The sequence below is a fragment of the Cupriavidus sp. D384 genome, from assembly GCF_001652915.1.
In the GTDB taxonomy this organism is placed as follows: domain Bacteria; phylum Pseudomonadota; class Gammaproteobacteria; order Burkholderiales; family Burkholderiaceae; genus Cupriavidus.
In genome coordinates this window covers 1-57,671 of record NZ_BBQI01000073.1, presented here as the reverse complement: position 1 = coordinate 57,671, position 57,671 = coordinate 1, and the positions used below count along the sequence as shown (strand labels likewise).

The 57,671-nt window shown below is 66.5% G+C and carries 47 protein-coding genes (1 of these 47 running past the window's edge); 23 read left to right on the top strand and 24 right to left on the bottom strand.

Features of this window, described 5'->3' with window-relative positions:
* On the top strand, positions 1-388 hold the 3' portion of the coding sequence (locus tag A9J21_RS16065) for a beta-ketoacyl-ACP synthase (RefSeq protein ID WP_066737321.1). It extends 854 nt beyond the left edge of the window; 388 of the gene's 1,242 nt are visible here — the last part of the coding sequence; its start codon lies beyond the left edge, outside the window; its stop codon occupies positions 386-388.
* Between the two features lie 3 nt (positions 389-391).
* Positions 392-1,090, top strand: coding sequence for a 4'-phosphopantetheinyl transferase superfamily protein (locus A9J21_RS16060; protein WP_082926456.1), 699 nt, complete (start codon positions 392-394; stop codon positions 1,088-1,090).
* A gap of 22 nt (positions 1,091-1,112) precedes the next feature.
* Here the strand turns inward: A9J21_RS16060 and A9J21_RS16055 are convergent, their stop codons facing one another.
* On the bottom strand, positions 1,113-1,847 hold the full coding sequence (locus A9J21_RS16055; RefSeq protein ID WP_066737318.1) for an IclR family transcriptional regulator: 735 nt from the start codon (positions 1,845-1,847) through the stop codon (positions 1,113-1,115).
* Positions 1,848-2,152: 305 nt separating this feature from the next.
* Between A9J21_RS16055 and A9J21_RS16050 the strand changes: the two genes are divergently transcribed.
* The 4 genes from A9J21_RS16050 (at position 2,153) to A9J21_RS16040 (ending at position 5,052) form a co-directional block, all read left to right on the top strand.
* The gene (locus A9J21_RS16050; RefSeq protein ID WP_066737317.1) at positions 2,153-2,554 is read left to right on the top strand and encodes a helix-turn-helix domain-containing protein; all 402 of its coding nucleotides are present in this window, start codon (positions 2,153-2,155) and stop codon (positions 2,552-2,554) included.
* Positions 2,554-3,876: a type II toxin-antitoxin system HipA family toxin gene (locus tag A9J21_RS16045; RefSeq protein ID WP_066737315.1), complete on the top strand. Its 1,323-nt coding sequence runs from the start codon at positions 2,554-2,556 to the stop codon at positions 3,874-3,876. Before A9J21_RS16050 ends, A9J21_RS16045 begins: the two co-directional genes overlap by 1 nt.
* Positions 3,877-4,050: 174 nt before the next feature.
* Positions 4,051-4,221 (top strand): hypothetical protein, encoded by a 171-nt coding sequence (locus A9J21_RS31585; RefSeq protein ID WP_156545942.1) that lies wholly within the window; start codon positions 4,051-4,053, stop codon positions 4,219-4,221.
* 18 nt (positions 4,222-4,239) lie between these two features.
* A complete protein-coding gene (locus tag A9J21_RS16040) occupies positions 4,240-5,052 on the top strand; it encodes an alpha/beta fold hydrolase (RefSeq protein WP_066737314.1) in 813 nt (270 codons plus the stop codon).
* A gap of 60 nt (positions 5,053-5,112) precedes the next feature.
* On the opposite strand, the gene A9J21_RS16035 is transcribed toward A9J21_RS16040, so the two are convergent.
* Both A9J21_RS16035 and A9J21_RS16030 read right to left on the bottom strand, forming a co-directional pair.
* Positions 5,113-5,841, bottom strand: a complete 729-nt coding sequence (locus A9J21_RS16035) for a DUF4198 domain-containing protein (RefSeq protein ID WP_066737313.1) — start codon at positions 5,839-5,841, stop codon at positions 5,113-5,115.
* A gap of 79 nt (positions 5,842-5,920) precedes the next feature.
* The gene (locus tag A9J21_RS16030; RefSeq protein WP_066737312.1) at positions 5,921-6,121 is read right to left on the bottom strand and encodes a sigma factor; all 201 of its coding nucleotides are present in this window, start codon (positions 6,119-6,121) and stop codon (positions 5,921-5,923) included.
* A gap of 955 nt (positions 6,122-7,076) precedes the next feature.
* Between A9J21_RS16030 and oxlT the strand changes: the two genes are divergently transcribed.
* Positions 7,077-8,393, top strand: coding sequence for an oxalate/formate MFS antiporter (oxlT, locus tag A9J21_RS16025; protein ID WP_066737310.1), 1,317 nt, complete (start codon positions 7,077-7,079; stop codon positions 8,391-8,393).
* A gap of 79 nt (positions 8,394-8,472) precedes the next feature.
* Here the strand turns inward: oxlT and A9J21_RS16020 are convergent, their stop codons facing one another.
* Complete coding sequence (locus tag A9J21_RS16020) at positions 8,473-11,520, bottom strand: autotransporter outer membrane beta-barrel domain-containing protein (protein ID WP_197497516.1); 3,048 nt, start codon at positions 11,518-11,520, stop codon at positions 8,473-8,475.
* Positions 11,521-11,829: 309 nt separating this feature from the next.
* Between A9J21_RS16020 and dbpA the strand changes: the two genes are divergently transcribed.
* Complete coding sequence (dbpA, locus tag A9J21_RS16015; RefSeq protein ID WP_066737309.1) at positions 11,830-13,233, top strand: ATP-dependent RNA helicase DbpA; 1,404 nt, start codon at positions 11,830-11,832, stop codon at positions 13,231-13,233.
* Positions 13,234-13,583: 350 nt separating this feature from the next.
* Entirely contained in the window at positions 13,584-14,150 is a 567-nt protein-coding gene (locus tag A9J21_RS16010) for a hemerythrin domain-containing protein (protein WP_066737307.1), read from the top strand.
* 64 nt (positions 14,151-14,214) lie between these two features.
* Here the strand turns inward: A9J21_RS16010 and shc are convergent, their stop codons facing one another.
* Both shc and A9J21_RS16000 read right to left on the bottom strand, forming a co-directional pair.
* Complete coding sequence (gene shc, locus A9J21_RS16005; protein ID WP_066737305.1) at positions 14,215-16,194, bottom strand: squalene--hopene cyclase; 1,980 nt, start codon at positions 16,192-16,194, stop codon at positions 14,215-14,217.
* Positions 16,191-16,778 (bottom strand): TetR/AcrR family transcriptional regulator, encoded by a 588-nt coding sequence (locus A9J21_RS16000; RefSeq protein ID WP_082926454.1) that lies wholly within the window; start codon positions 16,776-16,778, stop codon positions 16,191-16,193. Before A9J21_RS16000 ends, shc begins: the two co-directional genes overlap by 4 nt.
* Positions 16,779-16,947: 169 nt before the next feature.
* Here A9J21_RS16000 and A9J21_RS15995 point away from each other — a divergent pair, with 169 nt between their 5' ends.
* The gene (locus A9J21_RS15995) at positions 16,948-18,501 is read left to right on the top strand and encodes a methyl-accepting chemotaxis protein (protein ID WP_066737302.1); all 1,554 of its coding nucleotides are present in this window, start codon (positions 16,948-16,950) and stop codon (positions 18,499-18,501) included.
* A 102-nt stretch (positions 18,502-18,603) separates the two neighbouring features.
* On the opposite strand, the gene A9J21_RS15990 is transcribed toward A9J21_RS15995, so the two are convergent.
* The 6 genes from A9J21_RS15990 to A9J21_RS15965 all read right to left on the bottom strand — a co-directional run bounded on the left by A9J21_RS15990 (position 18,604) and on the right by A9J21_RS15965 (position 25,518).
* On the bottom strand, positions 18,604-19,365 hold the full coding sequence (locus A9J21_RS15990) for a 3-oxoacyl-ACP reductase (RefSeq protein WP_066737301.1): 762 nt from the start codon (positions 19,363-19,365) through the stop codon (positions 18,604-18,606).
* 11 nt (positions 19,366-19,376) lie between these two features.
* On the bottom strand, positions 19,377-19,685 hold the full coding sequence (locus A9J21_RS15985; RefSeq protein WP_082926453.1) for a DUF1653 domain-containing protein: 309 nt from the start codon (positions 19,683-19,685) through the stop codon (positions 19,377-19,379).
* 109 nt (positions 19,686-19,794) lie between these two features.
* Positions 19,795-20,709, bottom strand: coding sequence for an AEC family transporter (locus tag A9J21_RS15980; protein WP_197497515.1), 915 nt, complete (start codon positions 20,707-20,709; stop codon positions 19,795-19,797).
* A gap of 177 nt (positions 20,710-20,886) precedes the next feature.
* Complete coding sequence (locus A9J21_RS15975) at positions 20,887-22,233, bottom strand: MFS transporter (protein ID WP_082926452.1); 1,347 nt, start codon at positions 22,231-22,233, stop codon at positions 20,887-20,889.
* 221 nt (positions 22,234-22,454) lie between these two features.
* On the bottom strand, positions 22,455-23,528 hold the full coding sequence (locus A9J21_RS15970; RefSeq protein ID WP_066737296.1) for an NAD(P)-dependent alcohol dehydrogenase: 1,074 nt from the start codon (positions 23,526-23,528) through the stop codon (positions 22,455-22,457).
* Between the two features lie 229 nt (positions 23,529-23,757).
* Positions 23,758-25,518: a sigma-54-dependent Fis family transcriptional regulator gene (locus tag A9J21_RS15965; protein ID WP_231906943.1), complete on the bottom strand. Its 1,761-nt coding sequence runs from the start codon at positions 25,516-25,518 to the stop codon at positions 23,758-23,760.
* 175 nt (positions 25,519-25,693) lie between these two features.
* Here A9J21_RS15965 and A9J21_RS15960 point away from each other — a divergent pair, with 175 nt between their 5' ends.
* The 7 genes from A9J21_RS15960 (at position 25,694) to A9J21_RS15930 (ending at position 37,094) form a co-directional block, all read left to right on the top strand.
* Positions 25,694-27,241, top strand: coding sequence for an acyl-CoA carboxylase subunit beta (locus A9J21_RS15960; RefSeq protein ID WP_066737291.1), 1,548 nt, complete (start codon positions 25,694-25,696; stop codon positions 27,239-27,241).
* A gap of 60 nt (positions 27,242-27,301) precedes the next feature.
* Positions 27,302-30,619, top strand: a complete 3,318-nt coding sequence (locus A9J21_RS15955) for a carboxyl transferase domain-containing protein (protein ID WP_066737289.1) — start codon at positions 27,302-27,304, stop codon at positions 30,617-30,619.
* Between the two features lie 77 nt (positions 30,620-30,696).
* Positions 30,697-33,162, top strand: a complete 2,466-nt coding sequence (locus A9J21_RS15950) for a CoA transferase (protein WP_066737283.1) — start codon at positions 30,697-30,699, stop codon at positions 33,160-33,162.
* Between the two features lie 88 nt (positions 33,163-33,250).
* Positions 33,251-34,216 carry a Bug family tripartite tricarboxylate transporter substrate binding protein gene (locus A9J21_RS15945; protein WP_404851386.1) on the top strand — a complete coding sequence of 322 codons (966 nt, stop codon included), beginning with the start codon at positions 33,251-33,253 and terminating at the stop codon, positions 34,214-34,216.
* A 232-nt stretch (positions 34,217-34,448) separates the two neighbouring features.
* Positions 34,449-34,859, top strand: coding sequence for a cupin domain-containing protein (locus A9J21_RS15940; RefSeq protein WP_066737279.1), 411 nt, complete (start codon positions 34,449-34,451; stop codon positions 34,857-34,859).
* A 68-nt stretch (positions 34,860-34,927) separates the two neighbouring features.
* Positions 34,928-35,911, top strand: a complete 984-nt coding sequence (locus A9J21_RS15935) for a tripartite tricarboxylate transporter substrate binding protein (RefSeq protein ID WP_066737274.1) — start codon at positions 34,928-34,930, stop codon at positions 35,909-35,911.
* Between the two features lie 10 nt (positions 35,912-35,921).
* Positions 35,922-37,094: an acyl-CoA dehydrogenase family protein gene (locus tag A9J21_RS15930; protein WP_066737272.1), complete on the top strand. Its 1,173-nt coding sequence runs from the start codon at positions 35,922-35,924 to the stop codon at positions 37,092-37,094.
* A gap of 333 nt (positions 37,095-37,427) precedes the next feature.
* On the opposite strand, the gene A9J21_RS15925 is transcribed toward A9J21_RS15930, so the two are convergent.
* A complete protein-coding gene (locus A9J21_RS15925) occupies positions 37,428-37,610 on the bottom strand; it encodes a glycine zipper 2TM domain-containing protein (RefSeq protein WP_066737457.1) in 183 nt (60 codons plus the stop codon).
* Positions 37,611-37,956: 346 nt separating this feature from the next.
* Between A9J21_RS15925 and A9J21_RS15920 the strand changes: the two genes are divergently transcribed.
* Positions 37,957-40,023 carry a bifunctional diguanylate cyclase/phosphodiesterase gene (locus A9J21_RS15920; RefSeq protein WP_066737270.1) on the top strand — a complete coding sequence of 689 codons (2,067 nt, stop codon included), beginning with the start codon at positions 37,957-37,959 and terminating at the stop codon, positions 40,021-40,023.
* Between the two features lie 65 nt (positions 40,024-40,088).
* On the opposite strand, the gene A9J21_RS15915 is transcribed toward A9J21_RS15920, so the two are convergent.
* On the bottom strand, positions 40,089-40,349 hold the full coding sequence (locus tag A9J21_RS15915) for a copper resistance protein CopQ (RefSeq protein WP_066737267.1): 261 nt from the start codon (positions 40,347-40,349) through the stop codon (positions 40,089-40,091).
* Positions 40,350-40,689: 340 nt separating this feature from the next.
* On the opposite strand from A9J21_RS15915, the gene A9J21_RS15910 reads away from it, so the two are divergent.
* Positions 40,690-40,995, top strand: coding sequence for an H-NS family nucleoid-associated regulatory protein (locus A9J21_RS15910; protein ID WP_066737266.1), 306 nt, complete (start codon positions 40,690-40,692; stop codon positions 40,993-40,995).
* A gap of 34 nt (positions 40,996-41,029) precedes the next feature.
* Here the strand turns inward: A9J21_RS15910 and A9J21_RS15905 are convergent, their stop codons facing one another.
* The 5 genes from A9J21_RS15905 to A9J21_RS15885 form a co-directional block, all read right to left on the bottom strand.
* Positions 41,030-41,389 (bottom strand): copper-binding protein, encoded by a 360-nt coding sequence (locus A9J21_RS15905; RefSeq protein ID WP_231906942.1) that lies wholly within the window; start codon positions 41,387-41,389, stop codon positions 41,030-41,032.
* 30 nt (positions 41,390-41,419) lie between these two features.
* Positions 41,420-42,733: a multicopper oxidase family protein gene (locus A9J21_RS15900; RefSeq protein ID WP_066737264.1), complete on the bottom strand. Its 1,314-nt coding sequence runs from the start codon at positions 42,731-42,733 to the stop codon at positions 41,420-41,422.
* A gap of 2 nt (positions 42,734-42,735) precedes the next feature.
* Positions 42,736-44,145 (bottom strand): TolC family protein, encoded by a 1,410-nt coding sequence (locus tag A9J21_RS15895; RefSeq protein WP_066737262.1) that lies wholly within the window; start codon positions 44,143-44,145, stop codon positions 42,736-42,738.
* 15 nt (positions 44,146-44,160) lie between these two features.
* Positions 44,161-44,508: a hypothetical protein gene (locus A9J21_RS15890; RefSeq protein WP_066737256.1), complete on the bottom strand. Its 348-nt coding sequence runs from the start codon at positions 44,506-44,508 to the stop codon at positions 44,161-44,163.
* Positions 44,509-44,658: 150 nt separating this feature from the next.
* Positions 44,659-45,150, bottom strand: a complete 492-nt coding sequence (locus tag A9J21_RS15885; protein WP_066737254.1) for a hypothetical protein — start codon at positions 45,148-45,150, stop codon at positions 44,659-44,661.
* Positions 45,151-45,365: 215 nt separating this feature from the next.
* Here A9J21_RS15885 and A9J21_RS15880 point away from each other — a divergent pair, with 215 nt between their 5' ends.
* From A9J21_RS15880 to A9J21_RS15870, 3 genes are read left to right on the top strand one after another with little or no spacing between them, the layout of a single operon-like run.
* Positions 45,366-46,043: a heavy metal response regulator transcription factor gene (locus A9J21_RS15880; RefSeq protein WP_066737252.1), complete on the top strand. Its 678-nt coding sequence runs from the start codon at positions 45,366-45,368 to the stop codon at positions 46,041-46,043.
* 28 nt (positions 46,044-46,071) lie between these two features.
* Positions 46,072-47,508, top strand: coding sequence for a heavy metal sensor histidine kinase (locus A9J21_RS15875; RefSeq protein WP_404851385.1), 1,437 nt, complete (start codon positions 46,072-46,074; stop codon positions 47,506-47,508).
* Between the two features lie 46 nt (positions 47,509-47,554).
* Positions 47,555-47,965 (top strand): VOC family protein, encoded by a 411-nt coding sequence (locus A9J21_RS15870; protein WP_066737246.1) that lies wholly within the window; start codon positions 47,555-47,557, stop codon positions 47,963-47,965.
* Between the two features lie 51 nt (positions 47,966-48,016).
* Here the strand turns inward: A9J21_RS15870 and A9J21_RS15865 are convergent, their stop codons facing one another.
* From A9J21_RS15865 to czcI, 4 genes are all read right to left on the bottom strand, one after another.
* Entirely contained in the window at positions 48,017-51,178 is a 3,162-nt protein-coding gene (locus A9J21_RS15865; protein WP_066737244.1) for a CusA/CzcA family heavy metal efflux RND transporter, read from the bottom strand.
* A 12-nt stretch (positions 51,179-51,190) separates the two neighbouring features.
* Positions 51,191-52,432: an efflux RND transporter periplasmic adaptor subunit gene (locus A9J21_RS15860; RefSeq protein ID WP_066737242.1), complete on the bottom strand. Its 1,242-nt coding sequence runs from the start codon at positions 52,430-52,432 to the stop codon at positions 51,191-51,193.
* A gap of 24 nt (positions 52,433-52,456) precedes the next feature.
* A complete protein-coding gene (locus A9J21_RS15855) occupies positions 52,457-53,710 on the bottom strand; it encodes a TolC family protein (RefSeq protein ID WP_156545937.1) in 1,254 nt (417 codons plus the stop codon).
* A 96-nt stretch (positions 53,711-53,806) separates the two neighbouring features.
* The gene (gene czcI, locus A9J21_RS15850; RefSeq protein ID WP_066737240.1) at positions 53,807-54,187 is read right to left on the bottom strand and encodes a cation efflux protein, CzcI family; all 381 of its coding nucleotides are present in this window, start codon (positions 54,185-54,187) and stop codon (positions 53,807-53,809) included.
* Positions 54,188-54,326: 139 nt separating this feature from the next.
* Between czcI and A9J21_RS15845 the strand changes: the two genes are divergently transcribed.
* A complete protein-coding gene (locus A9J21_RS15845) occupies positions 54,327-56,720 on the top strand; it encodes a heavy metal translocating P-type ATPase (RefSeq protein ID WP_066737238.1) in 2,394 nt (797 codons plus the stop codon).
* Positions 56,721-56,762: 42 nt separating this feature from the next.
* On the opposite strand, the gene A9J21_RS15840 is transcribed toward A9J21_RS15845, so the two are convergent.
* Positions 56,763-57,653 (bottom strand): polysaccharide deacetylase family protein, encoded by an 891-nt coding sequence (locus A9J21_RS15840; protein WP_066737236.1) that lies wholly within the window; start codon positions 57,651-57,653, stop codon positions 56,763-56,765.
* Between the last annotated feature and the right edge of the window lie 18 nt (positions 57,654-57,671).

Genomic DNA, 57,671 nt, shown 5'->3' with positions numbered 1-57,671 from the left:
GCACGACGCGGGGCTGCAGCCATCGCAGATTGGCTACCTGAATGCGCATGGCACGGCCACGGAGCAGGGCGATCTGGCCGAGGCCCAGGCCACCCATGCCGTATTTGGCGCGCAGGTGCCGATCAGTTCGCTGAAAAGCTACCTGGGACACACGCTGGGCGCCTGCGGGGCGCTGGAGGCATGGATGAGCATCGAGATGATGCGCGACGGCTGGTTTGCGCCTACGCTTAATCTGGATCAGCCTGATCCGCGCTGCGCGCCGCTGGACCACATCGCCGGGGACGGGCGCCGGATCGATACCGATCATGTGATGAGCAACAATTTCGCGTTCGGCGGCATCAACACGTCGCTGATCTTTCGCCGCTGGCCCGAACCGGGTCTCCACTGAACCATGCCGATTGCCCTGCGTACCGGATCGGTCATGGCCTTTGCCGCCATGGCGCCACCTGTCAGCCGCTGGATGTCGGCCGAGGAACTGGCGCGGCTGGCCGCCATGCGGGCCCAGCAGCGGGCCGAGCAGTTCGCGGCGGGCCGCTGGCTGGCGCGGCGGCTGCTGGCCGTGACGTTCGGCGGCGATGCGTCGGAATGGGCGCTGTCCGCCGCCGAGGACGCGCCGCCGCTGGCTACCCATACGGCCGGCGCGGTGGGTACGCCGGTTTTCGTCTCGATTGCCCATTCGGGCGATCACCTTGCCTGCGCGGTCTCGGATCTGCCGGTCGGGGTCGATATCGAGGAACTGCAGCCGCGCCAGCACCTGGCTACGCTGATCGAGGCCACCACCACCGAGGCCGAGCGCGCTGCGCTGCCCGAACTGCTGGTCGATGGCGACGAGGAAGCCCGCATGCTGGCGTTCTTCCAGCTGTGGACGCTCAAGGAAGCGTGGATCAAGTGCCACGGCGGCAACCTGTTCCAGACCATGATGGGAAATGTGGTGGAGGCCGTGCCCTCACCGCTGGAGCAGGCCAACGGGCTGACCTGGCGACGCAAGAACGCCGTCCTGGCGCTCGCCGCCGCTTCGGGCCTGGAGGACGACCTTGGCCTGCCGAACGTCACAGGGTGGCGGCTGCACGCCCAGGCCACCGTCGACTGACCCGCCTGGGCGACCCTGACGCTCAGGTCTTTTCCAGCGAGGCGCAGGCGGCGCGCAGGATGGCGGCGTAGCGCTCCAGATGCGGTTCGATCCGGTAGACGGGCCCCGCAATCGAAATCGCATAGCACTCGCCTGAAAGCCGCACCGGCCACGCCAGCGCGCCCACATCGGGCATCGATTCGCTGAGATTGACGTAGGCGCCGCGCTCGCGCGACTGGCGCAGGTCGGCTTCGAGCGTCTCGGGCGTGGTCAGCGTGCGGGGCGTGAAGCCCTGGAACGCCAGCCGGGGCAGCAGCGCAGCCCGTTCGCCATCGTCCATCGCCGCCAGCAAGGCCTTGCCGATGGAGTTGGCGTGCAGTTCGCGCCGTTCGCCGGCCGTGGCGATATAGCGAATGGCGTGCGGGGATTCGAGCACATCCAGGTAGACCACGGCCGTTCCCTCGTGCAGCTTGCCGATGACGATGGTTTCGCCAGTGGCGTCGCGCAGTTCGCTCATGGTGCCGTGCACACGGTCCAGCACGGGATCGTGCCGGGCAATCTGCTGGGCCATTGCCAGCAGCCGCCCGGTGGGGTAGTAGCCCTGGCGCCGTGCTGTCTCATACAGATAGCCCAGCGAAGTCAGCGTGCGGATCAGGGCCAGGCAGCTCGATGCCGGCACGGCCAGCAGGCGCGCCAGTTCCGACAGCGACAACGCCCGCCGCTCGCGCGCAAAGGTCTCGATGATCTCGATGACCCGCAGGGCGGTCTTGACGTTCATCGCCGGGGATTTGGTGGGCTCGGGGCGCTCTGGCATGGGCGGCGGGGCAGGGTCGGGTCGGGTCGGGTGCGAATCGTGGCGGCCCGGGGTTGGGGCCGCCGGGGCGGACTGTAGCACGGCACCACGCGCGAGGCGACCGCGGATGCACCCGGAGCTAGTCCCGCAGTCGTGCGATACAACCAATATGTTGTAAATCGGTTTTACAACCTATACGTTGTAACTTGAAAATACAACCTTTACGTAGTAAAACGGATTTACAACCCATGTGTTGTGAACCTGAACCCCGAGTTGCGCGTGCAGCCCCCATGACCACCCAATATCCCATTCGTATCCCGACCCAGCTGAATCCGGTATTGCAGGGATTTCGCAGGTCGCGCGGTCTGACGCAGGCCGATGTGGCCGCCCGCCTTGGTGTCAGCCAGCAAAGCTACGCCCGCCTGGAGGCCAATCCGGGCCGCGCCAGCATGGCGCGCGTACTGGCCGTGCTGCAGGCGCTGGAGGTGGATCTGGTATTGGCGCCGCGTGGCGCGGCGGCTCTCGCAGATACCACGGCGTCCCCCGCAGATGCTGCCGGGGACGCAAATGGCCGGCGCGCCAAACCTGGCAAGGCCGGCAAGCCAGGCACTGCCAAGGCAATTGCCAGGCCGGCCGGCACGGCAGCCCGCCGCAAGCCAAAGCCTGACCCGGGCTCGGGAGAAGACTGGTAATGGGTCGGCGTCCGCTCCGGCGCCGGCTTGGCGTCTGGATGAACGGCTGGCTGACGGGTACCTGGGAACGGGGCACCGACGGCGAGTCGTTCGCCTACGATGCCGGCTGGATGGACAGCGCCCAGGGCCGCCCGCTGTCGCTGTCGCTGCCGTTCCGGTCCGATGCGGCACCGTATCGCGGCGGCGTGGTCACCGACTACTTCGACAATCTGCTGCCCGACAGCGATGCCATCCGCCGCCGCCTGGCGCAGCGCCATCGCACCCAGGGCACGGGCCCGTTCGATCTGCTGGCTGCACTGGGGCGCGACTGCGTTGGCGCGCTGCAACTGCTGCCGGAAGGCGCCGAGCCCGAAGCGTTGCGGACCATCGCGGGCACGCCAATGGATGAGGCGGCCATCGCGCGGTTGCTGCGCGATGCCACGCGCAGCGCGCCGCTGGGTCAGCACGACGACGAGGGCGACCTGCGGCTGTCGATTGCCGGCGCGCAGGAAAAGACCGCATTGCTGCATCACGGCGGCCAATGGTTGTTGCCGCACGGCAGCACGCCTACCACGCATATCCTCAAGCTGCCGCTGGGCCTGGTCGGCAACATGCGGGCGGACATGCGCACGTCGGTGGAAAACGAATGGCTGTGCGCACGGATGGTGGGGCATTTCGGCCTGCCGATTGCCGATTGCACCATCGAGACGTTCGAGGACCAGAAGGTGCTGGTGGTGGAGCGGTTCGACCGGCGGCTGGCGCCCGATGGCAGCTGGATCATCCGCCTGCCGCAGGAGGACTTCTGCCAGGCGCTGGGGCTGTCGCCGCTATCGAAGTACCAGGCCGACGGCGGGCCGGGCATCGCCGAGATCATGGGGGTGCTGGCGGCTTCGGAAACCCCGGCGCATGATCGTCGTAATTTCTTCAAGACGCAGATTCTGTTCTGGCTGCTGGCCGCCACCGACGGGCACGCCAAGAACTTCAGCCTGTCGATCGGGCCGGGCGGCCGCTATTGGTCGACACCGCTGTACGACGTGCTGTCGGCATTCCCGATCATGGGCGGCGGCGCCAACCAGCTGGCGCCGCAGAAGGCGCGCATGGCGATGGCCGTGCGCGGCACCCAGAACCACTACCGCATCGCGCAGATCATGCGCCGGCACTGGCTGGAGCAGGGGCGCCGCGTGGGCCTGCCTGCCGATGACGTCGAGGCGATCCTGGCCGAACTGAAAGATGCCGTCGAACCAGCCATCGGCGCCACGGCAGCCGAACTGCCGGCAACGTTTCCGCAGGACGTGGCCGGGCGCGTGTTCGACGGGCTGCGTGCGCAGGCGCGCAGGCTCTGAGCGCTTTCCCGCCCCGGGGATTTGTACCGCTCTGTATCACGACGGACGATCGATACGTCGACACACGGAACGGCCGCTTGCGCCACACGGACGCGATACGTCCAACCCTTCCAATAGGCTCCATGGCGAACGCGCACGGTGCGCCGCCAATCACCGGTCTGGGTGGAGCCCCACATGTCAAGAATCAACATCGCGTTGCAGCTGACGAGGACAGTGTTCTCGTCGTTGCCGCCTGGTGCGCTCCAGGGACTGACGCTCGCGGCGGCCATCGTCGCCACGGCCACCGCCTGTGTGGCGCTGGCGATTGCGCGCCCCGCGCAGCCCGGACCGGCTTTCCAAAACTAGTCTTGCTGGAGAAATCGCATGTGGAATCGCAAACAGGATCGCAAACTTACGAGCGTAACGCTGGCCCTGGCCGCCGTGGGGCTGGCCACCAGCGTGGCCGCCCAGGCTGCCCCCGCCACTGCTGGTACGGCTGACACGCAGCAGCCGACCGTGGTGATCGTGCATGGCGCCTTTGCCGACGGCTCGGACTGGGCCCGCGTCATTCCGCTGCTGCAGGCAAAGGGCGTGAAGGTGCAGGCCGTGCAAAACGGGCTGGAATCGCTGGCCGGCGATGTGGCGGCCACACGCCGCGCCATCGACAACCAGCCGGGCAAGGTGGTGCTGGTGGGACATTCGTGGGGCGGCACGGTGATCACCGAGGCGGGCGCCAGCGACAAGGTGTCGGCGCTGGTCTACGTGGCGGCCTTTGCGCCGGAAGCGGGACAGTCGACCGAGGAAGCCGGCAAGGCGTTTCCGCCAGCACCGGGCATCGGCAAGCTGGTGGCGGACAAGGATGGCTACCTGTCGCTGCCGCCGCAAGCCGTGGCAAGCGATTTCGCGCAGGACGTGCCCGCCGCGCGGGCGCGCGTGATGGCCGCGACCCAGGGCCCGATCCAGGCCAAGGCTTTTGGCGAGAAAACGAGTGTCGCGGCGTGGTCCAGCCGACCGTCGTGGTACATCGTCAGCGCCAATGACCGCATGATTCCGCCCGACCTGGAGCGCGCGATGGCAAAGCGGATCGGCGCCAGGGTGACCACGCTGCCGACCAGCCACGTGCCGCAGCAATCGCGCCCCGCCGATGTGGCGAAGGTGATCCTGGACGCGGTGCAGACGGTGAAGGCGCAGAACTAAAGAAAATGCGATGACTTCGCGAGCCCTCTCCCGCATGGGCGAGAGAGGGCTGTACCACGCTTACTGGTTCGGCGTCGCTGCCGGGCCAGCCGGCAGCGGTTCGATGCCGTCGCGCTTGACGTACGTGACCGACGTCACATGGCTGGTGGTGGTGTACTTCTCCACGCCGCTTGCGCCCTGGCGCTCGCCCGGCTGTGCGTCGGTGTGCGTGATTTCCGCGACGTACATGCCTTTCCACGGCATGTCGAACGTCACCAGCCCCTGATCGTCGGTGCGGCCTTCCCTGGCCCAGCCCGATTGCGTCACCAGCGCCACCTTTGCCTTGGGCAGTGGCTTGCCGTGGTAGTACGCCTTGAAGGCACCGGGCTGACCGGCCGGTACCAGGTCGAGCGTCAGCCTGGGCTGCTGGGCGGTGAAATCCGATACCCAGCGCGCGGCCGGGTAATAGCGGCTGGTGACCTCGGCATCGCCGCGCTTGAACGTGCGCAGCGGGTAGCGGGCGTCTTCGGCCACCAGCGCATCGCGTTCGCCCAGCGTGAACGGCAGCTGGAAGCCGTTGGCGGTCTTCACGCCGTTCGCGGTCTTGTCGCCACCGGCCGCCAGCAGCGTGGCGGTGGGCGCGCCGAACTTGTCGAGCAGGCCTGGCGACACCTCGCGCAGGTTGTCACCAAATTCGCCGAAACGGATCGACGCCGGCTGGCCGGCCGGTTGTTCGATCCAGATCTGGTGTGCCTGCACGGCGCCGGACAGCGCAAGCAGGGCGGCGGCAAGGGAGATGGTCTTGTGCATAGGGAGAAGGCCTCGTCGGTTGGCGTCAGAAATCGAACTGTGCGGAAAGGAATTCGTTGCGGGGTCTGCAGCGCCTTGTTCAGGTCGTCGAGCGGGAACGATCCGGAGCGTGGCGGGCCCAGCATTCGCTGTTGAGCAGGCGCACGAAGGTGTCTTGTGCAAGGTCGGCGGCCTGTTCGGCACTGCCCAGCCGCCGGTGCAGCCAGCCCTTGAGCCATGAATGGTGGTCGCAGTAAAGCGATTCGATGGTCGAAGGGAAAAGGGAGCCTCGCGTACGCATGATCTAGCCCGTCATCGGTCGACTACGTAGCCCCGTGCGCGGTACCCGGCCAGCCATGCAGTTGTATCAAGGCATTTAAATGATAATCATTATTAGTAACAGAAAGCCCGGGTGACTGTCAAACAACTGCGCCGGTGCGCCGTGTCCGACACGTTGTGTCCACCACACAGACATTGGCGACATGAAGTCGGGTGACGATGAAATTACGTCGCAATATGCCAGGCGGAATAGGGTGGATTTACGGGGTTTTCCGGATGCGCCGATTATTCTGACAAAATTGTAATGTTTTTCGATTAAGAGAAAACCCTTGGATTGCGAATAGACGTTAAAAGATCACCTATAACTAGAGCCTACGTGTTGCGAACTGGTGTCACGCATCACGCCTCCGCCCGCCTGTGCTAGCCTGCGGGCTTTTTTTTGCCCATTTTTCGACCCATGAATGCACGGGCATGATTAATAAGGGATTTTTCATTGGTGTCTGTAATGAATGAGATTTTCGAGGTGGTGAAAACCCTCTCCCTGCTTTCGCTTGACTATGTTGGTATATCACATACCTTGTAACCATCGCGTTCCGGATTACGCGAACATTACGCTGAACATTACAGGTTTGTAATCCAACATCGCATCGAACATTACAAACGTGTAATTCATTCGGTGATTTTTAATATCGAGGAGATTTCAGATGCAAAACGAATAGCCGGTCGGTGAACTGCCTGGAAACCAAGGCTGCACAAGGGTTTCGGCGCGCATTCGGTACCAACTCGTGGTTTGAGCAATGGCGGTCCTGCGCAAATGGGTTTCACACGCGAAACCGGAAGACCAAAAACAACAAGAACGAAGACACAGGAGACACGCAAATGCAGGCGACGACATTACGATTCGAGCGCACGGTGCCCGTGTATCGAATCGCATCCCCACGAATTGCACACCAAACCACGACATCAGGGAGCGCGCAATGACTCACGCACCGACCGGGGCATTGCGCCCCAATCCACAGGTTTCCGACAAAAAACGCTGGTTACAGTTGCTGGTTGGCGTAGTCTGCATGATCGCTACCGCGAATATCCAGTACGCCTGGACGCTGTTTGTGCCGGAAATCCAGGACACCTTTGGCTGGTCACGCGCCAATATCCAGATTGCCTTTACGATCTTTGTGCTGGTGCAGACTTGGCTGGCCCCGATCGAGGGTTATTTCATCGATAAATTCGGGCCACGGTTGATGGTGGCGTTCGGCGCACTTTTCATTGGCTTCGCCTGGGTGATCAATTCGCAGGCCACCACGCTGATGGGGTTCTACGTGGGCGCGGCGGTAGGCGGGCTGGGCGTGGGGTCGATCTATGCCACCTGTATCAACAACGCGATCAAGTGGTTCCCGGATCGCCGCGGGCTGGCCGTGGGTCTGACGGCGGGCGGCTACGGTGCCGGCTCGGCAGCCACCATCCTGCCGATCGCCGCGATGATCGAGTCGCAGGGCTTCCAGCACACGTTCATGTTCTTCGGCATCCTGCAGGGCGCGCTGGCGTTCATGGCTGCATGGTTCCTGCGCGCACCGCAGGCCAACGAAGTGAAGGCGTCGAGCAAGATCTACCAGTCCACGCGCGACTACACCCTGCGCGAGGCGCTGGCTACCAAGCTGTTCTGGCTGATGCTGGTGATGTTCGTGCTGGTGGTTACCGGCGGCATGATGGCCGTGGCGCAGCTTGGCGTGATCGCCAAGGACCTGGGCGTCAAGGAGTTCAAGGTCGACCTGTACTTCTTCACGATGGCCGCGCTGCCGCTTGCGCTGATGCTCGACCGCGTGATGAACGGTATCTCGCGGCCACTGTTCGGCTGGATCTCGGACAACATCGGGCGAGAGAAGACGATGGTGATCGCGTTCTCGCTGGAAGGCATCGGGATCATCGCGCTGGGCTACTTCGGCAGCAATCCGTACGCGTTCCTGATCCTGTCGGGCGTGGTGTTCCTGGCGTGGGGCGAGGTCTACTCGCTGTTCTCGGCGCTGGCCGGCGACGCGTTCGGCACCAAGCATATCGGCAAGATCTACGGGGTGCTCTACACGGCCAAGGGTATCGGCGCGCTGTTCGTGCCCATCGGCAACCTGATGATGGAAGCCACCGGTACGTGGTCGACGGTGCTCTATACCGTGGCGACAATGGACCTGCTGGCCGCGTTCCTGGCCTTTACGGTGCTGAGGCCGGTGTTTGCGAACCATGTGGCGGCGTCGAAACGCGCCTTTGCAGAGGAGAGGGGCGGGACGCAGGTGCCAGCCTGATGTCCTGATCAAACGTCCCGATCAGGCCGGGAAGACGCAGCGGCTGGCGTCTTCCCGGTACTTCACACGCAGCCGCGCTTCACCAGCGGTAGCGCACGCCCAGCTTGGCGCCAATCGCATTGCTGTCGCCGAAGTTCTGCACGCTGGTGCGCGCCAGCAGTTCGCCATAGACCGTGTAGCGGTCGTCATTCCAGTTCATCGATGCACCGATGCCCAGGCCAGCCCACAGCGCCTGTTCCTTGCTGACCACGCTGAGGTCGGCCACGCGAGCCGACGTGCCGTGCAGGAAGTCGTAGTACAGGTTGGTGATGCCATAGATGTGCGAGCGCTGCGTCTTGCCGTTGGCGGCGGTCCACTTGGTCTCGTGATCCAGTGACACGCCCAGGCGCGAGACCAGGCTGTTGCCGTTGTCACGCGACACATTGGCGCCGTACTGGTCGGTGAACGCATCAAAGCGGACTTGCGACCAGGCCAGTTGTGCCTGCGGCGTGATCGACCAGTTGCCGCCTAGCGCGAGCTGGTGGCCGGCTTCCACGCTGGTCGCCACGCCGCTGCCGCGATTGCCGTTGGCGAGCTTGGTGCCGAGCGTCGACGAACGGATATCGGTGTCGTACCACGTCACGGTAGCCCGGGCATCGACATACGCGCCATTGTTGCCGTACCACGTGGCCGTTCCGCCAAAACCGTAGCCGGTGGTATCCACGGCACCATTGCCGAACATCGACGAGATGCTGGAGTTGGCAATGCCGTAATGGAAGGTCGGGCCCACGACCAGCGTGCCGGACTGGTTCTGGACGACCGGTGCATCCACGCCGCCTTCGAACTTCCACATGCGGACGTTGTAGCTGGCGCTGGTGGTGCTGGTGATCGGATCGACATGGGTGTTCGACCCCTCCACGCGCGCCCAGGCGCCACGGCCGATGATCGGCTTGCCGGCTTCCTGCTCGGCCTGCACCGAGGCGTTCGGCGACCACGAGCGGTTGCCCACGCGCTGCTGCATCGTGCCCAGTTCGTTGAAGCGCTGCAGCACGCTGGAGTAGGCTTCGTACAGCGGGACGGTAGGCGCCAGCAGCGGGCCAGCGGCTGCCGCGGCCGGTGCGCCGACGACTGCCGGGTCCAGCAGCGACGAGCGCAGGTACCAGCCGCCATCGTTCGGCGTCGCTACGCCGTTCTTGAACAGGCGATACCCGTACGCACCAGCCACCACGGCTTGCTGGCCCTGGAACGTATAGTCGCCGGCCAGCGTGAAGGTGCCGTTCGACGCGCCCTGCACGTCGATGACCTTGATACCCTCCGAGGTCAGCGCGCCGGCGCCGCCGGCGTTGACCACCCGGACCTGGCTGGTGCCCGACGTGTCGCCGGTCACCACCAGGCGCCCCGTGGCCGACGTATCGCCGCCAAGCGCCGTGTTCACGCGCACCGTACCGCCATTGCCGATGTAGTTGCCGGCGACGGTCAACACGCCCGAGCCGCCGCCCGGCGTCACGGTGCCGGTGTTGGTGACATTGCCAAAGATCGTGCCGGTGCCCGACAGCGTACCGGCGGCGTTCACCGTTACCGGGCTGGTGATCGAGCCGTCGATGGCGAGCGTGCCGAGGTTGACGGTGGTCGGGCCGGTGTAGGTCTGGGCGGTATTCAGCACCGTGGTGCCTGTGCCGTTCTGCGCCACACCACCGGTGCCCGAGATGAGATTGCCAAAGGTGTAGGTGTCCGAACGGTTGAACGCCAGCGTGGCGCCGCTGTTGACCACGACGTTGCTGGCAAGACTGCCGCTGGTGCCGCCGTTGCCGATCTGCAGCGTGCCCTGATCCACCGTCCACGGCGTGGTGACCGTGCCGGCGCCGATCAGTGCCCAGGTGCTGGCGCCGGTCTTGGTAAAGGTGTCGAAGAAGCGGTACTGGGCGGTGTCGCCGATGGCTGAGACATCGAACACGGCGTTGGTGTCGCCGCCCAGGCGGAAGGCGTCGTTGACGCCCCCGCTGGCCACGACATTGCCGATGATGTTCGAGCCAGCCTGCAGTTCGAGCGTGGCGGAGTTGGCGGGGACGTTGGCCGTACCGAATTCGATGGCGTTTGCGTAGCCGCTACCGGCGCGGATGGTGCCGGAATTGACAATCGTCAGAATGGAATTCTGCTGCACGTAAATGGCCGAATTACCGGCGCCGGCCTCCATCAGCCCCGAGTTGGTGATGGAAACGGTACCGTTCGCAACGCGTATCGCTCGGCCACCGCCCGAGCCGCCGCTCACGTCCGCGCCGCCGCGAATCGTGCCCGCATTGACCACGGTGTTGCCACCAGTGGCGCCAAGCGTCACACCAGCCCCGGCCATGCCGCCAGACCCGTTGCCGCCAGTAATGACCCCGGTGGCCGAGTTCGTAAGAGACGTGCCAGCGTTAAGCAATACGCCGGTGCTCAGACTGCTGCTATTGGCGTTGTAACCGGACCCGTCCCCCCCCTTGATGGAGCCGCTGTTGATGACGCTCGTGCCGGCACCGGCGACGGCAACACCCGTACCACCGCCCGAGGCGGCCGCAGTTGCGGCGCCCCCCGTGATGGAGCCGTTGTTGATGACGGTCGAGCCCGCACCGGCAACGGTAACGGAAACACCCGCACCGCCGCTCGCGCCGGCCGTCGTTGAGGCGCCCCCAGTGATCGAGCCGTTGTTGAGGAGCGTCAGCGCGGCACCGTTGGCGGAAACACCCACGCCGCCGCTGTTAAGAGCCCCTGTCGAGTCCCCCCCTGTGACTGTGCCGTTGATGGTGGCCTGCGCGCCAGGGCCGAGCAGTGTCAGACCAATGCCACCCTGGGCAGCTGTCCCACCGATATACGTCCCATTGAATGTCCGGGGCGACGCCGCGGTGAATGTAAACCCGGCAGCGCCCGTATTTCGGATCAGGGCAAAACCCTGCGTATCGAAGGTGACCGGCTTGACGGGCGAATTAAACGTGGAGGTGCCGGGCGTCGTGATCGTGATGTCGGCGGTGAAGCGGATTGTCGCCGTCGGATCGCCGTCGGTCATGGCGGCCCCCAGTGCCGCACGCAGTTCGGCCTCGTTGCTGACCAGGTATTCAGCCGCCGATGCGCCTACCGGAAACAACAGCGCAACAGCGAGAGTGATAGACGACACTTGCGGCGCGCGCACGCCGCCCTGCCGCATTCCACGACAAAAATGGGTTTTCATTGAACTGCCCCGTTCGGAGTAAATGTATTGTTATGGGTACAAAGTACAGCGGGGCAGATGTTAGATCACACAAAATGTTATGTAAGCGATACAGATAATGTCTGTGGCGAGCGGGCGACGTCCTCAAATCCCCCCTTGCAAGCAGGGGCAGGAACGTATTAGAGCGTACGCTCTAACGGTGACAGGGACCGCCGGTGGGGCCGTAACGCAGCAGCGGGGCAGGGGCAAGACGCCGCCGCGCATCTATAATCCGGAATGACTTCTTCCGCCCCTACCTCATTCGCCACGCTGCCGCTGTCCGCGGCCATGCAGGCCACCCTCGCTCAACTTGGCTACGACGCCATGACGCCGATCCAGGCGGCCAGCCTTCCGCTGGCGCTGGCAGGGCAGGATTTGATCGCCCAGGCCCGCACCGGCAGCGGCAAGACCGCGGCGTTTGCGCTTGCGCTGCTGCACCGGCTGGACCCGCGTCCGTTCGATGTCCAGGCGCTGGTGCTTTGCCCCACGCGCGAGCTGGCCGACCAGGTCACACAGGAAATCCGCCGCCTTGCCCGCGCCGAGGACAACGTCAAGGTGCTGACACTCTGCGGCGGATCGCCGATTCGGCCCCAGGTGGAAAGCCTGGTGCATGGCGCCCACGTGGTGGTTGGCACGCCGGGCCGGATCATCGACCACCTGGATCGCGGCAGCCTGAATCTCGACACGATCAATACGCTGGTGCTCGATGAAGCCGACCGCATGCTCGACATGGGCTTTCATGACGACATCGCGTTCATTGCCAGCCACGCGCCCAAGGACCGGCAGACGCTGCTGTTCTCCGCCACCTATCCGGATGCCATCGACAAGCTCGCCCATCGCTTCCTGCGCCAGCCCAGGACGGTGAAGGTGGAAGAGGCGCACGACGCCGCCACCATCACGCAGCGTTTCTACGAGGTGGAGAACGGCGAGCGGCTCAAAGCCGTCGGCCTGCTGCTGGATCACTTCCGCCCGGCCACCACGCTCGCGTTCTGCAATACCAAGGCGCGTTGCCGCGATCTGGCCGATCTACTGCATGCGCAGGGTTACGCCGCGCTTGAACTGCATGGCGACCTGGACCAGCGCGAGCGCGACCAGGTGCTGGTGCAGTTTGCCAACAGGAGCTGCTCGGTGCTGGTGGCTACCGACGTGGCTGCGCGCGGTCTCGACATCTCCCAGCTGGAAGCCGTGATCAACGTGGACGTCACGCCCGATCCGGAGGTCCATGTCCATCGCGTCGGCCGCACCGGGCGCGCCGGCGAGGCGGGCTGGGCTTTCAGCCTGGTCAGCCTCGACGAAATGGGCCGCGTAGGCAATATCGAGCAGCATCAGGGTGGCGAATTCGAGTGGCACGCGCTGACCGAACTGACACCCGCAGGCGGCACGCGCCTGCTGCCGCCGATGGTGACGCTGCAGATGCTGGGCGGCCGCAAGGAGAAGATCCGGGCCGGCGACATCCTTGGCGCGCTGACCGGTGACGCTGGCTTCACGAAGGAGCAGGTTGGCAAGATCAGCGTGATGGAGATGTCGACCTATATCGCCGTCGACCGCGCCATTGGCCGCGAAGCCGTGAAGCGGCTGAACGAAGGCAAGGTGAAGGGGCGCAAGGTGAAGGTGCGGCTGCTGACGACTGGTCAGCGGTAACAGCCATGCCATGCCGGCCTCCCTACGGGGCCGGCGAAAAAAAACCACGTCGCCAGGGACGTGGTTTGCAGTTCTGCCGTCGCTGTCGATCGCTGGTGCAAGCCAGCCGTTCGCCGCGTTGGTTCCGACAGGCGGAATTTTCATCGCTGCGGTCGTCCGTACCACCTCCGCGCATCGATGCGAACAACCGGTCACCCCGGCGCAGGCCACTCGCAAAATCTCCAAATCCTTTCTCATTGACTTGAGCCAGATCAGAGAAAGCCGTGGGCCGAAGGATAGTGTTTCAGGCACGGGGCCTTGATTCCGACGAGGCTTCGAAGGAGACACCATTCAATCGATGGAGCACCCCCATGCCCAGCCCACTTGCCACATGGCACGAAGACCATATCCATTTCGCCCGACTGCTTGATCTGCTCGAAGGGCAGATCGTCCGGTTCAACCGGGGAGAGCGCCCGGACTACCACCTGATGGAGACCATTCTTTATTACCTGCGCAACTTCGGTGACAGCGTTCACCATCCTCGCGAGGATGTGGCCTACGCCAGGCTGGTCGAGCGCGATCCGGACATGCAGATCGTGGTCAGCCGCCTGCAGCAGGAACATCGCGTAATTGCCACGGTCGGCCAGGCCTTGCTGGAGCGTCTGAACGAAGCGGAGCGGGACGTGATCAGCTCCCGCGCGGCGCTGGAGGCGGCCGGGGCCATGTATCTGGTCTACTACCGCAATCATCTTTCGACCGAGGAGCGCTACGTCATGCCGCGGGCAGCGCAGTTGCTGACCCGGGGGGACTGGGAGGCCGTCGAGGCGGCCGTGCCGGAATTGGCGGATCCGCTATTCGGCGACGCGACCCCGCGGCGGTTTGCCATGTTGCGAGACCTGATCGACAGCGAGGCACAGGTTGCCGCCTGTACGCCGTGACAGTCCGTTGACAATCGACACCCAGGAAAAAGGGGCGCCGAGAGCGCCCCTTTTCTCATGAACCTCAGGCCAGTTCCTGTTCCGGAAGGGCCACGGCCGGTTTCTCCGCCTGCTTGCGCGTGGCGGTCAGCCGTCGATATCGACCCAGCGCCCACAGCGGGAAGTACGCCGTATAGCCGTGGTACTTCAGGTGGAAGATGCGCGGAAAACCGGGGGCATTGTGATAAGGATGGGTCCAGAAGCCGTCGTCGCCCTGGGCGTCCAGCAGCCAGGCCACGCCGCGCTTTACCGACGCCGACTCGTGCTCGCCCAGCGCCAGCTGGCCCAGCAGCGCCCACGCCGTATGCTCGGCGGTGCTGCCTGCGTCATGGGTGCCGGCCAGTTCGGGATGCAGATAGCTGTCGTTGGTCTCGCCCCAGCCACCGTCGGCGTTCTGCTTGCCGCGCAGCCAGTCCACTGCACGGCGGACCATCGGCAGCTTGCGGTCGACGCCGGCCAGCGCCAGGCCGGCCAGCACGCTCCACGTGCCATAGATATAGTTGGTGCCCCAGCGGCCCCACCAGCTGCCATCGGCCTGCTGCGTCTGGCGCAGGTAGCCGATGCAGCGTTCGCGCGAGCTGGCGTCCTGCGGACGGTTGGTCACGCCCATGGCAAGCAGCATGCGGCCCGATACGTCTTCGGTGGGCGGGTCGAGCAGGGCGCCGTGATCGGCAAACGGGATCGCGTTCAAGTGGTCACGGTCGCAGTTGGCGTCGAACGCGCCAAAGCCGCCGTTCTTCGACTGCAGCCCGATCGACCAGTCCAGCGCACGGTCCACGTGCGGGCGGAAGCGTTCGGACTGGCCGGTGCGCTTGCCGTGGGCGTGCAGCATGGCAAGCACCACCGCCGTGTCGTCGACGTCCGGGTAATACGGGTTTTCGTACTGGAACGCCCAGCCGCCCGCTGGCGTTGCGGGCGCGGCGTTGTGCTTCCAGTCGCCGATCAGATCCAGCACCTGGCGTTCGGTGAGCCAGTCGTAGGCGCGCGCGATGGCGGTCTTCGACTGCTCGGTGGCCGGTGCCTGCTCCAGCGCCATCACGGCCCAGGCGGTATCCCACACCGGCGACAGGCAGGGCTGGCAATATGAGATGCCGTCGTCGCGATGGACAATCAGCTTCTTCAGCGCGTCCATGCAGTCACGGCGCATCGGATGGTCCTTGGCATAGCCCATCAGCACCATCATTTCGTAGGCGTAGACCATCGGCGGGAAGATGCCGCCGAAGCCGTCCTCGCCGTTCATCCGTTCCTCGCTCCACTGCACGGCGCGCTGAATGGCCTTGCGGCGCAGGGCACGCGGGATCAGCGGCTCCGCGTGGCGCACCACGCGGTCGAGTTTCAGGAACAGGCCTTGGAGGCCAGGCTTGCGCGGGAAGTACGCGGTTTCCAGCTCGGGCGGCGTCACGAACAGTTCCTGCACGTGGATGCCGAGCGGATTCCTGGCCTGCGCGCGCATCGAGCACAGCACCAGCAGCGGCACCATGGTCGTGCGGGCCCAGTAGGCCACCTTGTCCATATGGATCGGCGCCCAGCGCGGGAACAGCACGAACTCCACCGGCATGAACGGCGTGGCGCGCCACGGCACCTCGCCAAACGTTGCCAGCAGAATCCGGGTGAATACGTTCGATTTGGCGGCACCGCCACGCGCCAGGATGGCGTCGCGGGCGCGCACCATATGCGGGGCATCGGGCGAATCGCCAGCGGCCTTCAGCGCAAAGTAAGCCTTGACGCTGCAGGACACGTCGAGGTCGCCGCCGTAGTACAGGTCCCACGCGCCGTGCCGGTCCAGCCGCTGCAGCGCGCGCAGGTATTTCGCCATGCGGGCCTGCAGCGCCGTGTCGATCTCGTCGACGAAATGCATCATCAGGATGTATTCGGCCGTGATCGTGGCGTCGGATTCGAGTTCGAAACACCAGTGGCCGTCGGCGTGCTGCTTGTCCAGCAGGGCATCGCGTGCACGTGCCAGGGCGGCATCGATATCGGATGCCGGAATGTCTTGTGGAGTCATGCTTGTTCTTGTTCCGTGCAGGGCTGGGTCAGCTGTTCAAGATGGCGGACCAGCGCCGCGCGTTGTACGGGATCGATCGTGCGGTGGCCGAGCAGGTCGGCCAGCCAGAGCCCGTCAGCGGCCAGGCGGCACATCAGCAGGCGCGTGGCGTCTTCGCACTGGGCCGCGTCGCGCTGCAGCGTGGCGGCTTCCCATTCCTGATAGGGCATGCGGAATTCGGGGCGGGCCATGACCAGCATCATGGCGGCCTTCCAGAGTTCGCGTTCGCCCGCTTCGACAAAGCCGTCGGCCGATGCGCGCAGGTAGGCGCGCGTGTTGCGGCCATGCGGTTCGGTATCGGATTCGGCCACCGTGGTCACCTGGCGCTTGAAATGGTCCAGCACCTCGCTGGACAGCGCCTCAAGCAGCTCCTGCTTGCTCGAGAAGTGGTGCTGCAGCCCGCCCTTGGACACGCCAGCGCGGGCCGCCACGGCATTGAGCGTCACCGCGCCGATGCCTTCCTCGACCAGCAGGTCGATGGTGGCGGCGATCAGGCGATCGCGAATCAGCTGGGGTTGCTTCGGACGGCGGTGGGCTTCACTCATGGCGCCGGAAGATACCATCCGGACGGATTGTTTGCAAACCGAAGCCACGTGTACGCCGCTTTATCGGTGCCTCCATGTCTACATTTGTCTACATGACCCGGTTTGCCTTCAGCCGCGGCATTCGACGCCGTTAGTGCGCTGCAGCATCGACTTCCGGTTCTGACCATCCATGCCAAGCAAATTTTCGATTCGATTCCGCCTGAACGCGGCCCTGGCCGTGCTGGCTGCCCTGCTGACCCTGATCGGCATCATCGGCGTCTTCGGGATGCGCGCGTCCATCGCCGATATCCAGGAGATCTACACCAACCAGCTGGCGTCCACGCGCTTTGTGGCGGCATCGCAGCTCAACGCGGCCGTGGTGCGGACCACGCTGGATCGTGCGGTATTCCATCCCGACTCCGCCGACGTGCCGACCACCATCGACAAGGCAGTGGGCTATCGCGAGAAGTCAGAGAAAGCCTGGAACGCCTACCAGGCGCTGCCGAAATCTGCCGAGGAGAAGGCGCTGTCCGAGAAGGTGGAAGCGCTGCGCAGCAAATTTTTCAAGGAAGGCGTGGAGCCGCTGATCGCCGCGCTGCGCGCCCAGGACGCGGCCGCCATCGACCAGCAGGTGATGACGAAGATCCCGCCGATGTTCGTGGAACTGACTGGCGCCGTGAACGCGCTGGAGCGCAACCAGAGCGACCAGGCACAGGCCATGTACGAGAATGCCACGGCGCGCTCGCAGCGCTTCCTGTGGATGGTGACTGGCGCGATTGCCATCGGCATCGCCGGGGCGCTGGCCTGCGCCATCGGCTTGCGCCGCGCTATCTCCGAACCTCTGGTGCGCATGCTGGAAAGCTTCGGCCGCATCTCGCACGGCGACCTGACCGAGCGCATCCGTGCCACCAGCCAGGATGAAATGGGCGACCTGACCCAGGGCCTGCACCGGATGCAGTCGGGCCTGATCGACGCCATCCAGACCATGCGCGGCGGCAGCGAGGCCATTGCCACGGCCACGCGCCAGATCGCGGCGGGCAACCTGGACCTGTCCCAGCGCACCGAGCAGCAGGCCAGCGCGCTGGAAGAAACGGCCGCCAGCATGGAACAGCTGACGGCCATCGTGAAGCAGAACGCCGAGAACGCCCATCAGGCCAACCAGCTGGCGGCGGCCGCTTCGGAAACCGCATCGCGCGGCGGCGAGGACATGCGCAACGTGGTGTCCACCATGAGCGGCATCCAGCATGCGTCGCGCAAGATTGGCGAAATTACGGCGGTGATCGAAGGTATCGCGTTCCAGACCAATATCCTGGCGCTGAACGCTGCCGTGGAAGCCGCCCGCGCAGGCGAGCAGGGCCGGGGCTTTGCCGTGGTGGCGGGCGAAGTGCGCGAACTGGCGCAGCGGTCGGCATCGGCCGCCAAGGAAATCGTCCAGCTGATCAACGACACCGTGAGCCAGGTGGAAGCCGGCACGCAGCAGGTGGACAAGGCCGGCACCACGATGCACGACCTGGTGCAGGCCGTGGGCCGTGTCACGTCGATCATGGGCGAGATCAGCACCGCATCACGCGAGCAGAGCGCGGGCATCGATCAGGTGGGCAAGGCCGTGACGCAGATGGACCAGATGACGCAGCAGAATGCCGCCCTGGTGGAAGAGGCAGCCGCTGCCGCCCAGGCGCTGGAGGAGCAGGCCGATATGCTGAAGGCGTCGGTGTCGTCGTTCCAGGTGCCGGCGGTGGTCTGAGTGGCCTGAGCGGGCCTGAGCGGGCCTGAGCGGGCCGGGGCGGTGGGACGCCGGGCCATGCGGCCCTCGACCCGCGTCCCTTGACCCGCGCCAGCTGGCCTGTCAGTCCTTCACCAGCCCGCCGTCGACCACCAGGTTCTGGCCGGTCACGGCACGCGCCCACGGCGACAGGAAGAACAGCACTGCGTCGGCGAATTCCTCGGGCGTGGTCACGCGGCGCACCGGCGTGAGGCTGGCGATCAGGTCGAATACGGCATCTGGCGTGGCCGCGCTGGCGTCCGTCACGCGCAGCAGGCCGCCCGACACCATGTTCACGGTAATGCCGTCGGGCCCCAGGTCGTTGGCGGCGGTGCGTGTCAGTGCCAGCAGCGCTGCCTTGGCTGCCGTGTAGTCGTGGTAGGGCACCACCGGATACTGGAACAGGTTGCTGCCGATGTTGACCACCCGCCCGAAGCCCGCGCCGCGCATGGCGGGCGCAGCGGCCTGCATGGTGTTCAGCGCGCCCTTGAGCGAGCCATCGAGTTGCTGCCGGAAACGGTCCCAGCTGATGTCGTCGAGCTTCGGCCGCGCGTCGCCATCAAAGCGGAAGTCGGCCAGCGCGTTGTTGATGACCGATACCACCGGCTGGTTGAAGTGCGCCTGCGCGTCGTCGAGCATCCGGCGCACGGCGTCGGCGTCGGTCACATCGGCCTGCAGTGCCACGGCGCGGGGGCCAAGTTCCTGAGCCAGCGCACGGGCCTGTGCCTCGCTGCGGCGATAGTTGATGACGACGCTGGCACCTTCGCGCGCCAGGGCGCGGACAATCGCGGCACCCAGGCCGCGCGCGCCGCCTGTGACCAGCACGCATTGCTGATGAATTTGCATGATCGGTACCCTCAGGCTGCGGCCAGCGGCGCAAAGCGCAGGCGTTCGTCTTCCAGTCGGCCATGGAACATCTCGGCGGGGCGCACCCATGGCGATGTGTTGTGCGGCCAGATGTGTACGTAGACGGTCAGCACCTCGTCGTTTTCCGAGTGCTTCGCTTCGAAGATGCGGCGATACAGCCCGCCCTTGTAGTGCCGGTGCGTAGCCAGCTTCAGCGCTTCGGCCTCGCTGGTCACCTGGTAGCGCGGGGTCTTGCCTTCGCCGAATTCACCGACCAGCGCAAAGGCCTGGCGGATGGCGTCGATATCGGTGTCTTGCATGAGGAATTCCGGTTTGGTCTGCCTGGCCCGGGTGCCTGGCGCAGACTGGGCCGGCATTCTACTCCCCGGCGGCAATGGTGCTCCCGCAGCGCGCCGGCCGCGGGGCTTGTCAGACCACGTCCAGCCACTTGATCCATGCCGCGATGGTGAAGATCGAGACGATGGTCGACAGCACCACGGCCGATGACACCGCGGCTTCCCCGGTGCGATAGCGCAGCGCAAGCAGATAGGAGTTGATGCCGACCGGCATGGCCGCGAAAAGGGTAGCCACACCGGCGTAGGCGGGCGGCATGTCGAAGACGTGGAAGGCAATCAGCCAGACGAACAGCGGATGCAGCACGAGCTTGCCGACGGAGATGGCCGCTGCCGCGCCCAGGCCATCGCGCAGCCGGTACTGGTGCATCGACACGCCGAGCGAGAAAAGCGCGCACGTGGAAGCGGTGTCGCCAAACGCCTTGACCAGCGTGGCCGCCACGCCGCCGAGCGTGATATGCGTGAGCCGCAGCACGCCGCCAACCGCCAGTGCCAGGACGATGGGATTGCGGGCCAGGCGCCGCGCCACCTCCAGCAGCCGCCGGCCCAGCGAGCCGCCGTCGCCACGCTCGATCAACACCGTGGCGGCGGTCATCATGATCGGCAGATGCACGGCCAGCAGCAGGAACAGCGGCACCTTGCCTGCATCGCCATATACGGCAAGGATGATTGGCACGCCAAAGAACACGGTATTCGACTGGCTCGACGCGAAGCCGACGATCACGGCCGAGCGCTTGTCCTGATGTTCGTCCGGGCGTTGCCTGCGGCCCAGCAGCCCGGCCAGCATCGCCCACACGATGGCGCAGCCGCCAAAGTAGGCGATCCAGTAGCCGACATGCACCGTGGTGCCGTCGCCGGGCTGGGCCAGCGTCTGGATGATCAGCGCGGGCACGGCCACGGCGAACACATATTCGGAGAGCCCTTCGCCCACGCGCGCGGAGAGGATGCCGGTTGCGGCAAGCGCCCACCCCGCGAGGACAACGGCAAACATGGGCAGGATCAGAAAGGCGAGTTCCATCGCAAAGCGGCCGGGCAGGCGGGGGGCGGGTGCAGGAAACCGCAATACTGCCATGCCGGGCCATGTCCGTGCCACGCCTGCGGCACCTCCGTGCCGCGTCAGACCTGTGTCAGCCCCAAACCGGCGCCGTGGCGCGGATGCGTGCCGGGGTCAGGGTGCGCCAGTTGCCGGACGTTCGATGGTTGCGTGCGTATCTGCCGGTGCGGTCTCCGCAGCGGCCATCGGATCCAAATCGTTGACCTTGGGCGCCCATTTGCGCTGGAGCAGCACCACCGTGCTGATGGCACCGGTCAGCAGGAATCCGAAGATCGCCAGCATCGGCAGTTCATAGCTGCCGCCAACATGCAGCAGCCACCCGGACAGGCTGGCCGACACGCCGCCAGCCAGGCTGGTGGCTACCTGCTGCAGGCCGGTATTCAGGCCCACCGCCTGCCGGGGAATCAGCGTGAGCTTGCACAGTGCCAGGTTGTTGGCCGTGACCAGCCCCAGCAGCGACAGCGACAGCACGTTCCAGAACAGCGCCATCTCCAGCGATGGCGCATAGGCGCCCAGCAGCACGGTGGTGCCGCCAAGGAAGCCCGCCAGCACGAACGACTTGCGCACGCGCACGGCATCGTGGCCCCGGGCGATCAGCCGGTCGGCCGCCCAGCCGGCCGCCATGGCGACGATGGCGATGCCGGCAAAGCTGAAGAACGTGTAGAGCCCGGAGCGCGTCAGCGACAACCCGCGCTGTTCCACCAGGTAGGCGGGCATCCAGGTCATGCAATAGAACGTGAAGTAGCCGTAGCAGAAGTTGTTGACCAGCCCGCCCCAGACCACCGGGCTTGCCAGCAGGTTGCGCAGCGGCACCGACGATGCCCGGTGAACCCGCACCGCCAGCTGCTCGCGCGACGGGAAATCGTCGCGTACCAGCCGCAGCCACGGCACCAGCCACAGCAGGCCGACCAGCCCCGTTGCCACGAACATCACCTGCCAGGACCACGTGACGATCAGCCAGGCGGCAATCGGCGCGCCCAGGGCCGGGCCCATCTTGCCGCCGATCGAGAAGATGCCGAGGGCCGTGCCCTTGCGGGTTTCGTCGAAGTTGTTGGCGAGATAGCGATAGGTGGCCGGTACCACCACGGCCTCGGTCAGGCCGATCAGCAGCCGCATCACGATCAGCGCAGGGAGCGTGCTGACCATGCCCGTCACGGCCGCGGCCACGCACCAGACCAGAAAGCAGACCGTGTAGGGCCATTTCACGCCATAGCGGTCGACCAGCCATCCCATCGGCAACTGCACCAGCCCGTACGACCAGAAGAAGGCCGAGTTGAGCCAGCCGCGCTCGATGCTGGTCAGGCCGAATTCGCGCACGAAACGCTGGTCGGCCAGGGCGGCGGACAGGCTGGTGCGGTCCACGAACGCAATCATCAGCCCCAGCGCCAGCAGCACAAGGATGTGCCACGGGTTTTCGGGGGCGGCGGGTCGGGTGGATCGAGTGGGCTGGCTGGTCTCCATGGACGGCTCTTTTCCTTGTACGGTCTCCTGGCTGCCAAGGATAAAGGACGCCACGGCGCACGTCCCTGTACAAAAGCGCGATTCGCCGGCACTTTGGCGGTGCCGCGCATGCGTCGGGCGTCGCGATCGGCGCACGGCCCGCCGTGGAGGGCGGGCCGTGCGGACGGCGGGCATGATGGGGTTACGGGGTTACGGCTTCACAGGCTTACCGCATTGCGGCATTACGGCGTGATGGCCACCTTCAGCACGCCGTCACGCTGGTTGGCAAACAGGTCGTAGGCGGATTCGATGTCGGCCAGCTTGTAGTGATGGGTGACCAGCGGCGCCAGGTCGACGCGTTGGGTTTCGATCACGTTCATCAGCCGGCGCATGCGTTCCTTGCCGCCGGGGCACAGCGAGGTCACGATCCGGTGGTCGCCCAGGCCGGCGGCGAACGGCCCCAGCGGGATGCTCAGGTCGGTGGAATAGACGCCCAGGCTGGACAGCGTGCCGCCGGGCTTCAGCACCCGCAGCGCCGCCTCGAAGGTGGCTTGCGTACCAAGCGCCTCGATCGAGGCATCGACGCCCCGGCCGCCAGTCAGCCGCAGGATCTCGTCGACGACATCGGTCTTGCGGAAATTGACGACCTCGTCGGCACCCATATGACGGGCAATCGCCAGGCGTTCGTCGATACCATCGACCACGATGATCTTCGACGCGCCCCGCAGCCGCGCGCCAGCCGTCGCACAAAGGCCAATGGGCCCCTGTGCAAAGACCGCCACAATATCGCCAATCTTGATGTTGGCCCGCTCGGCGCCCGCAAAGCCGGTGGACATGATGTCCGGGCACATCAGCACCTGCTCGTCGGTCAGTCCATCGGGGATCGGCGCCAGATTGGCCTGCGCATCGGGCACCAGCACGTATTCGGCCTGCGTACCGTCGATGGTGTTGCCAAAGCGCCAGCCACCCATCGGCTTGTAGCCATGGCCGTGGGCCTGTCCGTCCTGCGACGCGCAGCCGTCCTGGCATGCATATGAATAAAAGCTTGGGCAAATGGCACCGGCAATCACACGCTGGCCTTCCTTGTAGCCGGTGACATTGCTGCCAAGCTTCTCGATCACCCCGACCGGCTCGTGACCGATGGTCAGCCCGGGCTGGACGGGGTATTCGCCTTTGAGAATGTGAACGTCGGTGCCACAGATCGTGGTGGTGGTGATCCGGATCAGCGCATCGCCGGGACCGACATCAGGGATAGGTTTTTCCTGAAGAGTGATCTTGCCGGGACCTTGAAACACTGCAGCTCGCATGCTGGGCATGGTTGGGCTCCTGGAGACTTCGGCGGAAGGGCGGCGGCCTTCGGGGGCGGGTGGGCGCGCCGCTTTCAGTCTATTGCCACAGATTTGCGCGAGTGTTGATCAGAGTCTGGGGGTGCAGAAATTGATGGGTTGGTTGATCTGGCGCAGCTTGCGCCAGATTGCGGGTCATCGAACGGTGTGCGCGGCTAGGGCTTTGCCAGATCCGGAAAAGCTGTACTCCCGGTCTGCGTCATGGCGTCCGCCCGCCACGTTCCAAAATCTTATACAAATGCGACCGCGATATCCGCAGTTGTTCCGCGGCGCGCTTCTTGTTTCCGCCGTGGCGGGCGATGGCGTCGAGCACTGCCGCATACGCCAGATCGCTCATGCCTGCGCTGCTATCCGTCCATGACTGACTCGACAGACGCGTGCCGGCGGCTGCGTCTGCATCGCCTGTCCCGGCGAAACTGGCCGATGCGAACGCGGCGGCGTCGTCGGCGGCGGCCGGCGCGGCAATGACCCCTCGCGCCGCATCGCCGCGCGCAAAATCCGCCACCTTCAGCGCGCGCCCGTCGCAAAACACCAGCGCTTCTTCCACGCGTTGCCGCAATTGCCTGACGTTGCCCGGCCATGGCTGCCCCGCCAGGTGCCGGGCCACGTCATGCTCGATCCGTGGCGCGGGCATGCCATTGCGGGTGCAGAACGCCTCCACAAAATGCTGCAGCAGCGCGGGGATATCCTCGCGCCGTTGCCGGAGGGCAGGAATCCGCAGCACCACGCCGCTGAGCCGGTAATACAGGTCCAGGCGGAATCTGCCCGCGTCGATCAGTTCGGGAATATCGCGATTGGTGGCCGAGACCAGCCGGAAGTCCACCTTGCGGGCGCGTCCGCTGCCTAGCCGTTCGACCATGTGGTCTTCCAGCACGCGTAGCAGTTTCACCTGCATTTCCATGGGGATATCGGCCACTTCGTCCAGGAATACCGTGCCGCCTGCGGCCAGTTCGAGTTTGCCCGCCTGGCCCTGGCGTTTGCTGCCGGTAAAAGCCCCCGGGGCGTGGCCGAACAGTTCGGACTCGATCAGCGTGGCGGGCAGGGCGGCCAGGTTCAGGCTGACCAGCGGGCGCGCGGTGGCGTCGTCGTCGTGGCCGGTGCCGTGGATGGCCCGGGCCACCAGTTCCTTGCCGGTTCCGCTTTCACCCAGGATCAGCACGGGCACGTCCAGCCGGGCCACGGTCTGGATTTCGCGGCGCAGCCGCTGCATCGGTGCGCTTTCGCCGATCAGGCCCATATTGGCCTGGCGTTCGCGCAGGCCTTCGAACTCGCGCTGGTAGCGGGCCACCTCGGAGCGCAGCGTCACCAGTTCCTTATGCATGCGCACCAGTTCTTCCGGCCCCTTGAACATGACCTGGCCGATGGCGCCAACCACCTCGCCATGCTGGCGGATCGGGATGCGGTTGACCACCCGCGAAGTGTGATTCAGTTGCTGAAGCTGCCCGATCTCGGCCTTGCCGCTGCTGACAACCTGGGGCAGTCGCGAATTCGGGATGACGTCGGCGGCCGCGCGTCCGATGCCGGCGCCGGGCTCCAGGCCCAGGAATTTCTCGTGGACCGGGCTGATATAGCGCACCAGCCCCGCGTGGTCGACCACGGTGATGGCCTGGTAAGGGTCGTTCAGGAAATGGTCGAGGATGGCATCGGCAAACGGCACGGTGCCCAGAAAATCGAACAATGTGGCCTGGGCGTCGGCGCAATGCAGCAGGATCAGGTGCCGCTGGCCGTCGTCTAGCGACAGGCCGATATAGCGCGCCGCACCGACCTCCACCGGAAACAGCCTGCGGCCGCCTGCCGGGTTGGCCTGCCGCCATGCTGACAGGGTGGCCGACGCCACCGCAGCCTCGGCACAGATCCCGAATGCCGCATCGGCCGTGCCGTCGCCAGTGCATGCCAGCACACCAAGGAACGCCGAATCCGGTCGCAGCGTGGCGGCCGGTTGTGTTGTCTCCGTGGACACGGGTGTCTCCATTTGTGTCCTCGATGCGGACACTCTTATGTATTTGTCGTGGACATCTTAGCCATGTCGCAAGGATTCCTCAATGTAATCAGGGCTCGGGCGGGTACGTGAAAGCTGGCACGGCTTGTGCAAAGTGTCTTCGCATCAACAAAAGAAAGACAGTTGGAGACAAAGCGTGAGCTGGCAGCCTGAAGTGGACGAACTCGCCTGGCGGCGGCGGCTGGCCGCCCGCATGGGTGGTGACAGCAAGGTGGAGCGCCACAAGGCAGCGGGCAAGCTGACGGTGCGCGATCGGGTCGATGCGATTGCCGATCCGGGCTCGTTCCGCGAGGTGGGTGGCCTGAGCGGCAGCGGCCGCTATGACAGCAACGGGCGGCTGGTGGACCTGATTCCGTCGAACCTGGTCATGGGCCGCGCGCAGCTGGACGGGCGCCCGGTGGTGCTGGTTGGCGACGATTTCACGGTGCGGGGCGGTGCCAACGACGGCGCGCCCGGCGACAAGCTGATCCACGCCGAGAAAATGGCCCACGACCTGCGGCTGCCGATGATCCGGCTGGTGGACGGCACGGGCGGCGGTGGCTCCGTGCGCAATATCGAGATCAAGGGCCACACGCTGATTCCGACCATGAAGGTCTGGCAGTACGTGGTGGAGAACATGGCCACGGTGCCCGTGGTGTCGCTGGCGCTGGGCTCCGTGGCCGGGATGGGCGCGGCGCGCGTGGCGGCCAGTCATTATTCGGTGATGGTCAAGGAGACCTCGCAACTGTTCAGCGAAGGGCCTCCGCTGGTGGCGCGTGCCGGGCAGGACATCGGCAAGAATGAACTGGGCGGCAGCCAGATCCACACCCGCAACGGTGTGGTGGACGACGAGGTGGCGACCGAGCAGGAGGCATTTGCGCGTGCCCGGCAGTTCCTGTCGTATCTGCCGGCTTCGGTCTACGACCTGCCGCCCCGGACCAACACCCTGGATAGCCCGTTGCGGCGCGACGATTGGCTGCTGTCGGCCATCCCGCGCGATACCCGGGCCGCATACCAGATCCGGCCGATTCTGGAGACCCTGGTCGATGCCGGGACGTTCTTCGAGACCGGCACGCAATGGGGGCGCGCCATCGTCACCGGGCTGGCCCGGCTGGACGGCTGGCCGGTGGCGGTGATTGCCAGCGATCCGGCCTGTCACGGCGGCAACTGGGACAGCGACACCGCCGAGAAATTCACCCGCTTTGTCGACCTGGCGCAGACCTTCCACCTGCCGGTGGTCCATCTCGTGGATACGGCAGGCTTTCAGGTTGGCCTGGAGGCAGAGCAGGCCGGGATCATGCGCTACGGCGTGCGGGCGCTGGCGGCCGTCTACCAGGCCACGGTGCCGTGGTGCTCGCTCATCGTGCGGCGGGCCTATGGCGTGGCGGCGGCGGGGCACCAGCACATGGGCCGCTTCAATTTCCGGTATGCGTGGCCATCGGCCAACTGGGGTGCCCTGCCGATAGAAGGCGGCCTCGAAGTGGCCTACAAGGCCGAGATCGAGGGCGCCGATGATCCCGTGCAGAAGCGCGCCGAAATCGAACAGCGCGTACGCAGCCTGACTTCGCCGTTCCGCAGCGCCGAAGCGTTTGTCATCGAAGACATCATCGATCCGCGCGATACCCGCGCGCTGCTGTGCGAATTCGCCAATCTGGCGGCGCCGCTGCGCGAGCCCGGTGTCAGCCGCTTTGGCGTGCGGCCCTGACGCGGCCCGACACGGGCCGGCCCCATCGAACAAGACACAAGAACATCACAGGAGAGAGACTTGAAGAAGCTGCTGATTGCGAACCGGGGCGAGATTGCCCTGCGTATCCTGCGGGCCGCGCGGGACCTGGATATTGGCACCGTGGCGGTCTATTCGCAGGATGACGCCAGTGCGCGGCATCGCGTCCTGGCCGACGAGGCCGTGGCGCTCGATGGCGCCGGCCCGGCTGCGTATATCGACATCGCGGGGATCATTGCCGCGGCCAGGGCCACCGGCTGCGATGCGGTGCACCCGGGCTACGGCTTCCTGAGCGAGCGCGCGGACTTTGCCCAGGCGTGCACAGAGGCTGGCATCCGGTTTATCGGGCCCAGTGTCGACCATCTGGCGATCTTCGGCGACAAGGGCCGTGCGCTGGAACTGGCCGTGCAGAGCGACGTGCCGGTGATGCCGGCCACGCACGGCGGCGCATCGCTGGAAGAGATCACGGCCTTCTTCGATGCGCAGGGTGCGGCCGGCGTTGTCATCAAGGCGGTGGGCGGCGGGGGCGGGCGCGGCATGCGCGTGGTGCGCCGCCGCGAAGACCTGGCCGAAGCCTACGCGCGCTGCCGCTCCGAGGCGGCCTCGGCGTTCGGCATCGACGCGCTCTATGCCGAGCGGCTGGTGGCACGGGCGCGCCATATCGAGGTGCAGATTGCCGGCGATGGCGTGAATGTGGTGGCCCTGGGCGAGCGCGACTGCACGCTGCAGCGCCGCTTCCAGAAGCTGGTGGAGATTGCGCCGAGCCCGGTGCTCAGGCCCCAGCTGCGCGACCAGATCATCAAGGCCGCGCTGCGGCTGGCACGCCGGGTGGGCTACGCCAGCCTGGGGACGTTCGAATTCCTGGTCGAGGAAAACGAAGCGGGCGAACAGAAGGATTTCGTCTTTATCGAAGCCAATCCGCGCCTGCAGGTGGAGCATACGATCACCGAGCAGGTCACCGGGGTGGATCTGGTGGCGCTGCAGATCGGGCTGGCCGCCGGGCGTACGCTGGGCGACCTGGGGCTGGACCCGGCCGCGCCGCCGCAACCGCGCGGCTTTGCCATCCAGGTGCGTGTGAACGCCGAGATGACCGATGCCAACGGGCTGGCGCGTCCGGCGCATGGCCGGCTGGAGCGCTTCGACCCGCCGACCGGGCCGGATGTCCGCGTCGATACGCATGCCTACACGGGCTACGAGCCGTCGCCGAACTTCGACACGCTGCTGGCAAAGCTGATCGTCAGCAGCGGCACATCCGACTTCGGGGCGGTGCTGCGCCGGCTGCAGCGCAGCCTGGCCGAGTTCCGAATCAGCGGGGTGTCCACCAACCTGAACCTGCTGCGCGCGCTGGTGCAGCGTGACGAATTCCGGACCCAGGCCGTTCATACGCGCCATTTCGAGGCCATCCTGCCGGAACTGGCCGCAGCGGCGGAAGCCATTGCCGATGCCGGCCGTGCGCAGGATGCGCTGCTGGGGGGTACCGCCCGGCCGCCGGTCCATGGCCTGGCGCATGCCGCGGGGCCCGAGGAGCAGGTCGAGGAAGGGCTGGTTGCCGTCCGCGCGCCGCTGACGGGGCGCGTGGTGGAAATCGCGGTCGAACTGAACGCACTGGTCAAGCCGGGCCAGACCGTGGCCGTGCTCGACGCCATGAAGATGGAGCACGCCATCGCGGCCGAGTGCGCCGGCCGCGTGGTGGACCTGCGCCTGGAAAAGAACGCGCTGGCAGCCGAGAACCAGATCCTGATCGTGCTGGAAGAAACCGACGCAGCGGGCGTGGCGGCCGACACCGCGCAGGCGCACGATGCCAACGCCATCCGCGCCGACCTGCAGCGTGTGCTGGACCGGCACGCCTTCCTGCATGATGCCGCGCGCCCCGACGCCGTGGCCCGGCGCCGCTCGCGCGGCCAGCGTACTGCCCGCGAGAACATTGCCGATCTGTGCGATGCCGACACCTTCGTGGAGTACGGCGCGCTGGCGCTGGCCGCCCAGGCAAGCCGCCGCAGCAAGGAAGACCTGATCGCCAATACGCCGGCTGATGGCCTGATCACCGGCATCGGCAACGTCAATGGCGAACTGGTGGGCAAGGATCGCGCACGCAGCGCGGTGATGGCCTATGACGCCACCGTGATGGCGGGCACGCAGGGCAAGCGCAACCATATCAAGACCGACCGCATCGTGGAGGTGGCGCTGCGCGACGAACTGCCGCTGGTGCTGTTTGGCGAGGGCGGCGGTGGGCGGCCTGGCGACGTGGATTTTCCGTCGGTGTCGGGGCTCTACCAGCCGTCGTTCGCCGCGTTTGCGGAACTGAGCGGGCAGGTGCCGGTGGTGGGCATCGTATCGGGCCGATGCTTCGCGGGCAATGCCGCATTTCTGGGCTGCTGCGACGTCATCATCGCCGACAAGTCCGCCAATATCGGCATGGCCGGCCCGGCCATGATCGAAGGTGGCGGCCTGGGCATCTTCCGTCCTGAAGACGTGGGGCCGGCACCGGTGCAGTTTGCCAATGGCGTGATCGACATCCTGGTGGAAAACGAGGCCGAAGCCACGCAGGCGGCCAGGCACTACCTGTCGATGTTCCAGGGCCGCGTGGCGCACTGGAGCGCGCCCGATCCGGCCGACCTGCGCCACGTGGTACCCGAGAACCGCCTGAGGGTCTATGACACGCGCAAGGCCATCGAGGGCATCGCCGATGTGGGCAGCGTGCTGATGCTGCGCGGCGGCTTCGGCGCTGGCATCCACACGGCACTGGCCCGCGTGGAAGGACAGCCGGTGGGCATCATGGCAAACAACCCGTACCACCTGGGCGGCGCGATCGATGCCGATGCGGCCGACAAGGCATCGCGCTTCATGCAGCTATGCGACGCGCATGGCCTGCCGATCGTCTCGCTGATCGATACCCCGGGCTTCATGGTGGGGCCGGACGTCGAGGCGCGTGCGCAGGTGCGCCACGTGTCGCGCATGTTCCTGACGGCGGCCAAGCTGCGCGTGGCGCTGCTGGCCGTGACGCTGCGCAAGGGCTACGGCCTGGGCGCGATGGCCATGGCAGGCGGTGGATTCCGCTCGGCCAGCTTCACGATCTCGTGGCCGACAGGTGAGTTCGGGCCCATGGGACTGGAAGGCGCGGTCAGGCTCGGCTTCAAGAAGGAGCTGGAAGCGGTGCCCGATGGCCCGGAGCGCAAGGCGTTGTTCGACCGGCTGGTGGCGCAGTCCTACGAGCGCGGTCACGCCATCAACACGGCGGCGGCGGTAGAGATCGACGCGGTGATCGATCCGGCCGAAACGCGCAAATGGATCGCGCAGGGCATTGCGTCCGCAGAACTGCGTGGCCACCGCGAGCGTCGCGGCTTCGTGGACGCATGGTGAGCGGCCCGGTGGACGTCCGCACCCCGAACCGGGGGAACGCACGGAATCAACGGAATCCAGGCAACCAGGAGGCTTTCATGACCAGGAATGGTCCAGATCCGGCGCAACTGGCGCTGGGCGGATTGCGCGTGCTGGAAATCGGCAGCGGGCCGGCGCTGGCCTACGCGGGCAAGCTGTTTGCCGACTTTGGCGCGGAGGTCATCAAGGTCGAAAGCGCGGCGGGCGATGCCTGGCGGCGGATGCCGCCACTGGTCGATGTGCCAGGCGGCAGGCCGCCCGAAAGCGCGCTCTTTGCCTGGCTCAATACCAACAAGCGCAGTGTCGTTGCGGCGAACCGCCCCGAGGACGACGCGTGGCTGGCCCAACTGGCCCGCACATGCGACGTGGTGCTCGACGCGCGCGCGCTGGATGAAGGCATTGCCGTGCTCAAGCGTCCCGTCTGGCAGGTGCCAGGCGCAGTTGACGGACACGAGCCCATCGACATCGCGCTGACATGGTTTGGCGACAGCGGCCCCTATAGCGGGTTCGCGGGCACCGAGGCGGTTTGCCGGGGGCTGGCCGGGGCCGTGCATGGCAGCGGGCCGGTGGAAGGGCCGCCGCATATGCCGCATGACGTGCAGACGGGCATTGTGGTGGGCGTGAGCGCGTTCTCGGCGGCGGTGGCGGCGCTGACGGGCACCAGCCAGGGCAGCCGGCGCTATGTGCTGAGCACGCACGAATGCATCTTCAGCGTGGTGGAGATGGAAGCGGGCATGGTGCAGGACAAGCGCCACCCGCTGCGGCGCATGGGCGTGAACCGCTTCTGCGGCACGCACCCGGGCGGCATCTACGAGACCGCCGATGGCTGGATCGGCATCTTCACGCATACGCTGCCGCAGTGGAAGGCGCTGTGCGAGGCGATCGGGCGCCCCGAGCTTGGCAGCGATCCGCGCTTTGCCAGCGGGCCCGAGCGCATGCTGGTGGCCGACGAGATCGACGCGTTCCTGAAGCCGGCGCTGCTGAAGCGGTCAGCCGAGGAATGGTTCGCGCTGCTGGGCGACAAGAAGCACCCGGCCGTGGTGGTGCCCAGCATGGCAACGCTGCTGGGCCAGGCCGTGCACCGCGAGCGGGGCGCGTTCGTGCCTGTGACGCTGGGCGACGTGGCGTTCGAAGGCCCGGTGGTGCCGCTGCGGCTCGATGATGCCGGGCCTCTGGCCGGTGGCAAGGCGCCGGCTCTGGGCGCCGACAGCGCGTTCTATCGGCAAGCGGGGCTGGATCATCATCCGCGCCAGCGTCTGGCACCGGCACCCGCCGGCCGCCTGCCGCTGGAGGGCGTTCGCGTGATCGACCTGACGATGGGCTGGGCCGGGCCGCTCGCCACGCGCACGCTGGCGGACTTTGGCGCGGAGGTTATCAAGGTGGAAAGCACGGGCTACCCGGACTGGTGGCGCGGCGCGAATTTCACCGAGGAGTTCTATCGGGACAGGCTGTACGAGAAAAACTCGAACTTCAACATGATGAACCGCAACAAGCTCGGCATCACGCTGGATCTGACGCAGCCCGAAGGCAAGGCGCTGCTGCTGGATCTGGTGGCAAACGCCGACGCGGTCATCGAAAACTACTCGGCGGAGGTGCTGCCGAAGCTGGGACTGACGTACGACACGCTGCGGGCTCGCAACGATCGCCTGGTGATGGTATCGATGCCGGCCTTCGGCCTGGGCAACGCATGGAGCAACACGCGCGCCTACGGCGGCACGCTCGAACAGGCCAGCGGGCTGCCTTGCTACACGGGCCACCCCGAGGGGCCGCCGGCCATGACGTCGTACGCGTATGGCGATCCGATTGGCGGACTGAATGCGGGCGCGGCGATGCTGGTGGCGCTGTTCGCCCAGCAGGCCACGGGCAAGGGGCGCCATCTGAACCTGTCGCAGGTGGAGGCCATGCTGGCGCTCACCGCACCGTACATGATCGAGCAGTCGGTGTCGGGGCAGGTGGCGCCGCGCCAGGGCAATCGCCATCCGGTGGCCGCGCCGCATGGCTGCTACCGCTGCGCGGGCGACGATGGGTGGATCGTGCTGAGCGTGAGCGATGCCCAGTGGCCCGCGCTCTGCCGTGTGCTCGGACGCATGGACCTGGCCGAAGGCACGGCGCTGGCCGAAGCGTCGGGCCGGCGTGCGCAGCATGACCGCATCGACGCCGCCATCGCCGCCTGGTGCGCGACGCGCGCCCCCGACGACGCCATGCAGCAGCTTCAGCACGCTGGTATCGCAGCGGGCGCGGTCAAGCCCATGTGGCAGGTACTGCAAGACCGCCATCTGCATGCGCGCGGCTTCTGGTGCGAGGTGGAGCGGCCCTACGTTGGACGCTACGCCGCCAGCACCAGCTGGTTTCGCGGCGCAAACGGGCCGGCACCGATTCGCCATGTTTCGCCAACGCTGGGCCAGCATACCGACCAGGTGCTGGCGAGCGTGCTGGGGCTGGGCGCCGGGCAACGCGAGGCGCTGGAGCGCCGGGGCATTACCGGACAAACCGCCCGGCCCAAGGGCGCCGGGTCATCGGCCTAGCCCGATGCTGGGCATGAGACACCAGATTCCAGGATAACTACGACAAGGAGACAACATGAAACGACGCGCACTGACTTCCGCCATGGGAATGGGATGCCTGCTGGCGGTAGCACTGCCTGGCGCCGCCGCAGCACAAAGCGGCCCGGCGGGAAACTGGCCGAACAAGCCGATCCGCATGATCGTGCCGTTCCCGGCCGGATCGTTCACCGATACCGTGGCTCGTGTGCTGTCGGATCGGCTGACCAAATCGCTGGGCCAGCCCGTGGTGGTGGAGAACAAGGCCGGCGCCAACGGCCTGATCGGCGTGGGCGAGGCCGCACGCTCGGCGCCGGACGGCTACACGCTGCTGGTGACCAATTCCAGCAGCGTCACCATCAACCCGCACATCTACAAGAAGGCCAGCTACAAGGCGCGCGACCTGGCGCCCGTGACGCTGGTGCTGGAGGCGCCGTTCATCCTGGTGACCAATCCGGAATGGTCGCAGAAGCACGCGGTGGCCACGGTGCCCGACCTGGTGCGCTATGCATCGCAGAACCCCGGCAAGATCAGCTACGGCTCGGCGGGCCCCGGCAATATCGCCCACCTGAGCTTTGCCATGCTGAACAACCGCGCGAAGATTTCCACCACGCACGTGCCGTACAAGTCGGCCGCACAGGCGGAAATGGCCGTGATCAGCGGCGAACTCGATACCGCCTTCGACACCTGGACCGCGCTGCCGCAAATCAAGTCCGGCAAGCTCAAGCCCATCGCTGTCAGTTCCACGCGGCGCATGACGCAACTGCCTGACGTGCCAACCGTGGAGGAGGCCGGCCTGAAGCCATTCAATTCCACGTTCTGGATTGGCCTGCTGGCACCGGCCGGCACGCCGCAGCCGATCATCCAGAAACTGCATGCCGCCACGCGCGGCGTGCTGGACGACGAAAAGGGCAAGGCGGCGCTGAGCCAGCAGGGCGACGTGGTGATGATCGATCCGGAGAACTTCGCAAAGCGGGTGGAGAAGGAGGAAGTCAGCTGGGATGCGGTGATCCAGAAGGAGGGGATCACGCTGGATTGACTGCCGGATTGATAACCTGACTGGCGTGGCTGCACGTGGCCGGGTTGCACCCCGGCCAGCGCTGCCTCGTGGGTGTGCCGCAGCGCGGGCGGAAATCCGGCTGCCAGCCATCACCATCCGTACCAACCCCTAGTTGACTCCATTTTTCATGGGCATAAAATCTGTTTCACAAACATGAAAACAGAGCGCTGGCCATCCGGCACGGCGCCACCATGTTGGAGACAGCCTACCCATGACCGCATCTTCCGCCGCCAAGCAGGCGGCTCCCACCTATTTCGTCCGCACCGAAGACGTGGCCGGCTATCACCCGGCCAACCATGTCGGCACGCTGAACCGCCGCATCATCGGGCGCGAGAACGTTGGCGCCACGCAACTGGAAGTCATCCACGGCACCATCGAGCGCGGCAAGGGCGCGCTGCCACACGCGCACCCCGGCATCGAGCAGGTCTGCTATGTGCTGGAAGGGCGTGCGCGGGCCGAGGTCAATGGCCAGGCGCGCGAACTGGGGCCGGGCGATTGCTGCTTCTTTCCGGCCGATGCCATGCACGTTTTCACGGTGATCAGCGACGAGCCCGTGAAGCTGCTGGTGATCTATGCCCCGCCGTACGAGGAATCGCCGGATCGCGTGATTCGTCCGGCCTGAGCCCTGGCCGCACCCCGCCGTACCCATAAAGGGCCGAGCAGCCGCCCAAACCCCTGGAGGAGACCACCATGCCGAATTTCCGCGTGCGGCGCACGCTTGCCGCCGCCTTGCTGGCACTACCCGCGGCGGCGCTGCCGCTGGCCGCGCAGGCCGCCGACAACTACCCGAGCCGCCCGATTCGTCTGGTGGTGCCGTTTGCGGCGGGCAGCGGCACCGACGCCGTGGCGCGCATCACGGCCAAGGAACTGGGCGACGCGCTGGGCCAGAACGTGGTGGTCGACAACCGGCCCGGCGCCAACGGCGCGATTGCCGCAGAACTGGTGGCGCAGGCGGCGCCCGATGGCTACACGCTGTTCATGACGACGAACACCACGCACTCGGCCAATCCGTCGCTGATGAAAAAGCTGCCCTATGACCCGATCAAGGATTTCACGCCGGTCGCGCGCATGGGCAACCTGCCGTTCATGCTGGTGATCAATCCCAAGCTGCCGGTGAAGACCGTGGGCGAGTTGATCGCGTATGCCAAGGCACACCCGGGCATGTCGTACGCCAGCGGTAACAGCACCGGCATCGTGTCGGGGGCCACACTGGGCCGCATGGCCAACATCGACCTGCTGCACGTGCCCTACAAGAGTACGCCGCCGGCCATGACCGATGTGATCGCCGGCCAGGTGCCGATGATGTTCGTCGACGTGGCGGCCGGCATTGCCAACGTCAAGGCCGGCAAGATGCGGGCGCTGGCCGTGACCACCGCGCAGCGCAGCCGGCTGCTGCCCGATCTGCCGCCGATTGCCGACACGCCGGAGCTGAAGGGTTTCGACATCACGTCGTGGAACGGGGTCTTTGCGCCCGCGAAGACGCCGCAGCCGATTGTGGACCGGCTGAACCGCGAACTGTCGAAGATCGCGTCCAGCAAGGAGGTGGCGCCCAAGTTCGAGGCGCTGGGCTTCGAGGCGTTCGGACAGACCCCGCAGCAGTTCACGGCCTTTGTCGGCAGCGAACTCGTGAAATGGAACAAGCTCGTCAAGGACGCGGGCATCCAGCCGGAATAAGGAGCACCGGATGAACTTCGAAAGGACACCCGAGCAGAACGCCATCGTCGACGCGGTAACGCAGTTGTGCAGCGACTTCGGCCCCGAGTACTGGTCCGAACTGGACCGCGAACACCGCTTCCCCGAAGCGTTCCACCAGGCCATGGCGGGGGCTGGCTGGCTGGGTATCGCCATGCCTGAGCGGTTTGGCGGGGCGGGGCTTGGCATTACCGAGGCGGCGCTGATCATGCAGACGGTGTCGGCATCCGGGGCGGGATTCTCGGGTGCCTCGGCCATCCACATGAACGTGTTCGGCCTGAACCCGGTGGTGGTGTTCGGCAACGAGGCCCAGCAGGCGGCCGCGCTGCCGCCGCTGATCGAAGGCCGCGACAAGGCCTGCTTTGCCGTGACCGAGCCCGATGCCGGGCTGGACACCACGCACCTGAAGACGCAGGCCGTGCGCACCGCCGACGGCAGCGCCTACCGTGTGGATGGCCGCAAGATCTGGATTTCCACGGCGCAGGTCGCAACGCGCATGCTGCTGCTGGCCCGCACCACGCCGCTGGAGGCCGTGAGCAAGCCCACGCAGGGGCTGAGCCTGTTCTATACGACGCTGGACCGCAACCACATCGAGGTGCGCGAGATCGACAAGATGGGGCGCGGCGCGGTCGATTCGAACATGCTGTTCATCGACGGCCTGATGGTGCCGGCCGAAGACCGGATCGGCGATGAGGGCAGGGGGTTCGAGTACATCCTGCATGGGCTGAACCCCGAACGCATCCTGATCGCGGCCGAGTCCGTGGGGCTGGGCCGGGCCGCACTGGAGGCCGCCACCCGCTACGCACGCGAACGCACCGTGTTTGGTCGCCCGATCGGCCAGAACCAGGGCATCCAGCATCCGCTGGCCCAGGCATGGATGGCACTGGAAGCCGCCGACATGATGGTGTGGAAGGCCGCCTGGCTCTATGACAACGGCAAGCCCTGCGGGGCCGAGGCCAATGCGGCCAAGTACCTGGCGGCGGAGGCCGCGCACCAGGCATGCCAGACCGCCGTACTGACCCTTGGCGGCATGGGTTATGCGCGCGAATACCATGTGGAGCGCTATCTGCGGGAATCCTATATCCCGCGCATCGCCCCGGTCAGCGCCCAGCTGATCATGTGCCACATCGCGGAGCGTGTGCTGGGGCTGCCGAAATCGTATTGAAACGTACTGAAGCCGGACGTCCTGCCACACAAGGCAGGTGTCCTGCAACGCGCGCGCGGCGGCGCACACCAAAGAAAAAGCCCCGGACCTGCGAGGGTCCGGGGCTTTGTTCCGTGCAGGTTTCCCGCTGCCGCGCCATGACGATCCGCGAGGATCTTCCACCGTTGTGTGCCATGGTGCCTTTCAGCGATGAAAACGTCCAATCATCGTTGAAAAGCACAATAGGCCGGTGCTCATGGCGCGGCGCGCGGCGGCATGTTCTTCCCATCTAAGAGCCCATGCCGCGCAAACCTGGATGACCCTGCCCGCCATCCCGGCCGCGGAAATCGTTGATTACTTGCCCAGTTCGTGACCAATCACGCCACCCACCACGGCGCCACCGACCGTACCGGCCGTGCTGCCGTTGGTAGCCTCATGGCCCACCACACCGCCTGCCACAGCGCCGGTTGCCGTGCAGCCCGACAGGGCCCAGCAGCATGCGCCGATGGCGATAACGCCTGTGAGTCGCTTCCACATGATGTTCTCCTGCGTGGGCGCCGCGCTGGCACTGCTGTTTTTGCGCGGCGGCGTCTGTCGTTCATCACGCCTCAAGGATAGGTCCGGGCCGCCGGCCGGCCTTTCCGGCGGGCGCTGATTGCGCTGTAGGAATTTGTCGGACGGCCGCAACATCGCCCGCATGGTGTGTCAACCGTGCAAACGTACGAAATTGGGCTGCGGGCACACGCGGGCTGATGCACAATCCCGCTTCAGTCTGGGCTGAAACGACCGATAACCTTTGGCGGTGCCGGAAATTTCACGCCTTGTTCGCCTGACCCTTCAGAATGGCGGCCTGCTGCAAGCCACTGCCCCGTCACCCGCTTTCATGATGTCGCCCCGTTTCGACGCGTCCCTCGTTTTGATTTCCGTGCTTGTTGCCGTGCTGGCGTCGTATACGGCGCTGGACATGGCAGGCCGCATTTCCACCGCCGCACGTGGCCGCTACGCGCGGATGTGGCTGGCCGGCGGTGCCGTTGCCATGGGGCTGGGCATCTGGTCGATGCACTTCATCGGCATGCTGGCCTTCAGCCTGCCGATTCCGCTGGGCTACGACCTGGCGATCACCGGGGCGTCGCTGCTGATGGCCGTGCTGGCGTCGGCATTCGCGCTGCGCCTGGTCAGCCAGGAGCAGCTGCCCCGCAGGCGCCTGGTGCTGGGGGCGCTGGCGCTGGGCGCGGCGGTATCCAGCATGCACTACACCGGCATGGCAGCACTGCGCATGCAGCCTGGCATCGACTACGACCCGTGGCTGTTCCTGCTGTCGATTGCGATTGCCGTGGCGGCCTCGGGCGCGGCGCTGTGGATTGCCTTCCGCCTGCGGCGCAGCATGCCGCGCGTGCACCAGTTGCGCTTCGGGGCGGCGCTGGTCATGGGCGGGGCCATTGCCGCCATGCACTACACGGGCATGGCGGCGGCACGATTTCCGCTGGGCAGCGTCTGCGGCGCGGCACGCTCGGGCGTGGACAGCGGGGCGCTGGCCCTGCCGATCCTTGTCATCACGGTGTGCGTGCTGGCCGTGGCGCTGATTACGTCGGTGCTGGACATGCGCCTGGAAATGCGGACAGCCGTGCTGGCCAACGCGCTGGGCGTGGCTAACAAGGAGCTTGAATTCCTGGCCCTGCACGACAAGCTCACCCACCTGCCCAACCGCGTGCTGCTCGAAGACCGCTTCCAGCTGGCGATCCAGTCGGCCACGCGCCAGCCCGGCACATTCGCGGTGTTGTTCGTGGACCTGGACGGATTCAAGAGCGTCAACGACACCTATGGTCACCAGATGGGCGACAGCCTGCTGGTGGAGATCGCGGGCCGCCTGCGCGCATCCACGCATTCCGAGGACACGATCTCCCGCGTGGGCGGCGACGAATTCGTGGTGCTGGCAAGGATCGACGAGCCGGCTGACGCGGGCGTGATGGCCGAGAAGCTGATCGAGGCGCTGCGCGAGCCGGTGGACGTGGCCGGTCATGCGCTGCACGTGTCGGGCAGCATCGGCATCGCGCTCTATCCGGCCGATGGCGCGGACCAGGACACGCTGATGACCAACGCCGATGCCGCCATGTACCACGCCAAGGCATCGGGCCGCAATGCGTACTGTTTCTTCGAACGGTCGATGAATCATCAGGCGCGTGTCCAGCAATCGCTGATCCAGGACCTGCGCGGCGTGACCCGCACCGGCCAGCTCGAACTGCACTACCAGCCCAAGTTCGCTGCCACCGACAGCCGCCTGGTGGGCGCCGAGGCGCTATTGCGCTGGCATCACCCGCAGCACGGCCTGCTGATGCCGGACCAGTTCATCGGCCTCGCCGAGAAGACCGGCGCGATCGTGCCGATCGGCAAATGGGTGCTGGACGAAGCCTGCCGCCAGCTGGCCGCCTGGCATGCCGGCGGTCATGCGGACTGGTCGATGGCGGTCAACCTGTCGGCGCTGCAGTTCTGTCATGCGGGGATGATCGAGACCGTGTCCGACGCGCTGGCCAGGCATGGCATCCCGGCCGCGAGCCTGACCCTGGAAATCACGGAAAGCACGGCCATGCGCGATGTGGAAGACACGCTCGCGATCATGACGCGGCTGGACGAGATGGGCGTGCGCATTGCCATCGACGACTTCGGCACCGGCTATTCGAGCCTGTTGCACCTGAAGCGCATTCCGGCAAGCGAGCTGAAGATCGACCGCGGCTTTGTGCGCGACCTGGCAGAGGATTCTGAAGATGCGGCCATTGTGTCGGCCATCGTTGCGCTGGGCCGTACGCTGAACCTGCAGGTGGTGGCGGAGGGGGTGGAGACCGCCGCGCAGCAATCGTTCCTGGCGGGGCTGGGGTGCGATGCGCTGCAGGGTTACCTGCTGGGCAGGCCCGTGCCCGCGGCGCAATTCATGAGCCAGGCGGCGGCACGGTAAGCGCCGCCGCCTGGAGGTTCGGGCTGTATCAGCCCGGATCTGGCCCGCACGGGCCATAGCGTGGATCAGGCACCGTCGGTGAACGGGTTGCGTGCGTCGCGCACATCGTGCGCGCCGTCGCTGAACGGGTTGCGCGCATCGCGCACGTCGCGGGCGCCGTCGGTGTAGACGTCGCGGGCGCCAACGCGTTGGACCTGGCCGTCACGGTTGGTCACACGGGCGCCGTCGGTGAAAGGATCGGCGCTGCGCGGGGCGGCGTTGACCATCGTGGCGGCGCCGGCCAGCGTGGTGGCCAGGGCGGTGTAGAGCAGGGCTTTCTTGAGCATGTGGACTCCTTGGATACGAGGATGGAGGCAGTTCGGTGGTTCGGTGGTTTGTACCGGTCGTCATGCGACCTTGGATTGCAGTCTATGAGCGGGGCAGCCACGCCAACATGACCAACGCATGACAGATTCGTCATTCGCTCGCGCAAGCCGCGCGTGTCCGTGCGCACTCCCTGAAAGTGCCGCAACGAATGCAACATTCCGGCGGTAATCGGCGGATTCCGGGGGCGCCAGCCCAACACCCTGTAGAATCCGTGCTGGTCCGCCGGATTTCCTGCCCGGACCGATCCCCCCTTCGAATTCTCCAGCCCGCCCGCAAGATGGCGGGCGCGCACGATAAGTCATGTCCGAGTCTGATGCAGCCAAACAAGCCGCGGTGGCATGGGTCCGCGAGCAGATGGATCACCATGGCCTGACGTTCGACCATCTCGTCGAAGCAGGCTGCTTTCCCGAACCCGACACCGAAGACGGCGCCGATGCGGCGCCGGCCGTCCCCGAAGCCGAAGCGCCCGTGGCGAGCAATGCCGCACCGCGCGTGCTGTATCGCAACGCGATGGGGCAGACCTGGGACGGCAACGGCGAGTATCCCGACTGGCTGCAGCGCGCCGTCAACGCCGGCCAGTCGATCGACTTCTTCCGCGTCGAATAAGGCGCCGAGCGCCCGCGTTGCGCGGGCCGCCCGCTTACTGCCCGACGGCCAGCGAGGTGACCGTCAGCAGTCCGTCGATACGGTCGACGGTGAATCGCACCTTGTCGCCCGCCTGCACCTGCGTCAGCATCGCCGGGTCCTTCACACGAAAAATCATCGTCATCGCGCCCATCTCGAGGTTGCCGATTGGCCCGTGACGAATCGTCAGCTTGCCTGCCTCCGCATCGACCTTGCGGATTTCGCCTTCCACTTCCGGTAACGGTGCCTGTGCCGTGGTGGCAGGCCCGGATGCCTCGGGCGTGGCCGCCATCAGTGCGGGGGATGCCCCGGCCATCAGCGCCATGAGCGCCATGTGCGCCACTGCTGCCTTCGTCTGCTTCATCGTCTGCTTCATGTCTGTCCTTCGGGAATCGGGTGGATGCGGTTATCGCGGCCGGCGCGGTGCCGGCGCCACGGGTTCGGTGTACTCGAAGGCAACCGTGCCCTTGGGATGCCGATACCAGCCTGGATCGCGGTAGTCATTGGCGGCCATGCCCGCGCGCACCTTGAGCGTGGTGAACATGCCGCCCATTTCGATGGGGCCGAACGGCCCCTGTCCACTCATCATCGGCAGCGTGTTCTCGGGCAACGGCATTTCCATGCTGCCCATGTCCGCCATGCCCGCCTGGCCCATCGGCATGTAGTCGGGCACCAGCGCATTCATGCCGCTGGTCAGGTCCTTCTGCTTCACGCCAATCATCGTCGGCAGGTTGTGGCCCATGGCATTCATCGTGTGGTGTGACTTATGGCAGTGAAAGGCCCAGTCGCCGGGGTTGTCGGCCACGAATTCGATGGCGCGCATCTGGCCCACCGCGACATCGGTGGTCACCTCGGGCCAGCGCGCGGATGGCGGCACCCAACCGCCATCGGTCCCGGTCACCTCGAACCGGTGGCCGTGCAGGTGGATCGGATGGTTGGTCATGGTCAGGTTGCCCATGCGGATGCGTACGCGGTCGCCCAGGCGCACGGGCAGCACGTCGATGCCGGGAAACACGCGGCTGTTCCACGTCCACATGTTGAAGTTGGTCATCTCGGCCACGCGCGGCGTGTAGGAGCCGGGGTCGATGTCGTACGCGGCAATCAGGAACACGAAGTCGCGGTCCACGCGCTGCGCGGCGGCATCGCGAGGATGCACGACGATAAAGCCCATCATGCCCATCGCCATCTGCACCATCTCGTCGGAATGCGGGTGATACATGAAGGTGCCCGCGTGGCGCATCTCGAACTCGTAGACAAACGTCTTGCCCGGCGGGATATGCGGTTGCGAGAGCCCGCCCACGCCGTCCATCCCGGCTGGCAGCAGCACGCCGTGCCAGTGCACGGTGGTGTGTTCCGGCAACTTGTTGGTGACGAAGATGCGTACGCGGTCGCCTTCCACGCATTCGATGGTCGGCCCCGGACTCTGGCCGTTGTAGCCCCACAGGTGCGCGGTCATGCCAGGCGCCATCTCGCGTTCGACCGGCTCGGCCACCAGGTGGAATTCCTTCCAGCCGTTGCGCATGCGCCAGGGCAGGGTCCAGCCGTTGAGCGTGACCACCGGCTGGTAGGGGCGGCCGCTGGCAGGTGCAAGTGGCGGCTGGGTCCTGGCGCTGGTCTGCAGCGGTGCCTCGGGCAGGGCCGCCGCGCCAGCGCGCGACACCATTGCCGTACCGAGCATGGCGGCGGCGGACTGCCCCAGGAAATTGCGTCGGGAAACCATTGTCATTGTCGTTGTGAGGGTGCGGCCGGGGGGGTGGCAGAGGTGGCGACGGATGGGGCGGCCGGCAGGCGGCCGCCCAGCGTGCCGCGCAGGTCGGCATCGGCCAGCCAGAAGTCGCGTTGGGCATCCAGGTAGCCATTGACGGCGTTGACCTGCTCGCGTGCATCGGTCAGCAGTTCGAAGACGCTGATCAGCATGCCGTTGTAGCGCAGCAGGCTTTCGTCGACGATGCGCTTGCGCAGCGGCACCACTTCGTCACGGTAGTGCAGGGCGATGTCATAGCGCGCCTGGTAGCCGGCATAGGTCTCGCGCACCAGGGATCGGGCGTTGATGGCCTGCTCGGCCAGCCGCGCCGCCGCCTGCATGTACACCGCTTCGGCCCGGGCCACGCGGGCGCCGCCCCAGTCGAACAGCGGCACCTCGATGTCGATGCCATAGCCCGTTTCGCGCGGCCGGCTGGTTTCCGAATTGTGGATATAGCTGACGTCCAGCACGCTGATAAAGCGCGTGGCGCGCGTCAGGCCCAGCGAGCGCGACAGGCTGTCCAGCTGCAGGCGGCCTGCCTGCAGGTCCAGGCGCTGCGAAACCGCGTAGCCTTCCAGGTCCTGCATGGCGGGCCGGGCCTTGGGCAGGTCGGGCAGGCGATCCGGCAGCGTGTAGGCGATATCGCCTCCCCACAGGCCCAGTTCGCGCGTCAGCTGTTCGCGTGCCGACAGCGCCCGTTCGCGGGCCCGTGCCAGCTGCGCAGCGGCATCGGCATAGAAGGCCTGTTCGCGCGCATGGTCGAGGGCGCTGACGTTGCCCGCGCGGGCCAGGTCGCGGGCGAACAGCGCGCCGGTTTCGGCGGCGCGGCGCACCTGTTCCGCGTATCGTGCGGCCTGTTCGGCGGCAACGGCCTGCACCCAGGCGCGCCGGGCGGCTTCGGCGCGGCGCAGCGTGGCATCGGCCACGGCCAGGCGCGTCTGGGCAAAGCGGCTTTCCTCGATGCGGGCGGCAAACGGCAGCGCCAGCAGGTTCATGAACCCGATAGTGACGGCGCGGTCGATCTTGAGTTCGTCGCCCGAGGTCTTGCGGCTGAACGAGAAGCCGGGGTTCGGCAGGCGCGTGGCCTGCACGTAGTCGGCCTCGGCAATGCCCAGGTCGGCGTACTGGGCTTGCAGTCCGGCATTGTTGAGCAGCGCGACCTGGATCGCGGCATCGGCGTCCAGCGGCTTCGCCAGCAGTTCGCGCGTGCGGTCGCGCAGTGCATTGCGGTCGGCATCGCTGCGCGCCCAGATGGCGTCCTTGCCCAGCCTGTCGCGTGTGGTGTCCGCAACGGGGCCGAATCCACCATCGGGCGCAAAGCCTGCGCATCCTGCCAGCAGTACCGCTGCAGCCAGCGGGCCGGCGGCGCGCTTGAAGAAGGCATTCATCGTTGCAGGCCTCCGTCAGTGCGCATGATGGCCGGCATGGCCGTCATGACCGGTAGCCGGGGCCGATGCTGGCGCCGCCGCCGGGGCGGCGGCCCCCTGCGGCATGTGATGTCCTGCGTGAGGGTCGGCTGCCGCCTTGACTCCCGGGGTGACCTCGGCATTCGACTGGCGCCAGGGCGAAACCTTGGGACTCTGGTAGGGGACATAGCCGGCCATTGGCGCGATGTCCGGCAAGGCCGGCACCGGTGCGGCGGCGTTCATGGGATCGGCTGGACCGGCGGCGGGCGCCGATGCCTGTGCCACGGCCAGGGCCGGGACCAGCATCAGCAGCCACGCCGCGGCGACAGTACGCGCGACGGGCATGACAACCTCTTGAATGATTCCGCCGCACGCGGCGCTCAGGCCGTGCGGCAGGGATATGCGTGGGTGAGGCGGCGCGGCGTGTTCAGGCGACCGCGCCCTCAGCGCCGGTTCAGGCGCGGGGACGAGCGTGCGAAGGACGCACCTCGGGTGTCAGCAGCGACGGGCAGGCGGCCGGTCGGCGGGCAGGGGGAGTTGGCTGGCGAAGCTGGCCGGGGTGGTCAGCGGCAGGGCATGGCGGCGGTGCTGCAATGCCACCAGCGGGATTTCGGGCAGCAGCATGGCGCTGGCCGCGCAGGCACCGCAAGCGCTGCAATGGCCAGCGGCATGGTGCGAATGGTCGGCCGGGTGGTCAGGCGTGGCGCCCGCAGGCTGGGCGTCGTGCCAGACCGGCATGTCGCCATTGTCGCTGGTGGCCGCCTGGTGGCAGTGCGCGTGGTCCATCTGGCCCATCTGGCTGGCGTGGTCCATCACCATCACCGCCTCGGCTTCGGCCTCCGCCTTGATGGCGGCGTGGCGTTCCGGCATCGACAGGCCCGCCGCTTCCGTCACGCTGCAGATCATCATGACTGCCGCCGCGGCGCCCTGGATGGGCAACGCGAACATGGCAAGACACAACAGGAAGCTGGCGAACAGACGTTTCATCAGAAATTGACTAGACCTGCCCGGACAGGGGCGCGGCAGGCTGCCACAATCGGGGCAGCCGGCATTGTACTGTGTTTGATGCCCGGATTTCGCGGATTGACGATGACATTCCTGCAATGTTCCACAAAATGCGTCTAACCTCGGATAGTGTCTAGGTTCTGCAATAAACCGAAAAGGGGGCGCCGGCGCTTGACCGGGCCCGGAAGTGAATCTCCATGCGTATCCTGATTGTCGAAGACGAACCGAAGGCGGGCGATTACCTGCTCAAGGGCCTGACGGAGTCCGGCTTCGTGGCTGACCTGGCGCGCGACGGCGTGGACGGGTTGTCCCACGCCCGCGAGCAACACTACGACCTGATCGTCCTGGACGTGATGCTCCCGGGCATCGACGGCTGGCAGGTATTGCGCGAACTGCGACGCGACAAGGACACCCCGGTACTGTGCCTGACGGCGCGCGACGAGTTGTCGGATCGGCTCAAGGGGCTGGAACTGGGTGCCGACGACTATATGGTCAAGCCGTTCGCGTTTGCCGAACTGGTGGCGCGCATCCGCACCATCCTGCGCCGGGGGCCGCTGCGCGAGAGCGAATTCATGGAGGTGGCGGACCTGCAGATCGACACGATTCGCCGCCGCGTCAGCCGCGCCGGCCAGAAGATCGACCTGACGTCGAAGGAATTTGCCCTTCTGCAGCTGCTGGCACGGCGCCGCGGCGAGGTGCTGTCGCGCTCGCTGATCGCGTCGCAGGTGTGGGACATGAACTTCGACAGCAATACCAACGTGGTGGATGTCTCGATCCGGCGGCTGCGCGCCAAGGTGGACGACCCGTTCCCGAAGAAGCTGATCCATACGCGCCGTGGCATGGGCTACGTGCTCGATGAAACTGAAGACGCGTGAGCGCCGAAGCATGAGGCGGCTGGTGCGCATGCGCCGTGCGCTGAACGCGTGGATGCCGGCATCGCTGACCACGCGGCTGGCCCTGGCCTATGGCCTGACCACGGCAGCGATCCTGGTCGGGGTGGCCACCTACCTGTCCAGCGCACTGGGCAGCCAGTTGCAGTCGCGCGACGAAACCGAACTGGTTGGCGAAGTCCTGCTGGTGCGCCACCTGTTGCGCGAGGTGGCCGACGAGACCGAGATCCGCACCGACACACACCGTTTTGCGGATATTGCGATGGGACACGAGGGGTTGATCCTTGTGGTGCGCACCGCCTCGGGTGACCCGCTGATCTCGCTGAATCCTCATAACGAAACCCTGCCGCCGCTGCGCGTGCTGCCGCTTGCCACCGCGCCGGACAAGTCACAACTGCAGACCTGGCATCCGCGCAATGGCGTGCCGTCGCGCGGCATGGCGGCCCTGGGCCAGATCGGCGACACCGGCCGCACCGTCGAAATCATCGTGCTCAGCGATGCGGGTTACCGGGTGGCGCTGATGCGCGAGTACCGGGGCGAGTTGCTGGGCGCGGTGCTGTGCGGCGCGATTGTTGCGGCGGCCCTCGGCTTCGTGCTGGCCCGACGCGGCCTGCGCATGCTGCGGCGCATGGCAAGCGATGCGGCGGCGGTGACCACCAGCCGCCTGGCAACGCGGCTCGATGTGGGCGGTGCGCCGGAAGAATTGCGCGCGCTGGCCGGTGCGCTGAACGGCATGCTGGCGCGATTGCAGGACAGTTTCACGCGCCTGTCCCAGTTTTCAGCCGATCTGGCGCACGATTTCCGCACACCCATCAGCAATCTGGTGGGGCAAACACAGGTGACGCTGGCCCAGCGCCGGACGCCGGCGGAATACGAGGCCGTGCTCGAATCGAACCTGGAGGAATACGAGCGGCTGTCTCGCATGATCGAGAACATGCTGTTCCTGGCTCGCGCGGACAACGCGCAGGTGGCGCTGGGCGCCCGCCCGCTCGATGCGCGTGCCGAACTCGACAAGGTGGCGGAGTATTTCGAAGCCGTGGCCGCCGACCGGAACCTGACCGTGATGGTGTCGGGCCATGCCACGGTGGTGGCAGACCAGACGTTGTTGCGCCGCGCCATTATCAATCTGCTGGACAACGCATTGCGCCACGCGCCGATAGGCAGTGCGGTGCGTATGGTTGTGGCGCGCAATGGCGCGGATACGACATCGATCAGCGTGACCAACGGTGGCCCCGCCATCGAGGCCGACGCGTTGCCGCACCTGTTCGGCCGCTTTTACCGGGCCGATCCGTCGCGCCGCAACTCGTCCGGGTCCACCGGGCTCGGGCTGGCGATTGTCGACACGATCATGCGGCTGCATGGCGGCAGTGTGTCGGTGACCAGCGTGGAGGAACAGACACGGTTCGAACTCGAGTTTCCTGACAATTCTGTCAGCAGGGCAGGCGCATAATGGCGCCGCGCGGACTATCCGTCCGCGGACCCAACAGGAGACCGACATGCAGGTGCAACCGTATCTAGACTTTGGCGGACGCTTCGACGAGGCCATGGAATTCTATGGCAAGGTGATGGGCGCAAAAGTGACCTTCCTGATGCGCTACAAGGACACGCCGCCGGGTGGCGGCGAGCCGCCGTCAGCGGCATGGGCCGAAAAGGTCATGCACGCCAACATCCAGATCGGCGATAGCCAGATCATGGCGTCCGACGGCCGCGAAGGGCAGACCCCGGCGTTTTCCGGGTTCATGCTGTCCGTGGGCTATGTGCCGAACGCCGAAGGCAAGCGCATTTTCGAAGCACTCTCCGAAGGCGGCCAGATCGTCATGCCGTACCAGAAGACCTTCTGGGCAGAAGGTTTCGGCATGGTGGTCGACAAGTTCAAGATGACCTGGATGGTGAACTGCGAGCATTGAGCTTGCACCGGGCCGCGGGCCGCTCCCGCAATCAGGAGCGGCCCGGCGGCGTCAGCGCGGGACGGAACCAGCCAGCCCGGCCTCGCGTTCCGTCCGGCGTCCGTGCGCCCACCGGTACAACACCGGCAGTACCAGCAGCGTCAGCGCCGTCGACGACAAGATCCCGCCAATTACCACGGTCGCCAGCGGCCGCTGCACTTCGGCGCCAGTTCCGGTGGCGATAGCCATCGGCACGAACCCGAGCGAGGCCACCAGCGCCGTCATCAGCACCGGACGCAAACGCGTCAAAGCCCCGTGGAATACCGCGTCATCGAGCGATTCGCCTTGCTCGCGCAGGCCGCGGATAAACGACAGCATGACCAGGCCGTTGAGCACGGCCACCCCGGACAGCGCGATAAAGCCCACCGCCGCCGAGATCGATAGCGGGATCCCGCGCAGCCACAGCGCCAGCACGCCGCCCGTCAGCGCAAATGGAATGCCGGTGAACACCAGCAAGCCATCTCGCACATTGCCGAACATCGCAAACAGCAACACGAAGACCAGCAGCAGTGCCAGCGGCACCACGATCTGCAACCGCGCGGTGGCGGACTGCAACTGCTCGAACGTGCCACCCCAGGCGATCCAGTAGCCGGCTGGAATCTGCACCTTCGATTCGATGGCCGACATGGCTTCGGGCACGAAGCCGCCGACATCGCGACCTCGTACATTGGCGCTGATCACAATGCGGCGCTTGCCGTTTTCACGCGATACCTGGTTCGGGCCCGGCGACACGTCGAGCGTAGCAATTTCGCCAAGCGGGATATAGCTGGTGCCGGGATTGGCGCCGCGGGGCAGCGGAATCGGTAGTCGCCGCAGTGCGTCCACGTCGGAACGGATGCCTTCGGGCAGCCGCACGCCGATATTGAAACGACGGTCGCCCTGGTAGAACACCCCTGCGTCGCGGCCGCCGATGGCAATCGCCACGGTGTCCTGCACGTCGATCATGTTCAGGCCGTAGCGCGCGGCGCGGGCGCGATCCACGTCGACGGTCAGCACGGGCAGGCCGGTAGTCTGCTCCACCTTGACTTCCGTGGCGCCCGGCACCGACTGGAGCACCTGGGCGATCTTCTGCGCCGTGGCGTCCAGCACCGCGTTGTCGTCGCCAAACAGCTTGACCGCCACATCGCTGCGCACGCCGGAGATCAGTTCGTTGAAGCGCAGCTGGATCGGCTGGGAAAACTCGTAGCGGTTGCCCGGAATGGTCTCCAGTTCCGCCTCCATCGCCGCGCGCAGCGAATCGCGCGAACGGCCCGGGTCCGGCCACTTGTCGCGTGGCTTCAGCATGATGTAGGCGTCCGAAGCGCTCGGTGGCATCGGGTCGGAGGCAATCTCGGCCGTGCCGGTGCGTGAGAAAACACGCTCGATTTCAGGAAATTTCGCCTTGAGACGGGCTTCGATCTGCTGCTGCATTGCCACCGACTGCGTCAGGCTCGTGCCCGGAATGCGCAGCGCCTGCACCGAGAAATCGCCTTCGTTCAGATTGGGGATGAACTCGCTGCCAAGCCGCGTGGCCAGCAGGCCGCTGAGCACGATGGCTACCACGGCAGCCGTCAGCACCACCGGTGTATTGCCCAGCGCGTGCCTGAGGGCGGGCTCGTACCAGCGCCGCGCCCAGCCCATGATGCGGTTTTCCTTCTCGGCCACGCGGTCGCCGATAAACAGCGCCACGGCGGCCGGCACGAAGGTCACCGACAGGATCAGCGCGCCCAGCAGCGCCACCACCACCGTCATCGCCATCGGGTGGAACATCTTGCCTTCCACGCCAGTCAGCGCAAAGATCGGCACGTAGACGATCATGATGATGAGCTGGCCGAACACCAGCGGGCGCCGGGCCTCGCGGGCCGCGGCGAATACCTCGTCGAAGCGCTCCGCGCGCGTCAGGGGCCGGCCCAGCCGCTCGCGTGCATGGGCCAGGCGCCGCACGCAGTTTTCGACGATCACCACCGCGCCGTCGACGATGATGCCGAAATCCAGCGCGCCCAGGCTCATCAGGTTGGCGCTGATCCGATAGGTGACCATGCCGGTGAACGTGAACAGCATCGACAACGGGATCACCATCGCCGTGATCAGCGCCGCGCGCAGGTTGCCCAGGAACAGGAACAGCACGGCAATCACCAGCACGGCACCTTCGAGCAGGTTTTTCTTGACCGTGGCGATGGCCTTGTCCACCAGCGTCGTGCGGTCGTAGACCGTGACGGCCTTCACCCCGGCGGGCAGCGACTTGTTGATGGCGGCCATGCGCGTGTCCACGGCGCGCGAGACGGCCCGGCTGTTCTCGCCGATCAGCATGAACACGGTGCCCAGCACCACTTCGCGGCCGTTGTCCGTCGCGGCCCCGGTGCGCAGTTCGCGGCCCAGCCCCACATCGGCCAGGTCGCGCACACGGATCGGCTGGCCCTGTGCCGTACCGACGATCACTTCGCGGATATCGTCGATCGACTTCACCTGGCCGGGTGCCCGTACCAGGTACTGCTCGCCGCGCCGCTCGATATAGCCCGCGCCGACGTTGCCGTTGTTGCGCTCCAGTGCCTGCACCACGTCCTGCAGCGACAGACCGTAGGACGCCATCTTCTCCGGGCTGGGTGCCACCAGGTATTCCTTGGCGAAACCGCCAATCGAGTTGATCTCGGTCACGCCCGGAACGGTACGGAGCTGCGGCTTGATGATCCAGTCCTGAATCTCGCGCAGGTCCGTCGGCGTGTATGGCATGCCGTCGGGCTTGCGCGCGCCGGGATCGGCTTCCACCGTCCACAGGTAGATCTCGCCAAGTCCGGTGGAAATCGGACCCATCTGCGGCGAGATGCCGGACGGCAGGTGCTCGCGGGCTTCCTGCATGCGCTGGTTGACCAGCTGGCGCGCAAAATAGATGTCGGTGCCGTCCTTGAAGATCACGGTGATCTGCGACAGGCCGTAGCGCGACAGCGACCGCGTCTGCTCCAGGCCCGGCAGCCCGGACATCGCGGTCTCAAGCGGATACGTGACGCGCTGCTCGGCTTCCAGCGGCGAGTAACCGGGTGCGGCCGTATTGATCTGGACCTGCACGTTGGTGATGTCGGGCACGGCATCGATCGGCAGGCGGCTGTAGTTGTAGACGCCCAGCCCGGCCATGGCGAGCACGCCCAGCATGACCAGCCACCGCTGCGCGATGGCAAACCGGAGGATACGTTCGAACATGGTGGGCTCCCGTCAGTGCGCGTGCTCGGCGCTGGCCTTGCCCTGTTCCGCCTTCAGCACAAAGCTGTTCGCGGACACATAGCGGGTGCCGGGCGCCAGGCCGTCGACGATTTCAATGCGCTTGCCGTCGGTGCGGCCCGTCTTGACCGGGTGCGCGGCAAAGCCGCCGGGCACCTCCACGTACACCTGCTGGCGGTCGCCGTCGGTCTGCAGTGCTTCGCTGTCGATGACCACGGCGGCGTCGCTCTCGCCGGTGGCAACGCTGACCGTGACAAACAGCCCCGGCCGCCAGGCCATCTGCGGGTTGGGCAACGTCACACGCGCCGTGGCCGTGCGGGTCTGCTGGCCGAGCAGGGCGCCCACGTACGAGATCTTGCCTTCGGCTGCGCCGTCGAAGGCGGCCGACGTGACGCGGACGGCCTCGCCCAGCCTGACGTGGCCCAGGTCCTTGGCCGCGATCACGAATTCGGCCCACACCGTGTTCAGGTCCGAAATCGTGAAGACCGCCGTTTCGGCCGCCACGGCCTCGCCGAGTGCGAGGTGCTTTTCCACCACGATGCCGTCGAATGGCGCGCGCAGTTCGAACTGGTTGATCGCCCGGGCTGACGTCGTGGCGCCAATCGCGGTCAGCTTCTGGCGCGCGTTCTGCGCCGCGATTTCGGCTTCCTGCAGTGCAGTGCGGGCGGCCAGAAAATCCTGTTCCGCCGATACCTTGTCTTCCCAGAGCTTCTTTTCGCGTGCGTAGGTGGTGCGGGCCAGTTCCAGCCGGCGCTGGGCGGCCAGCAGTTCGCTGCGCTGGTCGGACAGCTGCGTGCTGGCAAAGACAGCCAGCAGGTCGCCTTTCTTTACGCGCTGGCCCAGGTTCGCCACCACAGATTCGGCGACGCCGGCCACGCGCGGCACCACGTGCGCGGTGCGGTCTTCGTTGAACCTGATTTCGCCGGGAAATTCCACGGCGCTGCGGATCCTGCCCGGGCCTGCGGTGGCGACCGACAGGTTGGCGTTGCGGATCTGTTCGGGTGTCATGGCGATCCGGCCAGCGCCTTCGCCGGCGTGGCCGGCGTGATCAGCGTGGTCGCCGTGGCCGCTTTCGGTGGCCGAAGCGCCAGAAGCCGGCGCGGCATGCGCGGTTTCGCCTTCTCCTTCATGGCTGTGGCCGTCGCCGCGGCCAGCCAGCAGGAGCGCCAGCGCGGCAATCAGGCCGACAATCACGATGGCGGCAATCGCCACGCCTTGTTTGCGAGTCAATGTCATGACGGTGTTCCTTGCGTTGGCGCGTCAGCGGCCAAGAATGCGATCGATCGTGGTGGCGGCCTGCCAGCTGCTGGCGACGACGCCGAGATAGCGGATGCGGGCCTGGAACAGCGTGCGCTGTGCATCCAGCACATCGAGATAGTTGAATTTGCCGGCCTCGAAACCCTGCGTGGCGGCCTGGAATGCGCGCTCGGCGGCGGGCAGGATGGTTTCGCGCAGCGTCAGCGCCGAGGTGCGCGACACGTTCAGCTGGCTGGATGCCTGCTGCAGGTCGTGATCCAGCCGCAGACGTGTGGCGCGCAGTTCGTCGGCGGCCTTGTCGGCCTGGCGGATTGCCGTGTAGAGGTTGCCCTGGTTGCGATCGAACAGCGGCAGCGGAATGGCGATACCCAGCACGGGGAACGTGCCGCGCTCGGGGGCGCCGTTGTCTCGCTTGGCACCCACGCTGAGCGTCACGTCCGGGTACTGCCGGCTGCGCTGCACGTTGATTTCGGCCTGGCGGCGGTCCAGCTCGCGTTCGCTGGCCAGCAGCACGGGCGCGTTGTCCAGCGACTGCCGCAGCAGGGACGACGCAGGGCGTGCCGGCAGGTTGTCCAGCTTGCCGTCGGCTTCTGAAAAGCGCGGCGACGGATTGCCCCAAAGCGTTGCCAGCGTCTGGCGGGCGGCCACCAGCCCGGCATCGGCTTCGGCGCGCTCCAGTTCGGCATTGGCAAGTTCCACCTGTGCCTTGGTTTCCTCGACCGGCGAGATCTTGCCGGCCGCCACACGGCGGGCCGCCGCCTCGGCACCGCGCCGGGCGATATCGACCGAGCCGGCAGCCAGCCGGATGCGTTCCTGGGCGATCAGCACGTTGAAGAAGGCACCGATCACCGTGGCGCGCAGATCGGCCTGCGCGGCGCCCAGCTGGGCCTGGGCCACGTCGCGTGCACGCTGTGCGGCCCCGATGCGGGCGCCGCGCTTGCCGCCGAGTTCCACCGGCAGGTTCATCTGGGCGGTGGTGGCGCGCGTGGCCTGGCGCGTGTCTTCCATCTGCACCGAGACTTCGGGATTCGGGATCACGCGGGCCTGGGTGATGCCACCTTCGGACGCATCGACTTCGATCCTGGCGGCGGACAGCGTGGGGTTTTGCGACGTCGCCAGGGCCAGCGCGGCGTCAAGGGTCAGGGCGCCGGGTGGCTCCTGGACGCCGGGTATGGCGTCCTGCGCGGACGCGCCGGGCGTGAAGAACGGGCTGCACAACGCGGCCGCCAGCCCCAGCGGCAATAAAAGGCTTCTCATCGAATTCACCAGATCAGGCAGGAGAAAATCGGCGAGACGCGAGGCGACACCGCTCAGCGGTATCGGGATGACAGGGTCAGGGGCGCGTCCCGCCGGCTAGGCGAGGCGCAGCCACTGGGGCCGATCTGGGACGGAAGCGGGAATCGAGCCGAACGCGTACTGGCGCGGCGCGTAGCGCAGGGTGACGTAGCGATAGTCACCGGGCAGGCGGAACTCGGCGAAGACGCCGTGCGATCCGGGAAAGTGGCAGGCCGTGCAGTCGCCATCGGGCAGGTTGGCTGCCTTGGCGGCGCCCTTGCCGGCAGTCTTGCCGGCCTTGTGCGCGTCGGTGCCGTGCTCGTGCGTGTGATGGCCGAAGTGGCTGGTCATCGCGGCCGGCTGATCTGCCGATTCGTGTGCGCAATACGCCGCAGCGCCGGCCCAGGCAAACTGGAGCGGCAGCAGGATCGACAGGAAGACGAGCAGCAGGCGGCGCATGGGCAGCGATTATAGGCCGCCAGGCGTGGCAGCGGACATTACGTTGATGTCATCGTCGGGTCTTTGCGGCAGGCGCTTGACCTTGAAGTGGCTACAGGGTCTTCAATAGCAGACAACAACGCACAAATGGATTCCTGCCATGGCTCGTACCACCCCTGAAAACCTGCTGCCGCCAAGCTCGGCAGCCCGCGGTCATGGGAACGACCATCCTCACGACCACGACCACGACCACGACCACGACCACGACCACGACCACGACCACGGGCACGGGCACGGGCACGACCACGGGCACGGTCACGTCCACAACCATGCGCCCAGCCCGGCGCCGGCCAGTTGCGGCTGCGGCACGACCTGCGGGGCGCCGGTGGGGGTCAGCAAGCCCGTTGCCGCACCCACCGGTACCCGGTCAGCGGTCTATCGGATCGAGGCGATGGACTGCCCGACCGAGGAAACGCTGATCCGCAACAAGATCGGCAATATGGCCGGCGTGGCAGCGCTCGATTTCAACCTGATGCAACGTGTGTTGACGGTTCATCACACGCTCGATTCGACCGAAGTCGTCGTTCAAGCCATTGCGTCCCTTGGCATGAAGGCCGAACCGCTGTCGGAAGACGGCGCCCGGGCGGCCGTGGCGGAGCCGGTCAAGCCCTGGTGGCCGCTGGCGCTGGCCGGCGCTGCCGCCATCGGGGCCGAAGTGGCCGAGTGGTTCCAGATTGCCGCCCCTTACCTGCCGGCGGCGCTGGCGCTGGCGACCGTGCTGATCGCTGGCCTGGGCGTGTATCGCAAGGGGTGGATTGCCGTACGCAACGGCAACCTGAACATCAACGCGCTGATGAGCATCGCTGTCACGGGTGCCATGGTGATCGGCCAGTGGCCGGAAGCAGCGATGGTGATGGTGCTGTTCGCACTGGCCGAGCGCATCGAGGCTGCCTCGCTGGATCGTGCGCGGAATGCCGTGCGGGGCCTGATGGCGATGGCGCCGGAGCAGGCCACCGTGCTGCAGGCCGATGGCAGCTGGCAGGCCGTCGAAGCCCGCGCCGTGCCGGTTGGCGCAACGGTGCGGCTGCGGCCCGGCGAGCGCGTGGCGCTGGACGGCCGCGTGCTGCGTGGCCAGTCTGCGCTTGACCAGGCGCCCATCACCGGAGAAAGCGTGCCGGTGGACAAGTCGCACGGCGATCCACTCTACGCTGGCTCGATCAACCAGTCGGGCGAACTCGAATACACGGTGACCGCTCCCGCGACCGACTCCACGCTGGCGCGCATCATCCACGCCGTGGAAGCCGCGCAGGGCAGTCGCGCGCCGACCCAGCGGTTCGTGGACCAGTTCGCGCGCATCTATACGCCCGTGGTCTTCGCCATCGCACTGGCCGTGGCCGCGGTGCCGCCGTTGCTTCTGGGCGGCGCATGGCTGGAATGGGTCTACAAGGCGCTGGTGCTGCTGGTGATTGCATGCCCCTGTGCGCTGGTGATCTCCACGCCGGTGACGATTGTCAGCGGGCTGGCGGCGGCGGCCCGGCGCGGCATCCTGATCAAGGGCGGCGTCTATCTGGAGCAGGGGCGGCATCTGTCGTGGCTGGCGCTGGACAAGACCGGCACGCTGACGCACGGCAAGCCCGCGCAGACCGACATCGCGCTGCTTGTTGACGACGTGCCACAGGCCCGCGCCATTGCCGCAAGCCTGGCGGGCCGGTCAGACCATCCGGTGTCGCTGGCGGTGGCTGCTGCCGCCCAGGCCGATGGCGTGGCGCGGCTGGAAGTCGTGGATTTTGCGGCGCTGCCGGGTCAGGGCGTGCGCGGTACCGTGGATGGCGTGGCATACAGCTTCGGCAATCACCGGCTGATCCATGATCTGGGCGCATGCTCGCCCGCCCTGGAGGCACGGCTCGAGGCCATCGAACGGCAGGGCAAGACCATCGTGATGCTGGCGGCCATGCCACACGGCGGGCAACCGGCCCGCGCGCTGGCCTTGTTCGGCGTGGCCGATACGGTACGCGAGACCAGCCGCCAGGCCATCGAACAGCTCCATGCGCTGGGCGTGAAGACCCTGATGCTGTCGGGCGACAACCCGCATACGGCGCAGGCCATCGGCGAGGCGGTGGGGATCGACGAAGTGCGCGGCAATCAGTTGCCGCAGGACAAGGCCGACGCCATTGCCGCATTGGCGGGGCAGGCACATACGCATGCGGGCAAGGTCGGCATGGTGGGCGACGGCATCAACGACGCGCCCGCGCTGGCGCGCGCCGATATCGGTTTCGCGATGGGGGCGGCCGGTACGGATACGGCCATCGAGACTGCCGACGTGGCGCTGATGGATGACGACCTGCGCAAGATTCCGGCGTTTGTTCAGCTGTCGCGCCGCACGTCGACCATCCTCAGGCAGAACATCACCCTGGCGCTGGGCATCAAGGTGGTGTTCCTGGCCCTGACCGTCCTGGGCATGGGCACCATGTGGATGGCGGTGTTTGCCGATATGGGCGCGAGCCTGCTGGTGGTGTTCAACGGGCTGCGCCTGACGCGCAAGGGCGTGGCCTGACGAGGCTCCCGGCCGAGAGGCCGGGCCAACGCCGGAGGCAGGTTACGGCTGGATGATCAGCTCGCCGCTGCGGCCGGGAATCTCTCCCCAGGTGACCGGCAGTTGCGGCAGGCCGGTGCGGTCGATGTGCTGGTAATAGGTGGCCATCGATACCAGATCGTGCCCCTGGGCGCGCCAGCCGGCCAGCAGCCGCTGGAATACCGGCGCCAGCTTGCCGCCTTCCAGTTCGGTATGCAGCGTGAAGATGTGGTCGGCGTCGCCTTCGGTCAGCTTCAGCACGGCGTGGTGGACGTTGTCCTCGGTCAGGTCGTCCACGCCAATCAGCTCGTCGAGTGTCGGCAGCGTGGTCGGCATCTGCACGTGACGGCACGGCTTGCCCGCCACGGTCGGGATATAGGGCGCCGTACCCCGGCCATCCGATGCGTAGGTCATGCCCCAGTCGTCGATCTGGCGGAAGGCTTCCTCGTTCATCTGCCAGCCCGCCGCACCGTGCGTGGTGGGCGGCGTGCCGAAGATTTCCACGAATCGCTCGAACGACTGCTGCATCTGGCGGCGCGTCCAGGCCGCATCGCGCTCGCGCACGTTGTCCTGCCAGTACACGTGGTCCCACGTATGAATGCCGCACTCGTGCCCGGCGGCGGCCGCAGCGCGCATTTCCGCTGCGCCCTTGCGGCCGATGTCGGGCCCCGGCAGCAGCACGCCGTACATCAGCGTGCGCAGGCCGTAATTCGACACGACCGACGTGCGCGACACCTTCTTCAGGAAGCCGGGGCGGAACACGCGGCGCAGCGCCCAGCCCGTATGATCCGGGCCAAGGCTGAACAGGAATGTGGCTTCCGCCTGGTGCGGAGACAGCATCGACAGCAGCGCGGGCACCCCTTCACGGGTGCCGCGCAGCGTATCGACGTCGACTTTCAGGGCGATGCGGGCCATGCGTGGATCAGTTGCTGC

Coding starts and splice junctions, on each gene's coding strand:
- A9J21_RS16060 (WP_082926456.1), top strand. CDS start 392: ATGCCGATTGCCCTGCGTACCGGATCGGTCATGGCCTTTGCCGCCATG.
- A9J21_RS16055 (WP_066737318.1), bottom strand. CDS start 1,847: ATGAACGTCAAGACCGCCCTGCGGGTCATCGAGATCATCGAGACCTTT.
- A9J21_RS16050 (WP_066737317.1), top strand. CDS start 2,153: ATGACCACCCAATATCCCATTCGTATCCCGACCCAGCTGAATCCGGTA.
- A9J21_RS16045 (WP_066737315.1), top strand. CDS start 2,554: ATGGGTCGGCGTCCGCTCCGGCGCCGGCTTGGCGTCTGGATGAACGGC.
- A9J21_RS31585 (WP_156545942.1), top strand. CDS start 4,051: ATGTCAAGAATCAACATCGCGTTGCAGCTGACGAGGACAGTGTTCTCG.
- A9J21_RS16040 (WP_066737314.1), top strand. CDS start 4,240: ATGTGGAATCGCAAACAGGATCGCAAACTTACGAGCGTAACGCTGGCC.
- A9J21_RS16035 (WP_066737313.1), bottom strand. CDS start 5,841: ATGCACAAGACCATCTCCCTTGCCGCCGCCCTGCTTGCGCTGTCCGGC.
- A9J21_RS16030 (WP_066737312.1), bottom strand. CDS start 6,121: ATGCGTACGCGAGGCTCCCTTTTCCCTTCGACCATCGAATCGCTTTAC.
- oxlT (WP_066737310.1), top strand. CDS start 7,077: ATGACTCACGCACCGACCGGGGCATTGCGCCCCAATCCACAGGTTTCC.
- dbpA (WP_066737309.1), top strand. CDS start 11,830: ATGACTTCTTCCGCCCCTACCTCATTCGCCACGCTGCCGCTGTCCGCG.
- A9J21_RS16010 (WP_066737307.1), top strand. CDS start 13,584: ATGCCCAGCCCACTTGCCACATGGCACGAAGACCATATCCATTTCGCC.
- shc (WP_066737305.1), bottom strand. CDS start 16,194: ATGACTCCACAAGACATTCCGGCATCCGATATCGATGCCGCCCTGGCA.
- A9J21_RS16000 (WP_082926454.1), bottom strand. CDS start 16,778: ATGAGTGAAGCCCACCGCCGTCCGAAGCAACCCCAGCTGATTCGCGAT.
- A9J21_RS15995 (WP_066737302.1), top strand. CDS start 16,948: ATGCCAAGCAAATTTTCGATTCGATTCCGCCTGAACGCGGCCCTGGCC.
- A9J21_RS15990 (WP_066737301.1), bottom strand. CDS start 19,365: ATGCAAATTCATCAGCAATGCGTGCTGGTCACAGGCGGCGCGCGCGGC.
- A9J21_RS15985 (WP_082926453.1), bottom strand. CDS start 19,685: ATGCAAGACACCGATATCGACGCCATCCGCCAGGCCTTTGCGCTGGTC.
- A9J21_RS15980 (WP_197497515.1), bottom strand. CDS start 20,709: ATGTTTGCCGTTGTCCTCGCGGGGTGGGCGCTTGCCGCAACCGGCATC.
- A9J21_RS15975 (WP_082926452.1), bottom strand. CDS start 22,233: ATGGAGACCAGCCAGCCCACTCGATCCACCCGACCCGCCGCCCCCGAA.
- A9J21_RS15970 (WP_066737296.1), bottom strand. CDS start 23,528: ATGCCCAGCATGCGAGCTGCAGTGTTTCAAGGTCCCGGCAAGATCACT.
- A9J21_RS15950 (WP_066737283.1), top strand. CDS start 30,697: ATGACCAGGAATGGTCCAGATCCGGCGCAACTGGCGCTGGGCGGATTG.
- A9J21_RS15945 (WP_404851386.1), top strand. CDS start 33,251: ATGGGATGCCTGCTGGCGGTAGCACTGCCTGGCGCCGCCGCAGCACAA.
- A9J21_RS15940 (WP_066737279.1), top strand. CDS start 34,449: ATGACCGCATCTTCCGCCGCCAAGCAGGCGGCTCCCACCTATTTCGTC.
- A9J21_RS15935 (WP_066737274.1), top strand. CDS start 34,928: ATGCCGAATTTCCGCGTGCGGCGCACGCTTGCCGCCGCCTTGCTGGCA.
- A9J21_RS15930 (WP_066737272.1), top strand. CDS start 35,922: ATGAACTTCGAAAGGACACCCGAGCAGAACGCCATCGTCGACGCGGTA.
- A9J21_RS15925 (WP_066737457.1), bottom strand. CDS start 37,610: ATGTGGAAGCGACTCACAGGCGTTATCGCCATCGGCGCATGCTGCTGG.
- A9J21_RS15920 (WP_066737270.1), top strand. CDS start 37,957: ATGATGTCGCCCCGTTTCGACGCGTCCCTCGTTTTGATTTCCGTGCTT.
- A9J21_RS15915 (WP_066737267.1), bottom strand. CDS start 40,349: ATGCTCAAGAAAGCCCTGCTCTACACCGCCCTGGCCACCACGCTGGCC.
- A9J21_RS15910 (WP_066737266.1), top strand. CDS start 40,690: ATGTCCGAGTCTGATGCAGCCAAACAAGCCGCGGTGGCATGGGTCCGC.
- A9J21_RS15905 (WP_231906942.1), bottom strand. CDS start 41,389: ATGAAGCAGACGATGAAGCAGACGAAGGCAGCAGTGGCGCACATGGCG.
- A9J21_RS15900 (WP_066737264.1), bottom strand. CDS start 42,733: ATGGTTTCCCGACGCAATTTCCTGGGGCAGTCCGCCGCCGCCATGCTC.
- A9J21_RS15895 (WP_066737262.1), bottom strand. CDS start 44,145: ATGAATGCCTTCTTCAAGCGCGCCGCCGGCCCGCTGGCTGCAGCGGTA.
- A9J21_RS15890 (WP_066737256.1), bottom strand. CDS start 44,508: ATGCCCGTCGCGCGTACTGTCGCCGCGGCGTGGCTGCTGATGCTGGTC.
- A9J21_RS15885 (WP_066737254.1), bottom strand. CDS start 45,150: ATGAAACGTCTGTTCGCCAGCTTCCTGTTGTGTCTTGCCATGTTCGCG.
- A9J21_RS15880 (WP_066737252.1), top strand. CDS start 45,366: ATGCGTATCCTGATTGTCGAAGACGAACCGAAGGCGGGCGATTACCTG.
- A9J21_RS15875 (WP_404851385.1), top strand. CDS start 46,072: ATGCGCCGTGCGCTGAACGCGTGGATGCCGGCATCGCTGACCACGCGG.
- A9J21_RS15870 (WP_066737246.1), top strand. CDS start 47,555: ATGCAGGTGCAACCGTATCTAGACTTTGGCGGACGCTTCGACGAGGCC.
- A9J21_RS15865 (WP_066737244.1), bottom strand. CDS start 51,178: ATGTTCGAACGTATCCTCCGGTTTGCCATCGCGCAGCGGTGGCTGGTC.
- A9J21_RS15860 (WP_066737242.1), bottom strand. CDS start 52,432: ATGACATTGACTCGCAAACAAGGCGTGGCGATTGCCGCCATCGTGATT.
- A9J21_RS15855 (WP_156545937.1), bottom strand. CDS start 53,710: ATGAGAAGCCTTTTATTGCCGCTGGGGCTGGCGGCCGCGTTGTGCAGC.
- czcI (WP_066737240.1), bottom strand. CDS start 54,187: ATGCGCCGCCTGCTGCTCGTCTTCCTGTCGATCCTGCTGCCGCTCCAG.
- A9J21_RS15845 (WP_066737238.1), top strand. CDS start 54,327: ATGGCTCGTACCACCCCTGAAAACCTGCTGCCGCCAAGCTCGGCAGCC.
- A9J21_RS15840 (WP_066737236.1), bottom strand. CDS start 57,653: ATGGCCCGCATCGCCCTGAAAGTCGACGTCGATACGCTGCGCGGCACC.